Source organism: Pseudoalteromonas byunsanensis, assembly GCF_001854475.1.
GTDB classification, from domain to species: domain Bacteria; phylum Pseudomonadota; class Gammaproteobacteria; order Enterobacterales; family Alteromonadaceae; genus Pseudoalteromonas; species Pseudoalteromonas byunsanensis.
On record NZ_MNAN01000026.1, the window covers coordinates 1 to 57,671 of the forward strand.

The 57,671-nt window shown below is 42.8% G+C and carries 29 protein-coding genes and 1 pseudogene (1 of these 30 running past the window's edge); 21 read left to right on the plus strand and 9 right to left on the minus strand.

The window, feature by feature from the left end:
* Positions 1-810 (plus strand): transposase (locus BIW53_RS03805; protein WP_070990491.1); only part of this gene is annotated, 810 nt, incomplete at its 5' end.
* Positions 811-1,178: 368 nt separating this feature from the next.
* Here BIW53_RS03805 and BIW53_RS03810 read toward each other — a convergent pair.
* On the minus strand, positions 1,179-2,093 hold the full coding sequence (locus BIW53_RS03810) for a hypothetical protein (protein WP_070990492.1): 915 nt from the start codon (positions 2,091-2,093) through the stop codon (positions 1,179-1,181).
* 298 nt (positions 2,094-2,391) lie between these two features.
* Between BIW53_RS03810 and BIW53_RS20655 the strand changes: the two are divergent.
* The 3 genes and pseudogenes from BIW53_RS20655 to BIW53_RS03820 form a co-directional block, all read left to right on the plus strand.
* Positions 2,392-2,496 (plus strand): annotated as a pseudogene (locus tag BIW53_RS20655) (transposase); the annotation flags it as partial.
* Positions 2,497-2,603: 107 nt separating this feature from the next.
* Positions 2,604-3,098: a hypothetical protein gene (locus tag BIW53_RS03815; protein ID WP_070990493.1), complete on the plus strand. Its 495-nt coding sequence runs from the start codon at positions 2,604-2,606 to the stop codon at positions 3,096-3,098.
* 56 nt (positions 3,099-3,154) lie between these two features.
* Positions 3,155-3,838, plus strand: a complete 684-nt coding sequence (locus BIW53_RS03820; RefSeq protein ID WP_070990494.1) for a hypothetical protein — start codon at positions 3,155-3,157, stop codon at positions 3,836-3,838.
* Between the two features lie 130 nt (positions 3,839-3,968).
* Here the strand turns inward: BIW53_RS03820 and BIW53_RS03825 are convergent, their stop codons facing one another.
* A complete protein-coding gene (locus BIW53_RS03825) occupies positions 3,969-5,201 on the minus strand; it encodes a hypothetical protein (protein WP_070990495.1) in 1,233 nt (410 codons plus the stop codon).
* A 518-nt stretch (positions 5,202-5,719) separates the two neighbouring features.
* A complete protein-coding gene (locus BIW53_RS03830) occupies positions 5,720-7,852 on the minus strand; it encodes a prolyl oligopeptidase family serine peptidase (protein WP_070990496.1) in 2,133 nt (710 codons plus the stop codon).
* Between the two features lie 241 nt (positions 7,853-8,093).
* Here BIW53_RS03830 and BIW53_RS03835 point away from each other — a divergent pair, with 241 nt between their 5' ends.
* The gene (locus tag BIW53_RS03835; RefSeq protein ID WP_070990497.1) at positions 8,094-8,630 is read left to right on the plus strand and encodes a hypothetical protein; all 537 of its coding nucleotides are present in this window, start codon (positions 8,094-8,096) and stop codon (positions 8,628-8,630) included.
* A 41-nt stretch (positions 8,631-8,671) separates the two neighbouring features.
* Here BIW53_RS03835 and BIW53_RS03840 read toward each other — a convergent pair whose 3' ends face one another.
* The 4 genes from BIW53_RS03840 to bioA form a co-directional block, all read right to left on the minus strand.
* Positions 8,672-9,502, minus strand: a complete 831-nt coding sequence (locus tag BIW53_RS03840; protein ID WP_070990498.1) for an acyl-CoA thioester hydrolase/BAAT C-terminal domain-containing protein — start codon at positions 9,500-9,502, stop codon at positions 8,672-8,674.
* 60 nt (positions 9,503-9,562) lie between these two features.
* Positions 9,563-9,934 carry a hypothetical protein gene (locus tag BIW53_RS03845; protein WP_139158773.1) on the minus strand — a complete coding sequence of 124 codons (372 nt, stop codon included), beginning with the start codon at positions 9,932-9,934 and terminating at the stop codon, positions 9,563-9,565.
* Between the two features lie 74 nt (positions 9,935-10,008).
* Complete coding sequence (locus BIW53_RS03850; protein WP_070990942.1) at positions 10,009-11,346, minus strand: KamA family radical SAM protein; 1,338 nt, start codon at positions 11,344-11,346, stop codon at positions 10,009-10,011.
* Positions 11,347-11,490: 144 nt separating this feature from the next.
* Positions 11,491-12,780, minus strand: a complete 1,290-nt coding sequence (gene bioA, locus BIW53_RS03855; RefSeq protein ID WP_070990500.1) for an adenosylmethionine--8-amino-7-oxononanoate transaminase — start codon at positions 12,778-12,780, stop codon at positions 11,491-11,493.
* A 119-nt stretch (positions 12,781-12,899) separates the two neighbouring features.
* Between bioA and bioB the strand changes: the two genes are divergently transcribed.
* Genes bioB through bioD form a run of 4 tightly spaced genes read left to right on the plus strand, consistent with a single transcriptional unit; the run spans position 12,900 to position 16,547 of the window.
* Complete coding sequence (bioB, locus tag BIW53_RS03860) at positions 12,900-13,943, plus strand: biotin synthase BioB (protein ID WP_070990943.1); 1,044 nt, start codon at positions 12,900-12,902, stop codon at positions 13,941-13,943.
* Entirely contained in the window at positions 13,943-15,082 is a 1,140-nt protein-coding gene (locus tag BIW53_RS03865; protein WP_070990501.1) for an aminotransferase class I/II-fold pyridoxal phosphate-dependent enzyme, read from the plus strand. The genes bioB and BIW53_RS03865 overlap by 1 nt, the downstream gene beginning before the upstream one ends.
* Positions 15,079-15,867 carry a methyltransferase domain-containing protein gene (locus BIW53_RS03870; RefSeq protein ID WP_070990502.1) on the plus strand — a complete coding sequence of 263 codons (789 nt, stop codon included), beginning with the start codon at positions 15,079-15,081 and terminating at the stop codon, positions 15,865-15,867. Before BIW53_RS03865 ends, BIW53_RS03870 begins: the two co-directional genes overlap by 4 nt.
* Positions 15,864-16,547: a dethiobiotin synthase gene (bioD, locus tag BIW53_RS03875; protein WP_070990503.1), complete on the plus strand. Its 684-nt coding sequence runs from the start codon at positions 15,864-15,866 to the stop codon at positions 16,545-16,547. The genes BIW53_RS03870 and bioD overlap by 4 nt, the downstream gene beginning before the upstream one ends.
* Positions 16,548-16,572: 25 nt before the next feature.
* On the opposite strand, the gene BIW53_RS03880 is transcribed toward bioD, so the two are convergent.
* Complete coding sequence (locus BIW53_RS03880) at positions 16,573-16,779, minus strand: hypothetical protein (protein WP_070990504.1); 207 nt, start codon at positions 16,777-16,779, stop codon at positions 16,573-16,575.
* 78 nt (positions 16,780-16,857) lie between these two features.
* On the opposite strand from BIW53_RS03880, the gene BIW53_RS03885 reads away from it, so the two are divergent.
* Positions 16,858-17,346 carry a GNAT family N-acetyltransferase gene (locus BIW53_RS03885; protein WP_070990505.1) on the plus strand — a complete coding sequence of 163 codons (489 nt, stop codon included), beginning with the start codon at positions 16,858-16,860 and terminating at the stop codon, positions 17,344-17,346.
* Positions 17,347-17,383: 37 nt separating this feature from the next.
* Here the strand turns inward: BIW53_RS03885 and BIW53_RS03890 are convergent, their stop codons facing one another.
* Positions 17,384-17,905, minus strand: coding sequence for a TetR/AcrR family transcriptional regulator (locus BIW53_RS03890; protein WP_070990506.1), 522 nt, complete (start codon positions 17,903-17,905; stop codon positions 17,384-17,386).
* A gap of 137 nt (positions 17,906-18,042) precedes the next feature.
* Between BIW53_RS03890 and BIW53_RS03895 the strand changes: the two genes are divergently transcribed.
* From BIW53_RS03895 to BIW53_RS03945, 11 genes are all read left to right on the plus strand, one after another.
* Entirely contained in the window at positions 18,043-18,240 is a 198-nt protein-coding gene (locus BIW53_RS03895) for a hypothetical protein (protein ID WP_070990507.1), read from the plus strand.
* 64 nt (positions 18,241-18,304) lie between these two features.
* Positions 18,305-19,897, plus strand: coding sequence for an ABC-F family ATPase (locus BIW53_RS03900; RefSeq protein ID WP_084228062.1), 1,593 nt, complete (start codon positions 18,305-18,307; stop codon positions 19,895-19,897).
* A gap of 249 nt (positions 19,898-20,146) precedes the next feature.
* On the plus strand, positions 20,147-20,629 hold the full coding sequence (gene purE / locus BIW53_RS03905; protein ID WP_070990509.1) for a 5-(carboxyamino)imidazole ribonucleotide mutase: 483 nt from the start codon (positions 20,147-20,149) through the stop codon (positions 20,627-20,629).
* A 1-nt stretch (position 20,630) separates the two neighbouring features.
* Positions 20,631-21,779, plus strand: a complete 1,149-nt coding sequence (locus tag BIW53_RS03910) for a 5-(carboxyamino)imidazole ribonucleotide synthase (RefSeq protein ID WP_070990510.1) — start codon at positions 20,631-20,633, stop codon at positions 21,777-21,779.
* Between the two features lie 56 nt (positions 21,780-21,835).
* Positions 21,836-22,765: a YeiH family protein gene (locus BIW53_RS03915; RefSeq protein WP_139158786.1), complete on the plus strand. Its 930-nt coding sequence runs from the start codon at positions 21,836-21,838 to the stop codon at positions 22,763-22,765.
* A gap of 235 nt (positions 22,766-23,000) precedes the next feature.
* A complete protein-coding gene (locus BIW53_RS03920) occupies positions 23,001-25,487 on the plus strand; it encodes a S9 family peptidase (RefSeq protein WP_070990512.1) in 2,487 nt (828 codons plus the stop codon).
* 115 nt (positions 25,488-25,602) lie between these two features.
* Positions 25,603-27,072: a metallophosphoesterase gene (locus tag BIW53_RS03925; protein ID WP_070990513.1), complete on the plus strand. Its 1,470-nt coding sequence runs from the start codon at positions 25,603-25,605 to the stop codon at positions 27,070-27,072.
* Positions 27,073-27,248: 176 nt separating this feature from the next.
* Positions 27,249-28,034, plus strand: a complete 786-nt coding sequence (locus BIW53_RS03930) for a sporulation protein (RefSeq protein WP_070990514.1) — start codon at positions 27,249-27,251, stop codon at positions 28,032-28,034.
* A gap of 887 nt (positions 28,035-28,921) precedes the next feature.
* Positions 28,922-38,950, plus strand: a complete 10,029-nt coding sequence (locus BIW53_RS03935) for a hybrid non-ribosomal peptide synthetase/type I polyketide synthase (protein WP_070990515.1) — start codon at positions 28,922-28,924, stop codon at positions 38,948-38,950.
* A 2-nt stretch (positions 38,951-38,952) separates the two neighbouring features.
* Positions 38,953-48,861: a non-ribosomal peptide synthetase gene (locus BIW53_RS03940; RefSeq protein WP_084228063.1), complete on the plus strand. Its 9,909-nt coding sequence runs from the start codon at positions 38,953-38,955 to the stop codon at positions 48,859-48,861.
* A protein-coding gene (locus tag BIW53_RS03945) for a non-ribosomal peptide synthetase (RefSeq protein WP_070990517.1) crosses the window boundary here: on the plus strand, positions 48,861-57,671 show its 5' portion. The gene runs 3,270 nt beyond the window's last position; the window shows 8,811 of its 12,081 coding nt (coding positions 1-8,811); the start codon lies at positions 48,861-48,863; its stop codon lies off the right edge, out of view. Before BIW53_RS03940 ends, BIW53_RS03945 begins: the two co-directional genes overlap by 1 nt.

Here is a 57,671-nt window from a genome sequence, read left to right on the forward strand (position 1 = left end):
CAGATATTTTGTATTGATGTGTGTGCTTTTGCGGTGATGAGTAATCATACCCATGTGGTGCTTTATATAGATGATAAAAAAGCCCAAAGACTGAGTGATAAAGCAATACTACTTCGTTGGCACAAGTTGTTTAAAGGCTCAAAGATTGCTCTGATGTACTTACAAGGGGTGTGCTTAGATAAAGGTCAGCGCTTCTTTTTAAACCAAGAAATAAAAGAGTATCGGACTAGGTTATCAAGTATCAGCTGGTTTATGCGTGTTCTGAATGAGCATATTGCTCGCAGAGCCAATAAAGAAGATAAATGCACGGGTCATTTTTGGGAAGGGAGGTTTAAAAGCCAAGCGCTGTTAGATGAGGCGGCATTAATGGCCTGCATGGCTTATGTAGATTTAAACCCTATCAGGGCGAAGATGGCAAAAACGCCTGAAGAGTCGGCCCATACCAGTATCAAACTACGTTGTGAACATGTACAAGCGGGCAAACAACCCAAGGTACTTGCACGCTTTGCAGGGTGCCCCAGAAAACACATGCCAAAAGGTTTACCATTTGAGCTTAAATCTTACTTAGAACTTGTTGAGCTCACGGGCAAATGTATTCGCACCGACAAGCGTGGCTACATAGAGCAACACGAAGCCCCCATTCTAAAACGATTAAACATTCAAGCGCAAAACTGGGTAAAACTCACCACACAGTTTGAAAAGGTGTTTTATGGAGCAGTAGGTAAAGCGCATAACCTTGATGTGTACTGCGCACGACAGCAACATAAACGACGACGAAGTATAAAAAGTAGTGAAGCGCTATTTGCCTAACACCCGATTCGCACTACTAGGTTAAAACGCCATGCTCATAAATGGGTAGAACTCGACGTGTTTAAAGTTGAGATAAAATACCTACAATCACACAGTTGAATTAATCATTTAGCAATTATCGGAACATATTTGGTACCATAGATAAATAAAACAGGTGTCAGTGGGTTAGGGATAGTTCAGCAAGCGTTGTTTTAGCTTTGTTTTAAAGTGTTTTAAAGTGTTTTAAAATGGCTGTCCTGCTTAAATGTGCTGCTTAAATGTGGTCCTGCTTAAATGTGCTGCTTAAATGTGGTCCTGCTTAAATGTGGCGTACATTAACAAAGATTGTACGCCACACATCAACTTTTAACGGTTAATCGTTGTTGAACTTAAATACTGCATGGTATAGGTCTGCTGTAGTCACAACGCTCACCAATAATAGGATCGTCTACCACTTTTAGACGGATGTGGTTAGAGATATTTAAATAAACATTACCCAAGTAGATTTGTTCGCGAGAGCCGTATAGTACTTTCTTAGTTCTATCAACTGTTAGCTCAATAAATTCACCACTTGTAAGCGTTGCAAACTTATCTTTTATAGCAATCCCATAGTCTTTTCCGTTGTAAACGTATGTACCATCAGGAACATATTGGTCCATACCGAACAGTACTTTTTCATAACTGCTTGTTTTACTGTTGATGATTCCGACAATTGTTCCTTCAATTAATTGCTCAATATCATCTTCAACAGAGTTGGTGAAAACAGAATTAAATAATGGGATTAGATCAAGTAGGCTATCTACGTCAACATCTGATTGAACTTTAAAGTTTGGAGAAACCTCTACTCGATTTACGATACCAGTATAAGGGTTGTAGTATCCCGTCGCCCATAGTGTGTTACTCCAAATTTTGATTCTTGCTTTAGCATAAAAGCTTTTTTCAGCTTTAGCGTAAGCGTCAACAGAGAAACCTCCAATGGTTGCTTTGATTTCACCATTTGATAAGCCTTGAAGTTTAATTTTAAAAGGCCCGTTGATTTTGAAATCGTAAGCTTTTAAAGATGCTTTACCACTTAGCTTATTCCTAATCTTTGTTAGCAACTCTGCTCTGATCCTATCTTCGACAGCTCGAATTTGCTTCGCTTTTTTAGTAATTCGCAAAAGGTTTGGATGGTACTTGGTGTAAGAGTAATTGCCTACAGATATTGTGCCTTTGGCTCGCCATTGTTGGACGTAATGCTCATAGTAAGCTGAGGCTGTGAAACTAAATAAGGTTAAGCTTAAAATTAATAGTCTTGTTAACATTTTAAATTCCTTTTGTTTAAACTGTATATTTTCAGTTGCTTTTGTTTCCAAAGTGGGTAAATTATTTCACAATGTTAACGGTTGATCAATGGGGGTTTCCCTATTTTTTGGAAATCGTATTTAATTCAAGTGCAAGTAGTAATCAGGATGTTAATAAAAGAGTGGTAACTTACCTTATTATCCATAAGTGTCGTTAATTAATTAAAAGGACAGTCACTCAAATTTGAATCTTTGAGTGGCTAGCCTACACTTTTAACTTCTCAAAATTGAATCAAATTCTAAGTTCAAGGAGTGAACGATGGGATTGGCAAGGAAGCGGCAAATTAGTTTGTCAGATACCCCGTATTATCACTGTGTGTCACGCTGTGTTCGCCGTGCGTTTTTGTGCGGAGAAGATAATTATTTGGAATAAAAGTTAGTACCTATATTGAGAACTGTAGGGTGCTTTGTTACTATTTGTTAGTTGCTAATAAAGCAACAGGATAAATTGAATTTTAACAAGGAAAAATAATGGAAAATAGTTATAGCAAGGTTAGTTTTCTTCTAGCAGCATCTTTAAGCTTTTTGTCTGCTAACAGTTTAGCTGCTGATTTGTCACTTCATAAAGCGCATAGCTTTGGTAATTACTTTTATACAACTGATGTAACAGATATGCTTAATGCTAAAGCTGCAGGCTATGAATATAGAGGTGTTGCAGTAAAACTTGTAAGTCAAGGTGACAATGATGCAGATAAACCTTTTTACAGACTATATAACAAAGATTCAGGGGTAACGGGAACACACTTTTACACCACAGATATAAATGAAGCGCTAAATAGTAAATCCTTAGGTTATGAATATCAAAGAACTGAGGGTTATACAGTCAAGTCAGGTGCGAAGAAAATTTATCGCGCGTATTCAGCAACCACAGACAAATATTATTATACGACTGATACTACCGAAATGCTCAATCTAGTAGCGAGTGGTAACTATAGTTACCAAAAAACCGAAGGCTACGGTAAGTAATATCTATAGAGATGGCGCTTATGTAGATAAGACTGCCATCTCATTAGGGCTCTATTATGTCAAAAGTAACCACTTCTAAACTTATTATATTTTTATACCTTTCACTGATAGTATTTTGCATATTTTTACTGGTTAGAGTAAATGTCTTATCGGCGCAACTTGGTGAGCTAAAAAACGCTATGCCAAGTCATTTTACAGAGCTGCCTGCAATTGATGATACGCCTTCTCACGTTGACAGGCATGAATTACAGGAGGTTTTAGTTAGGTTAGAGCAGCTCGAAGAAAGCGCTGATAAATTAGCTGTGCAACCTACAGAACAAGTCTCGACAAGACACAACGCGCAAATAAATGAGCCTTCAGGGAGTACACCAGAGGGACAAATGCCTGAACAAGATTTTCACGAAGGCCGTGTACAGTGGCAGCAAAAATATGCTGCTAGCATGTTTGAAGATGCAGACAAGAAGGCACAGGTTATGGCGGAGTATTTGGCCGAAAACTACAAGCTTGATAAGCGTAAGCAGCGGCAAGTGCTCTCTATCATGCGCGAACATTTTGTAGAATTTGCTTATCTCATTTCTGACACTGATACGTACCCGTCATTTAATTCATTTTCGAAGCAGGTTGAGTACCTAAATAGCCAAAAAATGGGCAAGTTATCACAAGTGCTATCTGAGCAAGAAATAAAGTCATTTAACTCAGTTGATTGGATGACGATATTTAAAAGTAGTGGCCTTAATTAATTATTAAAAATTAATGTGGACACACATTCTTAGTTCGTAGTTCTAAATGGCTATTTGGAGTGTTTCGTACGCTTTAATATTGGGTTTCATTTTACGGCAAGTAGCTAAACGTTACTTGCCGTAAATAGATTTAGAATAAGCGAGTGAATTCAACTTCAATTTCACCGTTATCTTCTAAAATACCCAGTGTGTTGTTATCAAGTACAACTTTCAACTGTGCATTATCGCACGGCGACTCTTCTGTTGTTGAGCACTCAGACTCAGGCCCCCAGAAAGTGTGTGTTATAGTTAAAGATAGAGTATCGTTTTCGAATGTATACTTACCAACCTCATAGCCGGCCTCGAAACCACCTTCTGTATCAAGTTCTACTAACGCGAAGTCACCTTGAGATGTCAATGTCAGGTATTGAGTTTCATATTCACCTTCCATGAGCCAAGCGCCTGCGATGGTATTTTCAGTAAACGATAGTCGTTCAATTTTAAATGGTTCTTCTGAATTTGGCGCAAAGGTTAAACTTGTATCAGCCAATTCATATGTGAGTGTTAATGCTTCTGCACACAGTTCTCCACGTGGCGCACTACAAAATAGAGCCTCGCCATCGCGATTAACTAGTGCTTGAAACATTACTTTCGAATCGCTCAAAGAATAACGACCTTTTTCTACGCCAACCCAGCCATTTTCTTCTTGCCACTGGAGCGCAATATAGTCATTGTTGTTTAAGAATTGGAACATGATTGATTCGCTGGCAAAAGTATAAATACCCGCAAAAGATTTAAATTCAAGCTCACTTTGTTTTAGCGTGTTTGAGAAGTGTTGCACGGCCTCTGATTCTGGGATCAATGACTCAACATACTCGTTTTGGCCACCATTTTGCACTAAGTTAAGTACATTTTGGTTTGCTGCGAACAGTTCAACATCAATATCGAACTCTACAGGCATAGCATTTTCTTTGGCCTGGTCAGTGATGGTAATACCATTTTCTGGATTACTATCTTGGTCCAATGTTTGTAATAAACGAAGTATGTTGACGACACTTGGAGATTTTACATTATCGGTACTTGCAAGGGTTAAAGGTGTGATCTTACTGCCAGCGCTTACAACAGGGAAATTTAATGCCCCTAATGAGAAAGTGATAGTTTCACCAGCCACATACTCAAATTCACCCTGAGCGTTTGTTACTCCCGAACGAGTCTCAGTTTTATAGTCTACATTGCCAACAGCGCTATCTAGAAACACACCTTTGCTTAGAACATCTGGAGTGATTGAGGCGCTATTATCAACCGATTTGTCGCCATCGTTGCCACTAGAGCAAGCGGTTAATGCTAGTAAAATTGCCGAAATTGACAGTGTATTTTTAATCATCTTAAGTACCACGTTGAATTTGTTTGAATGAGGTATTGTTGCGTAATTTGGGATGTGTTTTGGCGGCAGGAGTATAATATATCAACAATGATACTATCAAGTAATATTCATGTAGATACTCCGTTTGTGGCCCGGGTGTAGGGGGGGACATGTGATCAGTGGAGTTACTTATAAACTACATATGACAATTTGATGCATTTTTACGAATAATTCTCATGCACTCTATACGTGATAAAATCTCTAAATCGACATACATTCAATTTACAATATGCTTGTAGAGTCGTGTGCATAATTAAACTACTAACTCTATGTGTAAGGTCAGAATGGTGGGGTGGGTAAAAGGGCGTCATATCAGCTTGTCAAACAGACATGTGTTGCAGCTAAATACTTTAATTGTATTTCAATAGTGCTCAGTGCAAGGTTTCTTAAACTCAGGGCGGCGGTAGGCGCTTAGCAAAGCGCTAAAGTAATGATGCCACGTTTTTATCATGGCATCATCAACCAAAGATTAGATAAACTTAGTTTATCTGAAAGTCAGGGTGTCCTGCGCGATTTAGCGTAAATGCATAAACGTCAGCATAAATCTTTGCTGCTTGTTGGTTGGATGAACCAACCCCATGTCCACCTTTCTTATTCGCTCTAATAATCAGTAGTTCGCCTTTTCCTTGATCAACATAGCGGGCAGCAAATTTACCAGATTGCCAAAGCTCCACTCTTTGATCATTTAAGCCAACACTAATCATGATATCTGGATAGCGGGTAACGTGCTCAAGTTGCTCATAAGCGTCCATTTTCCAGATTGCCTCGAACCCTTCTTGAGTACGTGGATCGCCAAGTTCGCCGAGTTGGTTAGCACCGTTTTGGGCGTACAATACTCTTAAGGGGTTTAAGATAGCAACGTTTAATACAGCATGTTGAAATAGATCGGGCCTCTTTAGTACGGCAGGGCCAATCAGTGTGCCAGCCATACTGCTACCAAAAGCTCCCATCATACCAGGTTCGCTTCTGCCTGTTTTAACCAAGTGTTCAGCACATGCGATATAGTCAGCATGACCATTTGGTTTATTTTTCCCGCGACCACCTTCATGCCACTTTCGGCCTTTTTCACCACCGCCCCTTACATGGCAATTGGCCCAAATTGCGCCTTTTTTAAGAAATGGGAACATCTTACTGCGGTAATAGGGTTCAAGTGATGTACCGTAGCCACCATATCCATATATAATTGCGGGGGCTACCTTATCTTGGCTATGTACAGATTTAAAAATAGTAATAGGGACTTGGGTGCCATCTTCACTTGTAGCATACTCACTGATCACTTCGAAGCCTTCTGGTGCTTCGATTGCTGGTTTACCAAATTGAGTTTGAGATACTTTTCCTTGGCTGTAATGATAATAAGTCATTGGTTGCTTTGGTGTTTCTAGAGCAAAGGATAGCACGTCATTTGTAGGGTCAATAGTTAGGTTTGATAGTACACCTTTTTGTGGTAACGGCACTGAAGACAGTTTGTTGTTTTTAACCTCGTACAAGCCATCGGCACCGTTCTCTTTGTATTTTACATACAGTTTATCTTTAGCACACAGTACCGCACGAATGTCTGTCTCGCCTTGCGCTATGATCACCTGAGCATCTTCAAGAGATTGAGACATCGCTAAGTCTAGTTTTATTAACTTGCCATTGGGTGCGTCTTTTTGTGTGACCAGATAAAGTACATCATCTTTAAAAGCAACGCTGATAATGCGGTCGTCATAATCTGCTAGCTCAAGCCAGTTTTGGTCAGTTTTCTTTTTAATCAACAGTCGGCCGTCAGGGCGGGCGCCGCCAGTTTCGGCCATTATCCACTCGCCGTTTGGCTGAGTAGACATGAATGGAAATTCGTTTAGCTCTATCTTTGGTGCAGATGGAGATTCGGCATTCGGTCCCATTTCTATGGTTAACTTTTTACTTGGTAAGTGGTAGCTAATGACTTGCATACCTTGGAGCGGATCAGACGGCTCCAGATAGGTCATCACAGTAGCGAAGAGCCTGTTTTCATCCACCCAGTTAACACGAAACTCGCCCCAAATATCTGGTAATTTATGATCTAGCAATTTACCGGATTCTACATCCATAAAATACATCTTGCCTATTTCTGAACCATTGGGGGAAATGTGGAAAGCGAGGGTTTTCCCCTTTGGAGATAGACGATAGTTGTGTATGGCTGTGTTGTCATCAGGGTTGGACTTAAAATCAGCAGGGTCTACCAAGACACGCTCATGTTTGCCTTCTTTGATATACAATTTGGCAATATCATCTTGCTCTTTTTTAGTCAGATGTATGGTTTTACCACTGTGTAAAGACAAAGAGCTGGTAACATCTCCAACAGCACTTTGCGTAAGTAACTCCTGATAAAGATCGGAGTATCCGGGCATGCTAGTTAAGACAGCATCAGTTTGATCAGCCGCTTTAGACATCCAATCACGCAAAGTTTTATCATCTTGTTCCATCCAGCGATACGGATCTGAAACTGGTCTACCGAACACCGTTTCATTAACTTCAATCTTTTTTAATCGTTGTACTGAAGTAAATGGTGTGTCCTCTTTTGGTGCACTTGTGTAGCTTGCGCAAGCACCCAACACAATAATTGCTGCGGTACTTAGCATGAGGTGTTTCATAAATTGCTCCGGTGTTTTGTTATTGTTCCCTTTGTAGGCTAGATGATACCTAAATTAGCGACATCAGGACAGGTGCTAGAGGATTTCAAATCTGCTTTTGTTCACATTTTTGTACTTTCAGGCGCTGACAATTCATCGTATTAAAGGTATTAGTGAAAGTTTCTGTGAATCGCAGTCAGTTTTGTTAATTAATGTATAATGGGAAAATTACGAAATACATATTTGAAATATTGGAATCGAAATGCGAAAAATCACTAAGTTTCTTGTCTCAGTGGGTTTAATTTTATCAATCAGTGGATGCGCTAATACAGCAAATGACTCAAGCAGAATTATTCGCATTGATCCCATTAAACTCGACAAAGCCGAAATGAACGGTATGAAATACTATCGCAAAGGTGACTACGAAAATGCATTCAAGCAATTGAAAGAACCAGCAATGTGGGGCTACAAAGGTTCTCAATACGTGTTGGCCTTTATGTTTTTAAAAGGTCAATATGTAGAGCAATCTACAGTGATAGGTATGGGTTGGCTGGGAGTTGCCAACGAAGTAAATGTGAACGAGTGGCGCGCACAGTTTGATACATTTTATGGGGCTTCGCCAGCGCCTTTGAAAGCTAAAATTGACGAAAAAGTAGCGCTTTATATTCAACGCTATGGTATGAAAGAACAAAACATCACCTGTAATAAATCGTTGAGTACATCTACCAAACGTGTAGAGGTTAAATGCCAGCATTATGAGGGTCTTGGTACACTTTACGATATTGAAATGGTGGAGTAATTAAAATGGGCCAATACGGATAAATTGGCCCTGTTATACACCTAAAGGGTCGTTACAATGTGCTGTACAATTGATTGTTTGATTTTTGGAGCGGTTTGTTGACTAAAGCCGTGGCCTGTTGCATAGGTGTCGTGTATCACAGGGTAGGTAAACTCTCTTTCATTTAAGTACTGTTCTATATCCTTTGCCATTTGATATGATGGCCAGACTTGGTCGTTCTGTGCTGAGATCATCAGTAGAGGGCCATTGATTTGTTCAAATTTAAACTGAGACTGCACCACTTTTTTCTTATTCTGTAACGACACCGTAAAGCGCTCTAGTAAATCGGCTTTGCTATCAAGTGCTAACCCCAGCGCGGGAATATCTTTGCCTTGGTAGGTCCATGCTGACTTTGCTTGAGTTAGTCCGTTCCATGCTACCTTACTGGGTGTGGTAACCACCACAGATTTGATTCGTTTATCAAGCGTTGCCATTAAAAACGCCGCTTCAGAGCCCCTTGAGCCACTCACAACCCCGATTCTGTTTTTGTCTATTTTTGGGTGTGATGCTAGATAATCAACGGCGTGAAGAAAGTACTCTATGGGGATTTGATCGAGAGTTTTGGCTATGCCTGGCGCATCGAAAAAGGCAAGGCCAAGCACCGCAACACCGTGAGGAGCAATCATTTCTCCATTGGCTTTACCTGCACTAAGTCCTCCTTCTGAGCCACCAAAGGCGATAACGGCAGCGAGTTTATCCTGTGCTTTAGGTAGGTAGAGCTCAGCCACAAGGTTTTGGTATTGAACCTTCTCAATATGATAGTCAAAGTCTTTACTGAAGGCTTTTGTGGTTAAAAGTTGGGTTACTAGCAAAATGAAAAGTATCTTGCGCATCATAAGTCCTTTTTTGTTGAGGTATCGAATTAGATTATCTGTAGATGATTTTTATTTATTTTACAGAGAATTATAACTGACAAATATACATAACACAGTAAAAACTACACCGAAGGTGTAAGAGAATATTGCGTACCAGCGAGGAATGGTGACCTTGAAATCTTCCTCTTGTTGTCTCGCTGCCAGTATAAATCCATACGCCCAGCCGATGAGATTATGGGTGATGTATAAAGTCGGCACTAAAATCTGCACCGCAGAAAGAGGGAGTTTGAATAGGGCGGTAATGCTAATTATCATCCAAGTAAATTCTACTAGCGAGGTGATGATTGCGATTCTATTGATGGGGACTGAGGCAGTATTTAAAATATAACGTGCTTCATAGATGACCACCAAGCCAATTAATATACTTAAGTCGAGGTATAAATTGAGCATTACTTTGAACCTATTTTTACTTAATGATACTAGCAGGAATGAGAGCTTAGCTCTCATTCCACTAAAGCACTTCTTTACATGCTGTTGTATTCATCTTCCCAGAAAAACTTCTTTTCTCCAAAAGCGGGTTGTAAATCACTTAACCATGTTGCCTTTTCATCATACTTTGCGAAAAATGGCTGCTGCACCCAATCTGGGTTGCGAGCTTGAATGAAGCGAAGGACAAATACTTTTTCACCATGAATAGTCGCAACGCCACTGATTTCTACTTTGCCTGGGCCTGCACTCATGGAAGGGCCACGAACCGTCCTGCTTACACCTGAAACATTTTTATATGCATCGCGGAATATTTCCCACGTTTTATAAAGCGGTATTTCAAAATACCTTTTGGCTCCGGTATCGCGTTCAATAAACATGTAGTAGGGCACCATGCCGAGCTGAGTTTGCTCTTGCCACATTTGAGACCACATATTTGCATCAACATTAATATGATTAAGCAAAGGAGCTTGAGTGCGGATCTGTACACCTGTTTTTCGCAGGAGTCGAATTGCTTCTTTTGTAATTTCACTGCGCAGCTCTTGTTTATGATTAATATGCGCCATGATCGACACATGCTTGCCAGCATCAACGAGCTCTTTGAGTAACGCTAGCAGATCTTTGGCGTCTGGGTCTGTGACATACCTAAAAGGCCAAAAGGTGAGAGATTTGGTGCCGATACGAATCGTTTTAATATGATCAAAGCGCACTTCTTTAAGTGCTTCTAAATACTTACGTAATTTAACGGTACGCATAACCATTGGGTCGCCACCGGTCATCAATAAGTCAGTAACATCCTTATTGGTACTTAGATAACTGTGAAGTAATTCTGCATCATTATTATTAAAACGCGTGGCTTTGCCGACAAACTGCGCCCACCTGAAACAAAAGGTGCAATAGGCATGGCAATACTGCCCCTGAGAGGGGAAAAACAATACTGTTTCTTTGTATTTATGTTGAATACCTTCAACGCGCTTGCCTTGAAACTGTGGTACGTTTTTCTCCATCTGCCCTGCAGGATGCGGGTTCAATTTGTGGCGGATGTGATTGGCAAGTTCGATGACTTCATCTTGTGTGTGCGATCGTTTGAGTAATGCCGCCATTTGCTCATATGACTCGTCATCGAGCATCCCGCGTTGCGGAAAAGTTAGCTGGAAAATGGGGTCATCGGGCACCTTGTGCCAATCAATGAGTTCTTCAATGACGAAGTTGTTAACACGAAATGGGAAAACGTTCGCAACAACCTTCATCTCAAAACGTAAATGCTCAGGGAGCTTATCGAGTTGCTCTATTTTGTCGATTTGACGATGTTGATAAACTTTATACCTTGGCGCTTGGTACGCTTGGGCTGGTTGTAAATGAACGGTTTGCTGCATAAATCCTCGTACTTTTACTAATTGCTGTGTAAAAGCGGTACATTGTAACAGCTTTTGCCATGCAAATTCATTCAACTTTACTAAACAAACAACGACTTAGTCGCAGCTTAGACTCAGTTACACATGCTCAGCCCCATCAAACGTCTAGTACTGTTGCTGCTTTATAGCTTGGTATATGACGTTTGCTAAACGCTCAATATCTTCAGTCTCAGTGATATAGGGGGGCATGATATAAATCAGTTTACCAAATGGCCTGATCCATACTCCCTGACTAACAAAAAACCTCTGTATTTTAGCGACATCGATATGTTTGTCTATTTCAACAACACCGATAGCCCCTAATGTTCTAACATTGACAACCTCATCGAGCGCCTCACAGCGTTTCAATGCATTCATTGCTTGGTTGATCTGAGCTATTTGTTGTTGCCAGTTATTCTCAAATAGTAAATCAATACTGGCATTTGCCACTGCACAGGCCAGAGGGTTACCCATAAAGGTGGGGCCATGCATTAGAACACCAGCTTCGCCTTCGCTAATGCCAATTGCAACTTTCTCTGTGGTGAGTGTTGCAGAAAGAGTCATTGTGCCACCAGTAAGGGCTTTACCAATACACATAATATCGGGACTGATATTAGCGTGCTCGCAGGCAAATAACTTACCAGTGCGACCAAACCCTGTGGCTATTTCATCCAAGATTAACAACACATCATACTTATCACATAGCTCCCTGAGTTTGGCTAAATAGACTGGATTGTAAAAATTCATCCCACCAGCGTTTTGCACAATGGGTTCAATTATGAAGGCTGCGACTTCGTGATGGTGGTTTTTAAATGCTTGTTCTAGCTGTTCTAGTTCGGTGAAGTCAACGGATTCATTAAACTTTGCACGAGGAGCATCGACAAAAATATGCTCAGGCAAAAAGCCTTGATACATGCTGTGCATTGAGTTTATTGGGTCACAAACACTCATCGCGGCAAAGGTGTCACCATGGTAACCTTTTTGTGCAGTCATTAGTTTGTGTTTATCTGTGTTGCCTTTGCTTATCCAATATTGCAATGCCATTTTTATTGCAACCTCAACACTTACGGAGCCGCTATCGGCAAGAAACACGCGGTTTAAAGGTTCAGGTGTTATTGAGATGAGCTTTTTACATAACTCAACAGCAGGTGAGTGAGTTATACCACCAAACATAACATGACTCATTGTATGAGCTTGGCATGTAATAGCGGTAACCAATTTGGGATGGTTATAACCATGAATCGCGCTCCACCAAGACGCCATACCATCTATTAATACTTCCCCAGTATCAAGATGTAGCTTGTTATGGTCGGTGTGAGTCACTCCATATGACGGCAGCGGATTGAGCATGGAAGTGTAGGGGTGCCAGATGTGCTTTTTATCAAATTCTTTATCTATTGTTGTAATTTTGCTCATTGGTAAACCTTTGCTAACTGGTTGGCGTTGACAATACTACGCCAGAAAGTAGACTAAGCCAATTACCGTCAAGTTAACTGCATCATTTTTAAGCAGTGATGTTTACAATAAAAGAGAAAATAACTATGGCCACAGTTCGTCACGATTGGACTCATGAAGAAGTAAAAGCATTATTTGAAATGCCGTTTAACGATTTGCTATTTAAAGCGGCGAGTATTCACCGTGAGAACTTTAACCCCAACGAAGTACAGATCTCTACACTCTTATCTATTAAAACAGGAGCGTGTCCTGAGGATTGCAAGTATTGTCCACAGTCAGGACATTATAAAACTGACCTAGAGCGTGAGCGCTTGATGGAAGTTGAAAAAGTGGTTGAACAAGCACGCTTAGCGAAACAAAAAGGCGCGACCCGCTTTTGTATGGGAGCCGCTTGGTCAGACCCAAAAGACAGAGATATGCCATATATCGAAAAAATGGTGCGTGAAGTCAAAGAGCTAGGCTTAGAAACATGTATGACACTAGGAATGCTAGACAACGAAAAGGCTCATGCGCTCAGAGATGCGGGTCTAGATTACTATAACCACAACTTAGATACGTCACCTGAATATTATCAGCAGATCATCACAACTCGCACCTATCAAGACCGTTTAGACACCATTGACAACGTGCGTGATGCAGGTATGAAAGTATGTTCGGGCGGTATTGTCGGTATGGGCGAGCAAGCAGCGGATCGCTTTGGTTTGTTAATGCAACTTGCGAACTTACCGCAGCAGCCTGAAAGTGTACCGATTAATATGTTGGTAAAGGTCAAAGGTACGCCTTTAGAAGATGTGGAGGACTTAGATCATTTTGAGTTCGTTCGCACCATTGCTGTGGCGCGTATTATGATGCCAAAGAGTTATGTCCGCTTATCAGCGGGACGTACCGCAATGAATGAGCAGATGCAGTCGATGTGCTTTTTCGCGGGCGCAAACTCTATCTTCTACGGCGATAAACTGCTAACTACTGAAAACCCGCAAGCCGATACGGATATGAACTTACTTAAAAAGTTGGGCATGAAACCGGAAGAGCGTCATGATTATTCGGACGAAGCTTACGAAGCGTCATTGTCGTCGGCCATTGCGGACAAAGCAACTTCTGAGCTGTTTTACGAAGCAAATTAATGGCGTTTGAGTATATACAGCAAAGCCTCGTTACGCGCGCAGAGCAAGCATTACTCAGAAGTAGAGTGTTGGTTCAGCACAGTGATGCGCGCAGTATCACTATTGCTGGCTCGTCGTATTTGAATTTTGCTAGTAACGATTATCTGGGGCTTGCCGATCAAGGCATCAGTGACCAACAGGGCATTACGGGGAGTAGAAGCTCAGCGCTAGTAACTGGTTATCAGCAAGTACACAAACAATTAGAAGATAGGCTGTGTGAATTACTAGGCTATGAATCAGCGTTGTTGTTCAGCACAGGTTTTAGTGCCAATTCAAGCGTTTTAAAATCGTTGTTCAATGACAACTCCCCAGTACAAAACTGTGCTATTTTTCAAGATAAGTTGAATCACGCTAGCTTAATTGACGGTGCATTGCAAAGCGCGGCCAAGCATATTCGCTTTAACCATAACGATATGGGGCATTTGCGTTCTCGATTGGAAAAATCAGCGGCAAGCAACAAACTCATTATCAGCGAAGGCGTGTTTTCAATGGATGGTGACAAAGCACCATTGGAAGCTTTGTTTAAACTTAAACGGCAACACAATGCTTGGCTGATGTTGGATGATGCACATGCTTTTGGTGTGGTTGGCGAGCAGGGCTTAGGTTCTTGTCAAGGGTATCAGGAGAAGCCTGAAATACTGGTGATCACTTTTGGTAAAGCCATGGCGAGTCAAGGCGCGGCTGTGCTGACCTCTAAAGCGGTTGCAGATTATATGTTGCAGTACAATCGCGATTACATTTATTCAACCGCGATGTCTCCTTTGATGGTCAATGCAGCACGTTTTCAGTTGGAGCGCCTAGTCAAGGCAGATATAGAGCGAGCGCGACTTACTGCTAATATTAATTTATTTAGGCAGTTATCGGAGCAGTCAAGTATTGCGGTGATGCCATCGGATACTGCTATTCAGCCCGTTGTGTTGGGCAGTGCTGAAAATGTTGTTAATGCACAACGCGCATTACAACAAAAGGGGATTTGGCTCAGTGCGATTCGCCCGCCTACAGTACCTGCTAATACAGCCCGTCTGAGAATAACTTTGACGGCAGCTCACACCCACGAAGACATACAGTTTTTAGTCAAACAGCTTGAGGAGTTGCTATGAATGCTATGATACATGACGTGCAATTGGCTCATTGCTATCTCAAGCAAAACACTGCGCAAAGATTTTCGAAAGCTGCCAAGTGTTACCAGCATCACGCTCGCGTGCAACAGCAAGCAGCTTTGCAACTTTTTGCCATGTTGCAAAGCAAACATGACTGTTTATTGGATTTAGGAGCAGGGCCGCTGTTACACCATGAGCAACTAAAACAACACGCATCACAAGTTCTTAATATGGACTTAAGTCATGGCATGTTACAGCAGGGCAATGGCAGTGCGTGGCGCGTCTGTGCAGATATGGATAGTTTACCTCTGCAGACGAACAGTATCAGTGCGGTATTTTCAAACTTCGCGATACAGTGGAGTAGCTTACCCGCACAATTATTTAAAGAGCTCGGTAGAGTCTGCAAACCGGGTGCTCAGTTGGTTATGTCGAGTGTATTAGATGGTTCATTAAAAGAGATTGCCTTGGCATGGAAAAACCTTGATAACCGCTGTCATGTCAATCAGTTTTTAACGTTGGAACAGTTGCAACAATTTGCCAGTGATGCGGGTTTTGAGATCAAAACCGCCCGGCAGGTTTGCCTGAAAGACTGTTATGAAACACCTAAAGACGCGTTCAAATCAGTAAAGCATATAGGTGCCAATCAAATACACTCTAATGATGGCAAACGAAATGGACTAATGGGTAAAACACGATATGGCCAGTTGTTGTCTGGTTATCCGCTCGAAGATGGGCAGGCCGTGGTAAGTTACGAAGTCGCAATTATGGAGCTAATCAAGCTATGAGCGCATTTTTTATTACTGGAACAGATACCGAAGTTGGCAAAACGCACATCACAGCGCTTCTGTTAAAGTTTTTAGCACAACACAAGCGCCAAGCTATAGGTTTTAAACCAATCGCAGCCGGGGCTGAAGAAGCTTTTGGACAGCTAGTTAATGATGACGCCCTAACACTGATGGAATCGGCCACTGTGCACGGTAAGTATGAGCAAATTAACCCAATATGTTTAGCGCCTCCAATAGCCCCGCATATTGCTGCTGAGCAGGCAGGTATCGAAATAACCTTAGATAAGCTGAGTTATCACTATCATGAGCTTGCAAAACTCGGGGCTGAGTTTACCTTGGTCGAAGGTGCTGGTGGTTGGGCTTTGCCTATAAACGATACCCAATATCTATGTGATTGGGTGCAAAAAGAACAACTACCAGTTATCTTGGTGGTAGGCATGAAATTAGGGTGTTTAAACCACGCTATCTTAACTAGCCATGCTCTTAAGGCTCAAGGTGTAAAATGTGTTGGTTGGGTCGCAAACCAAATCGACCCCAATATGACTAATTTTGACGAAAACCTAGCAAGCTTACGTAAACGTATCGACGCACCTTTATTAGCGGTTGCTCCTTACAGTGAAGAAAAAGCAAAGTTACAAATCTATGCGTCGTTGACCGATTTATTTGGCATTAATTTATAGCAACCGAACGATGCCACAAAACCTATTACTCACTTGGCGTATTATGATTATTTATATAGTTGGGCAGTAAATGCTCGACTATTTCTTTGGCGGGTATGGTGTAACGCACACCATTAAACATCACTGAGGTATGTTCATAAATACCAGTTATCCCAGTTAGGGTCCAGCCCTCACCGCGTTCAGGGCACAATACTTTGGTTGTGGGGGGGATAACTTTAAATTCGTCTGACATACAGTACTCCACGTTAGACTTATTTTTGCTTGCTAGTTTATACTAATTTGGCAAATTGCCAATCAGGGCCTATCACAAATGCGTTTGACAACATCAAGACTGATACTCAAGTCAATTACCCATAGAGACGCGTTGGCCTTATATGGCGTATTAAATGACCCACTGGTTGCTCAGTATAATGATTATGGTGACTCTCTATCTCATCAGGACATAAAAGATCTCATTCAATGGGACTTGGAGCAGGGCTACTCAGGGCTAGGTTGTCGCATGACTATAACCAATACGCAAGGGCAATTGTTAGGAACCGTTGGCCTATACGACTTTGATGCGGACACACACAGCGTTAAGATAGGTTTTGAACTGGCAAGTATTTATTGGCAACGTGGTTATATGATAGAAGCCATAGAGTGTGTATTGGAAAACATCACCAAATTGTTGCATCTAACAGCGGATACGAGTGTGCTTGCTCATTTAGATGAACAAAACGTTCGCTCAGTTAACCTTTTATTGAAACTAGGGTTCACCAAGCAGTCATGCAATTTGTATGGGAAATTGCTAACAGTTTAACGGGAAGAATAAATGACATAAGAACACATCTTACTATCTATTGAATGGATTGCAGCTTATTACTGAGCAAACGTACCAGTGAATCTACATCGGAATTTTCATCATTCAAACCTACGATCAATGTCATAAAATAACAGTCCATCATGATGTCAGCTTTGTATGAGTCATATGGTTGGCCTTCAAACAGGGTGTGTTTAAATGCTTCAAGTTGTGCACTGAAGTAGTCGTGCTGCCATAGAATTCCGCCGATGAGCTCTTTACTAAATTCTCTATTACCTAAGTAAAATTGATATAAAAATTTGGCATAGTGCCTAAGTCTAAGGCGTGGCGTGTGTAATTTCTCAGATTGTGCTGCTTGAGCGAGAGTATGCTCGATCTTTTCATGCATGGCAGTTTTTAGAATATCTAACTTGGTAGGAAAGTGAGAAAAAACAGTCCCCGTGGCGACACCTGCTAATTGAGATATTTGCCGAGTAGTGGTTTGGGCAAAACCTTGATCGTTGAATAGCTGCCAACTAGCTTGCAGTATTTTTTGCTTAGTTGATGTTTTTTTATTCATATTATTACCAGTTAGTTAGAGGTAAAGAGCATAACATATGGATAAAAAAATACCCAAAGCACTTGAAATTGAGCGCGCTCATAAACGATAATGAGCGCGCTCAATCTTATCTATATTAGCATTAAGGAAGGTGTAATATGAATTTTTTAGGTTATGTGTTGTTTTTACCGTTTATTGTTTTTTATAGCTACATTTTAGGACCCGCTTTAAAGGCGGTATTGATCCCTGGTGGTTTGGGAATTTTACTGTTGATTATGGGACCTAAGCCGTTTTTCTATCACATGAAACTGGCATTTGCTGATTACAGGGCAAACAAACCCGTAGAACTTTCGTAGTTTTACATGGCAGATTAGTTTAAAATCGGGTTTTTAGGCTTAGACAACTTCCTAGGAGCCCACTATTTTAAGCGCAGCTAATGTCACCATGCAGTTTGGTGCAAAACCTCTTTTTGAGAATATTTCAGTAAAATTCGGCGACGGTAACCGCTATGGCCTGATCGGAGCTAACGGTTGTGGTAAATCTACCTTCATGAAAATCCTTGGAGGTGAACTTGAACCTAGCACTGGCAATGTCAGCGTGTCTCCTAACACCCGTTTGGCTAAACTAAATCAGGATCAGTTTGCGTATGAACAATACAGTGTAATCGACACGGTAATTATGGGCCATAAAGAATTATGGACCATTAAAGCAGAACGTGACCGCATCTACTCTTTGCCAGAAATGAGTGAAGAGGATGGTATGAAAGTAGCCGACTTAGAAACCGAATTCGCCGAAATGGATGGTTACTCAGCTGAGTCAAAAGCAGGGGAATTACTGCTTGGTGTAGGTATCCCAACTGAGCAACATTATGGCCCTATGTCTGAGATTGCTCCAGGCTTCAAGCTTCGAGTGCTTTTAGCACAAGTACTGTTTGCAGATCCCGACATCATGCTGTTGGACGAACCTACCAACAACTTGGATATTTACACAATTAAATGGCTTGAGGATGTACTGAATCAACGTGATTGCACCATGATAATCATCTCTCACGACCGTCACTTTCTAAATTCAGTATGTACGCATATGGCTGACATTGACTATGGTGAGTTACGTGTTTATCCGGGTAACTACGATGAGTACATGTTTGCTGCAACTCAGGCTCGCGAGAAGCTATTGAGTGAAAATGCTAAGAAGAAGGCGCAAATTGCTGAGCTTCAACAGTTTGTGTCGCGATTCTCTGCTAATGCCTCTAAAGCCAAGCAAGCTACGTCACGCGCTAAGCAGATAGATAAAATCCAGCTTGATGAAGTTAAAGCATCTTCTCGACAGACGCCATTTATTCGTTTTGAGCAGTCAAAGCAGTTATTCCGTAATGCTTTGGAGATCCAAGAGCTGTCTCAAGGCTATGAAAACACTTTATTTTCAGGCTTAGAAGGTCTGGTTGAAGTGGGCGAGCGTATTGCCGTTATCGGTGAAAATGGTGTGGGTAAAACTACGTTACTAAACACATTGGCTGGCCGCATAGCGCCTAAATCAGGTGAATTTAAATGGTCTGAGAATGCTAATATTGGCTATTATGCGCAAGACCATGCGGATGAGTTTGAAAAAGCCCAGAATGTTTTCGAGTGGATGGAACAATGGCAGCAAGAAGGCGATGACGAGCAGGTTGTTCGTAGTTACCTAGGTCGTATGTTATTTTCACAAAATGACATCAAAAAGCCTGTAAAAGTGTTGTCAGGTGGTGAACAAGGTCGTATGTTATTCGGTAAGTTAATGATGCATAAGCATAATATTTTGCTGATGGATGAACCTACCAACCACATGGATATGGAATCTATTGAGGCACTGAACCTTGCGCTTGAGCAATATGAAGGCACTTTGTTCTTCGTTTCTCACGATAGACAATTTGTATCTTCACTGGCTACTAGAGTGTGGGAGATCAAAGACGGTAAAGTTATTGATTTCAGAGGCACTTACGAAGAATATTTAGCAACACAAGAACAAGCTAAGTAATGATTGAAGAAAACCGCGCAAACAGCGCGGTTTTTTTATTCATGGATAGTTTGAAAATGCGCTGAACTGAATTCAGTTGTGGCCACCACGGCAAGGTATTTACGTTGCCGACTAGCCTGAAAATAATGGTATTACGTGGCTGATTAGGTATAATAGCGCGCAAAAATTATGGTCGCTTTGGGTACCCCTATTATTGCTCAAAATGACATATTGTTACTGTATCGTTTAACTTAACACCGAGGATTTATTATGACGGTTGGCATTATTATGGGTTCAAAGTCGGATTGGCCTACTATGCAGCACGCAGCAGATATGTTGGACAAATTTGGCATCGAATACGAAACGAAAGTTGTTTCTGCACACCGTACTCCTCATTTGTTAGCCGATTACGCTTCTAGTGCTGCCGAGCGTGGTATCAAAGTGATTATTGCAGGTGCTGGTGGCGCTGCCCACTTACCTGGAATGGCAGCGGCGTTTACCAGTCTACCTGTGTTAGGTGTACCAGTTAAGTCAAAGACGCTAAATGGCGTAGATTCATTGTTATCAATTTGCCAAATGCCAAAAGGTGTTGCAGTTGGCACATTGGCAATAGGTGATGCGGGCGCTGCGAATGCAGGTTTGCTAGCTGCGCAAATTTTGGGTTGTCAGCAACCTGAGCTCTTTGCCAAAGTAGAAGCATTTCGCAAAGAACAAACAGAGACCGTATTAGCTAATCCAAATCCTGCAGAGTAATATGAATATTCTTGTTTTAGGAGCAGGGCAACTTGCTCGAATGATGAGTCTGTCTGCTACTCATTTAGACCTGCATGTACTGGCGTACGATGTAGGGTCGAAGCAGGTGATTGACCCAGTAACTTTTGCCACAAAAGAGTTTACGTTGGAACAAGCTATTACCCGCAGCCATGCTATTACTGCTGAGTTTGAGCATATCCCACATGATGTTCTGACATTGTGCGCGCAAAGCGGCAAGTTCTATCCCGGTGCGCAGGCTATTGCAACCGGTGGAGATAGAGCCAAAGAAAAAGCACTTCTTGATAAAGCTAAAGTGGCATGTGCTCCTTATCAATTGATCACTGAAAAAGGTCACTTTTTAAATGCCATTGAGCGTTTGGAAATGCCACTTGTTGTAAAAACCTGCCAAGCAGGTTACGACGGGAAAGGTCAATGGCGAGTTAAACGTCAAGAAGACGTAGAGCAAATTTGGTCTGAAATGGCGACGTTTATAGCCTCAGGTACTGAACTTGCGCCGCACTCAATCATTGCAGAAAAAATGATCCCATTTGACCGCGAAGTATCCATCATTGGTGTGCGAGATAAGCAAGGTCAATGTAAAACTTATCCTCTAACGGAAAATCAGCATACCAATGGAGTGTTGACACTTTCAATTGCCGGAAAAGAAAAGTTGGCGATTGAACAACAAGCACAAGATGCGTTTAATGCTATAGCAAATGCTTTGGATTATGTAGGTGTACTGGCTATCGAATTTTTTGATGTACAGGGCACTTTGTTGGTGAATGAAATCGCGCCTCGTGTTCATAACTCAGGACATTGGACCCAGCAAGGGTGCCATGTTAGCCAGTTCGAAAACCACATGCGTGCTGTTTCTGGTTTGCCTTTAGGGTCTACTGAGCTGATAAGACCTACTGCGATGATCAATGTGTTAGGGCAAAGCTCAATTCCACATTCAGTATTAGGTGTATCAGATACAACTAGCCATTGGTACGCTAAAGAAGCAAAGCCTGGTCGTAAGATGGGGCACATCAATGTTTCTGGCAAGGACCTCAAACAGTTGGGGGAACGTTTAGATGATTTGGCTGCAATTTTACCAGAACACGATTATCCCGGCGTTAAAGCCACTGCGGATAGTTTAATCGGCGCCTAAGTGTGATGAAACCGAGCAATTAGCTCGGTTTTTTTATAAATAATGATGTTGCTATGATGCCTATACGAGCCATTCAGTACGCCTTTGTTAGTCTGTTTATATTGAGTTTCACTCCTTTTGCTAACCCAACATTGGCTCTGGCTCTAGGTGTCGGGTTTGCTTGGTTTTTGGGTAATCCATTGGAGCAGCTAAGTAATCAATTGAGTAAATGGTTACTTAAAATTGCGGTAATTGGCCTTGGCTTTCACGTTAATATCTTGGAAGTGATTGAGGTTGGTCGTAGCTCGATTGTTTTAACCATTGTAAGCATTACAGCGATAATAGGCTTGGGTGAAATACTCACACAAGCTTTTCGACTTAACCGAAATACAGGGGTGCTGATTTCATTTGGTACTGCTATTTGTGGGGGCAGCGCTATTGCTGCAATGGCGCCTGTGATCAAAGCCAAACAACACGAAATTGCGGTGGCTCTAGCGGTCGTTTTCTCTCTCAATGCTATTGGATTAGTTTTGTTTCCATGGCTTGGGAAGTCACTCATGCTCAGCGACAAACAATTTGCACTATGGGCTGCACTGGCAATACATGATACGAGTAGTGTAGTGGCTGCTGCCGCTACATATGGCCCAGTTGCTGTTGGTATTGCTACAACCATAAAGCTTACTCGCGCCATGTGGATTATTCCGTATACCGCGGCGGCTGGTGTTTTTTGGCGCAGCGAAGAGCGAGCCAGTATTCCATTATTTATTTTCGGCTTTTTATTGGCAGCGCTTTGTAACAGTTATTTTCCTCAATTCAATGAGCTTTGGCAGACTCTTTATATTGGTGCGAAGCAAATATTGGTGGCAACGTTGTTTTTAATTGGAGCTGGTGTGTCAAAAGCGGTTATAAAACAGACAGGTTGGCGCCCATTTGCCATGGCTATCGTACTTTGGATCATTGTGAGCACCATACTGCTACTTCTCATTCTTGACGGATTGATTCAATAAATACGAACTTTTTTTGAACTGTTTTGTTTTTCTGTAGTCCTATATTTTGAGGCGTGGATAGGCCTCACTTCATAATCGTTGTCCATCAACGACTATGTGAGCGCAGAGAGTATTTGGCCAGTATCATTTACTGGCCTTTTTTTATCTTGAAACTCTGTGATTAATCTTAAATTACATGAATTCCTGCCCTACATTTGCTTTAATAGCATTAATATCACAATCAATAAGAAGCGCTATGATCAAACAATCTATCCTTTCGATTGCCGTGGCATCTAGTTTACTGCTCACGGGTTGTCAAACGACTCACCAAGCTGCTCAAAGCAGCGAAAAAAAACAAACTTTTCAATCTGTAGTTACAACACCTGTGGACTTTGGTGGCGAAAATATTACGCTTGAGCAAGCGATGGCACACCCCGATTGGTTGGGTCGTCAGCCCCAAAGCGCTTTTTGGGCTGCTGATAGCAAGACAATTGTCTTTAATCGCAAGCAACAAGGGAGCGAACTTAGAGATACGTTTTCTGTAGAAGTTGGCGCAACGAACGCAAAATCCAATCCAAATCAAGTTCTGCTCAGCCAACTACATACAATGGGTTCACACGATGCTATTTACTCAAATGATGGTAAGTACCAAGCTTATACGTTTGAGGGGAATATATTCTTAAAGACCATAGCAACTGGCGCAATTACGCAGCTAACTCATAGTTCTGAGCGCGAATCGAGCCTACAGTTTTTACTTTCGGGGGAGCTTGCATATCGTATCGATAACACCCTCTATAAAATTAATCTAGCGACGGGCAGAACTCAGGAAATCGTAAAGCTTCATCTTAGTGATAAGCCAGCTGATGTAAAAGAACCAAGTACGTACATCGCAAAAGAGCAGCATAAGTTAATTGAATTTGTTGCGTTGCAGCATAAAAATAAACTGGATAAACAAACTCGTGCTGAGCAGCTTAAACAGCAAAATTCAACCCTTGCTGATAATCAAATTTATCTTGGTAAAGGAAAACAACTTTTTGAAATTAGTCTATCTCCAAAAGGTGACAAGCTAGTAGCAGTAATTGGTGATAAGCGTTCATGGCGCGACGAGGGCGATATAATGCCCAATTACGTCAGCCAAGATGGACACATAGAATCTGTGCCAGCTCGTCGCAAGGTTGCAGATGCAAAAAGCCATTCATCAGAAGTGATCTTTATCGATCTTTTAGCACAGTCTCAGACCACATTGGCTTATGACACTTTACCGGGCTTTGACGAAGATGTACTTGCCTCAGTCAAAGAAGAAAATGCGGCCAGAGAAGGTAAAACGTACGAGTCTAAAAAGCAGGCTCGAGATATTAACCTTCTTCAGCAAAGAGGCTCGGATGCAGTGCAATGGAATAGCACAGGTGAACAGGTTGCGTTGATGCTCGAAGCGTGGGACAACAAAGACCGTTGGATAGCAACAATTGATTTTGAAGGTCAAAAGCTAGTGTCTCAGCACCGTCTGCATGATGACGCTTGGATAAACTACGCTCATAACGACTTTGGTTGGTTCAACAACAGCGACACGTTGTATTACTTGTCAGAGCAAAGTGGCTACAGCCATATTTATACCAAGCCGTTACAGGGCAAAGCCAAACAGTTGACGAAAGGGCAGTATGTTGTTTCTGATCTAACCCTAAGCAAAGATGATAACCATATCTACTTCAAAGCAAATGTTGAGCACCCAGGTCTGTATGAGATTTATCGTGTTAGTACGCAAACGGGGCAGCGTGAGCAGCTCACTAACCTTGATGGTATGACAGATTATAGCTTGAGCCCTGATGAGACCAAGCTGCTGCTTACTCATTCTAAGATTATGATGCCTCAAGAGTTGTATGTATCAAGCGTGGCACCGAATGCGGCTGCAACACGTTTGACCAACACGGTGTCTGAGGCGTTTTTAAATAAAAAATTGATAGCGCCAAAAATTGTAGCAGTCCCATCAAGCCATGGTGACCAACCGGTATATGCCAAAGTTTATTACCCTGCTGATTATGTTGAAGGTGAGACGGGTAAAAAGCGCAAAGCTGTTATCTTCAACCACGGTGCTGGCTATTTGCAAAACTCTCACATGGGCTGGTCCGTATATTTTAGAGAATTTATGTTTCATTCTTTATTAGCCAGTGAAGGCTATGTGGTAATGGACATGGATTATCGCGCTTCTAAAGGTTATGGTCGTGACTGGCGTACGGCAATATACCGTCATATGGGCAAACCAGAAGTTGAAGATTTGGCTGATGGTGTAAAATGGATGGTAGATAACGCGAATGTTGATCAACAAGCTGTGGGAACATACGGTGGGTCATACGGCGGATTCATGACTTTTATGGCGCTGTTTACTCAGCCGGATTTATTTAAAGCTGGTGCTGCAATAAGACCTGTAACAGATTGGGCTTATTATAACCGAGGTTATACGTCTAACATTTTGAATCATCCAGATGTTGACCCAATTGCTTATGAACGAAGCTCACCAATTTACTTTGCTGAAGGCTTGAAAAATGAGCTTTTGATCAATGCGCCTATGTTGGATGATAATGTATTTTTCCAAGACGTTGTACGCTTGGTACAGCGTTTGATTGAGTTAGAGAAAACTGGCTTTGAAACGGCGATTTATCCAGTTGAACCTCATGGGTTTAGACAACCCTCAAGTTGGTTAGATGAATACCGACGTATTCACAAGCTGTTTAAAGAGAATCTATAAAGCAAAGCGATGAATACAACGCCAGCTCTTAAGCTGGCGTTTTTTATGCAAATATCGTGTGAAAATTGCATTGTATATTAGAATCTATACGAGATTTTATTAAAGGAATGCTGCAATGCGATTACCCATACTACTTATCACCACCTCTTTGTTGCTAAGCTGTGCTAAGCAAGGTAACAACGGCCTAAAAGCACCTCAACCTAGTACAGAACCACTGGCGGCATATTCCATGCTAGCCCCTAGTAAAACTGGCCAGACTCTAATTTATGGGCGGATCATTCTTCCTCAGATAGTAACTGATAATGACTCGTGTCCAATGTTACAAAGTGATGACGGGGAGCTCATTCGTACAACAATGCGAGGCTTTAGGCCCAATGAAACTTTGTTTCCTGTTACCGTATGTGAAGCAATAATAGCTCCAAATAAGCATTACATAGTTAAAGGTAGTACGTTAGGTCTCGCTAAAACCACCCTTGCGCCTAAACATATTCAAGTATTTGGTGATACGGGATGTAAGGAAAAGGTCTGTAACGACGCACCCGCAGAGCCGTTTAAAACCCTTGCCGATTTAGCTTCAAAAAATAGCAAAGATTTAATATTGCATATGGGGGATTTTAACTACCGTGGTACTTCGGGAAGTATTAGTGGTAATACTTATGCTTATGATGCTGGCGATGGAGGTTACGGTGGAGCCACATGTGGATTAGAAACCACCTATTACAGTCAAAATGCAATAAATAGTCCTAGACCAGATAGCTGGGAAAACTGGAAAGTGGACTTTTTCGAGCCTGCGAAAAAATTAATGGCAACGGCACCTTGGGTGTTTGCTAGAGGAAATCATGAGTTATGTTCAAGAGCAGGAGTAGGGTGGTTTTACTTTTTTGGACCTGGGGCTCAATTTGATGACTCAATTACACAGCAAGTCTGTCCAAATCAAGGTGATTATACTAATCCGCCAAAGACCGCAGCGTCACATATTGCAATGATAAAGCCTTATGGTTTGGAGTTGGATGGTTTGAACTTGTGGGTGTTTGACTCTGCAAATGCGTGTGATGAACTCGCAACAAACGACCTAACAGCTCAATATACAGCACAATTTGAGCAACTAAACACTTTTGCTACTAATTCGAATAATGCGACTTGGATGATGACACATAGACCGATATGGGGTCTAAATAGCGTCACGCCGTTAGACACGCTTAATAAGCAGTTGCAAACAGCATTGGCGAGAACCAAGTCTGGCGTATTGCCTTCTCAGGTAGCACTATCGCTATCAGGTCATATGCATATTTATCAGTCGCTTACATTTTTTCCAGACAGCGCAAGACCGCCACAAATTGTGGTGGGCAATAGCGGGGTCAGTTTGAGCAACAACAGTGATAACGAAAGTGTGTCAGTCAATATCGATTCGCAGCAGGCAATAGTCAATACACAAGGGAAATTTGGTTATTTATCATTAGAACAAACAGCAAAAACAAAGTTATGGCATGGTGGTTTTTTTGATACTCAAGGAACAGTATTTATTACCTGTAACCTTGATAATACAAATGAGCAGCGCTCAGTGTGCAATAAAGTAGATGAATAATAAAAGTCTAATAGTGTGCAATGATGGTTGAAATAACTATTTGAATTTTTCAACCTGATAAGCTTAAACATAGAGAGCTGAAAACGTACGTTGTTGAACTTTAAACTTTGTTGTATGACAATAGCTTATGAGTAGCTAACTCACATATGCGATATTTTGAATATAGAAGGAATAGTATGTCGTTTTTCAAAAAAGTCTTAAGTAGCGTAGGTATTGGCGCTGCGAAGATAGATGCAGTATTAGAAAATAACGAAGCTGCACCCGGGGATGAACTAACAGGTGTTATCAAAGTTGTTGGCGGTAGTGTCGCTCAAGAGATTAACAAAATAGACTTAGATGTAGTGTGTAACTATACCGTTGAAGTTGAAATGGAGGATGACAAGGTCGTTACCGAAGTCAGAGAGTACACTTTGTCTCGTTTTGTGCTGGACGAAAAATTTACCATTGAGCCTGGTGAACAGAAGCAATTTCCCTTTGTATTGGAACTAGCAGAGGATGCTCCGATCACTGTTGGTCACTCAAAAACTTGGTTAGAGACTAATCTAGACATTGACATGGCGCTTGATAAGTCAGATAAAGACTATTTGTATGTTGTTCCTAACGCCTTACAGCAGGCGGTTATAGATGCTTTACAAGCGTTGGGTTTCACGCTTTATGAGTCTGATTGTGAAGGTATAGATTCGGTATCTTTCTCGAATCTACCATTCGTACAAGAATTAGAATTTAAGACCACATGTGGTAAATTTCACGGTCATTTCGATGAAGTTGAGCTTGTTTTCTTTAATAGAGGAGAACAACTGGAAGCCATTTTTGAAATAGATCGAAAGGCAAGAGGGTTTGTCGGCTTTTTTAAAGAAGCAATGGATCTGGACGAGTCTAAGGCGAGGTTGGTCATCAATGAAGGTGATCTTGCTCATTTAGAGGGAATGATCAGCGATCTTTTAGAGCAGCACTTGGGCTAAATAAAACGTCAAACAAAGTAACTTGGCTTGCTGAGATAATCGGTGGGCCAAGGCTCCTCCTTTATCAATAACAAGTACTTTTGATATTCAAGCTATTAATACAAAGCGGTAGTATTCACACCAACCACACATCTAAACAATAGTCATCGCACTTCGCCTTACATGGCTAAAGTGAGTTCCTCAAAACTAAAATTGCTCACACAGATATGAATTATGCTCAGAATGTCAGTCTGAAAGCGGTCCATATTAAAAAATTCATAACTGTGAAATAAACGAAGCAAAATAATATAGTTAGACTACACTTTTCTAAAAATAACGTCTAAACACAGAGATATACGCAAATCCCACTATTTTTACAAATGACTTGATGGTTGCTGATGACAACGTTAGTCAGTGTGTAAGTCACTGTAATTTACCTGCTCATAGTGATTTAATACTATATTCAGGTAAAAAAGATGGGCTCAAGTGAATTTGGTGTTAAATTTTTGTATTTTTATCTTTATTAGTTTTTGAGTTGTGATAACATTCTGTTCTAATAAGTAATTTTCAGACGTTAAGTTGTTTTGAAATTGTTTGTAGTGCCGTAGGTGTTTGATACGAGATTTACGATTTCTGCTTAGCAAGTATTGTGATTAGCACTGAGTTTTCCGTGTTAATTGATGTGGTTGTATCAAGGAGCAGTTAATCGGGGATAGGTTTTCTCTGGTTATTCTTAATTAGTATTCAATGGATGTTTTGCATAAATTCATTTGTTGATCTAAATAAATTAATTGATTTTTATCAATTGTAAGGTCGTAAATGTACGGTGTTGCCATTATTTAATGTCACTTGGTAGCTGACAGGGTGATCTATGTGGTAGCTCGGTACTTATCGTAGATGGGCATGGAATGAATACAAACATAGTGGCGTCTTTAGTTTCATTGGCTAAAACGCGTGGCGATGATATCGCATATCAATATTTCTTCGAAGATGAACAACCGAGTAAACCCCTTACCTACGCACAGCTAGATCAAAATGCCAGAGAAATAGCATCACAGTTAAAAGTGCACTTTAAAAAGGGCGACCGTGCACTTTTGTTATACAACTCAGGTTTTGAGTTTGTAGAAGCTTTCTTTGCTTGTTTATATGCCGGTGTAGTGGCAGTTCCAGCTTATCCTCCAAAGAAGAATCAAAATATTGATAGACTGCGCAGCATAATCGTCGATGCGGGTGCTGCTGGCGCTTTGACGACGGCTAGGATCAACGACATTGCAAGGCCACTTTTTGAGTCAGAACCGAGCCTGACAGCGTTACCTATTTACACAACCGATGAAAGGGGCGGTAACCTTCTTGAGCCGCTTTCATGGCAAGATATTGATGTTGAAAGTAGTGATCTGGCCTTTTTACAGTACACCTCTGGCTCAACAGGCAATCCAAAAGGGGTGATGGTTGATCACGCAAACATCATTGATAATGAAGAAATGATGAAGCAGGCATTTGGTCATGACCAAAGCACTGCAATTGTTAGTTGGCTTCCGCACTTTCATGATATGGGCCTCATCTTTGGCATTATGCATCCTATCTACATTGGCGCGCCTGCTGCGCTGATGAACCCAACTTACTTTTTGCAAAAGCCACTGCGCTGGTTGAAATTGCTCAGTGAAACAAAAGCACTGACTTCCAGTGCTCCCAACTTTGCTTATGATTTGTGTGTTGATACCGTCAAAGACGACGAACTAGAAGCTCTGGATTTGTCAAACTGGCGCTGTGCGCTCAATGGTGCAGAGCCTGTCAGAGCGAGTACACTTGAACGCTTCTATCAAAAATTCAAACGCTGTGGCTTAACGCGCCAGAGTATTTCTCCTTGCTATGGTATGGCTGAAACCACTCTATTTGCCACAGGTGGACGGCTGTCACAGTTGACCAAGGTGTTAAAGCTCAATGCTGAGCAAATGCATCAGGGTAAAGCAGTGTTAGCCGCCCAATATCAACAAGAACAGCCGTTTTATGATTTTGATGCGCTGGACAATGAACAGTCATATCATGCCATATCGTGCGGAGTGAGTTGGCAAAACCATACGATAGCAATTGTTAATCCAAACTCAAAGCAACGCTGCGACGAGGGTACCATTGGTGAAATATGGGTTAAGGGGGCCAGTGTCGCAAAAGGGTATTGGCAAAATGAGCAGGCAACAGAAGAAACCTTTAATGCCTACATTGCTAAAGAGCATGATGGTCCATACTTACGTACCGGTGATCTTGGTTTTATCTATCAAGAAGAGCTTTATGTGACAGGGCGCTGCAAGGATGTTTTGATTTTTAGAGGGAAAAATTACTACCCGCAGGATATCGAACTTACCGTAACAGAGGCACATGATGCGCTGGATAATAACGGGGGAGCGGCATTCTCAGTACCGACCGAAAATGGTGATGAAGGACTGGTTGTTGTGCAACAAGTTAAACGCACAGCATTGAGAAAGCTCAATGCAGAACAGGTCTTTTTAAGGGTTACCCAAGCGATTATAGAGCAGCATGGTATAACTCCTTACGAGCTTGTACTGATCAAACCCGGAAGAATATTAAAAACCTCAAGCGGTAAAATCCAGCGCCAAGAGAATAAACGTCATTATTTAAGTAATTGCTTTGAGCCCGTGGCACGCAGCCGCGACAATCAGCATAAACAATCAAACACGTCTTCCGTTAAACCCACGGGGTCTAGCTTTGATAAAACAATGCGTGATGCAGTACAAAAGATATTAAAAGAAGTGATCGCGTTCGAGGTAGATAAAGACGCGAAAGCTCTTGATGTAGATGCAACTTTTCAGTCGCTGGGCATTGACTCTATGAAAGCTGTGCGTATTTCCGGTGAGCTAATGGAAATTCACAACATAGAGCTTGAAGCGACTGTTTTATATGAACATCCTAGCATTGCACAATTGACTGATTACCTTTGTGAGTTTGAGTCGGTACAACAGGCATTCAAAAACACTACTGGCAGAGTGAAAAGCGATAATATCGAGTCAGTTAAGGATACTGGCGATGGTGTTAGTGCGCCTCAACCAAGACAGCAACTTAAGCAAGTGGCAGCCAATCATCAAGACAATGACATTGCGGTAATAGGTATGGCATGTCGTTATCCACAAGCTGAAGACATTGGTGCTTATTGGCAATTATTGGTAAATAAGGTTGATGCTATCAGCACGCCAAGTGTGCAACGCCTGTCTTTGTGCCAGCAACTGAATGAAAACCGTATGGGTGGTTATCTAGATGATATAGATTGCTTTGATCCTGCGATGTTCTCACTCTCAGCAACCGAAGCAAAATTTATTGATCCTCAACACAGAATATTACTTGAAACCACTTATCACACAATTGAAGCCGCTGGCTATAGACCCGAAGAGCTTGCTGGTGAAAGTGTAGGGGTGTACGTTGGTATCTCACAAAATGACTACTTTTTGCTGTCACAGCAGTTGCAGTCAGAGAATCCTTATTTGGGTACAGGTACGGCGCTGAGTATCGCTGCAAACCGTTTGTCATATACCTATAATTTTACAGGCCCAAGCGTGGTTGTTGATACGGCGTGTTCTTCATCGCTCGTTGCTTTACATCAAGCAATGCAAGCAATTCGCACTAAAGAGGTCCCCTTGGCTTTGGTGTCAGGTGTAAATTTGATCTTAAGTAATGAAGTGACGGACGCCTGCGCGAGCGCGCAAATGCTCTCAGCGGATGGTCATTGCAAAACATTTTCACAAAGTGCGAATGGTTATGTCAGAAGTGAAGGTGTGGGAAGTATTCTGTTAAAGCCTCTAGCTCAGGCTCTTGCCGATAATGATCCTATATATGGAGTTCTCAAAGGCAGTGCGGTAAATCAGGATGGTCGCAGCAATGGTCTTACCGCGCCAAATGGTGGTGCACAGCAAAAAGTGATCAATGCTGCTTTGGCTAATGCGGGAGTGCCGGGGCAAGACATCCAGTATGTTGAAACTCATGGTACAGGTACAGAACTTGGTGACCCAATTGAGGTATCCGCATTAAACAAAACGTATGGCGCGCAAAAAACAACTTCTCAGCCACTATTGCTTGGTTCTACAAAAGCCAATATTGGTCACTTAGAGTCGGGGGCCGGTATCGCGGGGCTTATAAAAGCATTGTTGTGTTTACAACATAAGCAGCTCCCAGGACAAAGGTATGTAGAGCAATTAAACCCTCATATTGCATGGGATAAAATGCCTCTGACGGTTAAAAGCGAACTAACAGACTGGCCTGATATTCAAGGCAAAACGGCAATGGCAGGGGTAAGTTCATTCGGGTTTGGTGGTACAAATGCCCATGTGATCTGTAGTGAAGCGCCCCTAGAGCGTTCAGTCAAATTAGAACTTTTTGCAACAAACACACCATATATTTTGCCGCTATCGGCTAAGTCTGAAGCATCACTTCTAAAGTTAATAGACCAATACGCTCAAAGGATAAGTCTGCTCAGTGATGAGCAATTTGATGCTTTGGTGCATACCGTCGCTCATAGACCTTTCATCAAGGGCTTTAGGGGCGCTGTGCACGCAACGTCGCGTTCGCAATTGCTTGAAAATCTAAAAAAGGGAAACCATCAGACGTTTAAAGAGCCAGCCACTAAGCCCGAGCAGGTATTTTTGTTTACCGGGCAAGGCGCTCAGTATTACGCAATGGGTAAAGCCCTTTATGATACACAACCTGTTTTTAAAGAGGCGATTGAGCAATGTGATGCACTTCTGGCTGATAAACTAGAGCCGCGCTTGTTGGATGTATTGTATGCCGATGAAGCGTGTGAATTATTGCATCAAACCAAGTGGACGCAGGTGACTATTTTCGCCATTGAATACGCGCTCTGTAAGCTTTGGGTAAGCTTAGGGATGATACCAGATAAGCTAATAGGTCATAGTGTGGGTGAGTATGCAGCTGCATGTATAGCAGGGGTATTTTCTCTAAAAGATGCGATTAAACTAATCGCTGCGCGCGCGGTGCTCATGGAGCAGCTTGAAGCGACAGGTACTATGGTGTCAGCCCGTTGCGCTGAATCATTGGCCCAAGAACTTATTGAACCTTTCACAGCTGAAGCCGCTATCTCAGCGTATCACGGGGAAAGTGGTGTCGTGTTCTCTGGGGGCGATGAGGCTATAAAACACATTTGTGAGCAATTAACTCAGCGCACCATAAAATATAAGGCATTGAACACAGCTCGTGCATTTCATTCGCCATTGATGCAGCCTATGCTTGCCGAGTTTAAAGCTGTGGCTGAAACGATAGAATATGGATTGCCATGTTACGAATTCATATCAAGCGTATCAGGGCAACCAGAGCAAGAGGCATTATGTCAGCCAGACTACTGGGTTGATCAGATCACCAAACCTGTGCGATTTGCTCAGACGTTAACTCATTTAGCATCGCTTGATTATTTCTGTGTAGTTGAGATGGGACCGAAGCCAGTGCTCAGTACCATCGTTCAGGAAAACCTGCCAAGAGCTAACTGTGAATTTATAGCAGTTTTACATCCCAAAGGTGATGGTTTTGAGCGCTATGCAGCGGCAATCGCCCGCGCTTTTGAGCTTGGTATTGAGGTTAATTGGCCCGCAATATATCCATCTAGCGATATACAAAGGCAACCTCTGCCAAATTACCCTTTCGCGAAATCAAGGTTTTGGGTTGTGGGAGACGCATCCAACCTCGATTCTATTGAAACGGATGTGCAGCCTCAAGGTTCTGATCAGTCACGCCACGAGGCAATTAGCGGGTTTGTACTTAATACGCTTTCATCATTGTTATCTATTGCGGCGTCGGACATTGAGGTTCGCCAGCCATTGTTAGAAATGGGTGTTGACTCATTGATGATCATGCAGGCGGTTAGAACATATGAAAAAGAGTTTGCGCTTGAGTTCAGTGTACGGCAGTTTTATGAGGAGCTGAGTACCGTAGAGCGCTTAGTGGATTATATTGAGCGTCATAGTAACTATCAAACAGCACCAGTAACGTTACCGTCACCGACCGATATCACTGAGCAACCTAAACACAGTGCCATCGTATCAAGCAATAATGCTGTTCATGCTGTGAATGAACAAGTATTAACGGCAATTTGTAAAGAACAATTACAAGCTGCGGCAAGTGTCACCACTGAGCAGGCAAGGTTAAGTGTGGATGCGGTGAGCGCAAGACAACTACAAATGTTACAAGGCTTGGTAGTCAAGCAACAACCTTCAAGCGCAGTTCAAAGCGCAAATTTATCTGTCGTACAATCTAGGGTCTCTCGTATCGCCTCTACTGAATTGGCGCAAAAGGCGAGTGTTCTACCTGGGTTTCAGTCAAAACAGCTAAGCACTCAACAAGGTAATGAACAAAGCAAGCGTTATCAAGCTCAGCTAGCAAAGAGCTATTGTGATAAAACATTAAGTTCTAAAGAGCTTGTCGCCGAGAATCGCGCACACTTGGCAGACTGTCGTGCTTCTGCGGGATTTAGATTATCCAGCAAAGAGATGCTTTATCCCGTATTTGCGAAACGTTGCGAAGGTGCGCGTATTTGGGATATCGATGACAATGAATATATTGATATTACCATGGACTTTGGCGTTAACTTGTTTGGCCACAAACCTGAGTTTATCACGCAGGCTTTGTACGAACAGATTGACTCTGGTCTGCAACTGGGGTTAGCGAGCCCGTTAGCGTGTGATGTAGCCCAGTTGATCACTGAGCTTACGGGGCTAGAACGCGTAACATTTTGTAACTCTGGGACCGAAGCGGTTATGACCGCCGTTCGTCTAGCTCGTACGCATAGTAAACGAGATAAAATAGTACAGTTTAATGGCGCGTATCACGGCCATTATGATGGCACTCTTGCTCATCCAACGCCAACTGGAGATGATGTTGAGCCAATGTGTTCTGGTGTGCGCCATGGTGCGATTGCTGATAATTTGGTACTGGATTATGGCTGTGATCAAGCTTTAGAAACTATTCGAGCTCAAGCGGATTCAATAGCGGCAGTATTAGTCGAACCTGTACAGAGTCGTCACCCTGAGTTACAGCCTTGGGAGTTTTTACATCAGTTGCGAGCGCTGACCAAGGAGCTCGGCATTGCATTAATTTTCGATGAAATGATTACCGGATTTAGGGCACACCCAGGTGGGGTACAGGCCTTATTGGGTATTCAGGCTGATATGGCAACCTATGGCAAGATAGTTGGTGGAGGCATGCCCATCGGCGTGGTTGCTGGTAGTGCTCAATATCTTGATTGTATTGATGGCGGGGTATGGCAATATGGTGATCAATCATATCCACAAGTAGATACCACGTTTTTTGCGGGCACATTCTGTAAACACCCATTAGCGATGGCCAGTGCGAAAGCTGTACTAAAAGAGATTAAAAAACGTGGCGAACAGTGTCAGGAGCAGATCAGTGCAAAAACCACGTATTTAAAGCAAACGCTTAATGCGTTTTTTGAATCTCATAAGATTCCTATCAGCGTTGAGTCGTTTGCATCTTTATTCCGTTTTAGGTTTAACCAGAACTTGGATGTATTCTTCTACGAAATGCTTAATCGCGGTGTATTTATTTGGGAAGGACGTAACTGCTTCTTGAGTGATGCGCACAGTGATGCAGATGTTGAGGCCATCATCCAAGCGGTAATAGACAGCGTACTGGCCTTGCAGCAAGCGGGATATTTTGGACCTGTTGTAGCAGACATTGCGACACAGGTTGAACAATTTGCTCTCACCCAAGCACAACAGCAGTTACTGGCTTTAGCACTTCGCAGTGAAGAGGGGGCAAAAGCATATCATCTACAGGCAACGGTGAAGCTCCAAGGAGCGCTGGACAAAGAGCGCCTTCAAGATGCCGTAGAGAAAGTGTGTCGCAGCATCCCAATGCTAAATTATGGCTTAAATACTGACAAGCTTTGCCACCAAAAACTACTAGATGTAGTGCTGCCACTAGAGGTTATTGAACTTGAAAGTGGCGATACCATTCAAAATCAGCTGCAAATATTACGTTATAGACCGTTTAACTATGAGCTCAATAGCTTATGTCGTTTCGTATTGATAGTTATTGATGAGGATACTCATTACCTGAGTATTGTGGCTCATCATGTTTTATTTGATGGCATAGCTATGGCACAGCTGCTTGAGAGCGTTGCACAGTTTTATTGTCAACGCTCTACAGAAACCGCGCAGCAATTTGTGCACTTTTGTGATTATGTCAACGCACTAGATAGCTATCGCGCATCGCCGCGCTTTACAGTGGACGAACAATATTGGCTCAATCAACTAGCAGGTTGCGCGAGTGTGTCTTTGCCAAAGAGTGCTACCAGCAATAAAGCAGTAAGCTATGAAGTAGATAGCTTGAAGTATGAGATTGACAGTAATGCCATCAGTAACCTTACTACTTTGGCTCAACAACAAGGATGTGGTCAATTTGCAACTTTGCTCGCCATATACATGCTGTGGCTGCATAAGCTCAGTCGAGAGACAGTGATAGCAGTGGCCATTCCCGTCTCAGACAGGCAGCTGCTCGCGCAGAGTTATGATTCAGCGGTGTTAGATCAAGGGCTTGTTGGATACTGCACCAATATTTTACCTATCACAGTAAACGTAGGTGCGTGTCAAGATGTGGCAATGTTGGTCAAAGCAGTACAAACTCAGTTGCTTGATGCCTTTGAGCACCAACATTACCCGTATTCGGCGTTAACACAGCAAGAAGTAAATTTACCAGCGACCTTGTTTAACTTAGATAAGGTTCAGAGTTTGCCTGATTTTGCAGGGCTAACCACAGAGGATACAAATAGTTCAGCGCAGTATGGCCAATTTGAGTTCAGTTGTAACCTTGTCTGTATTGAGCAGCAATGGTCTTTGCAAGTTGAGTTTAATAAAGGCAAATTCGGGCGTGACATGGTTGAGCATCATGTGCAAAGCCTGATGTTATTGCTAGGTGAATTACAAAGTAGTGATGCATTGTCCAGCAGAGCATGCTCATTACTTGGCAAGCAACAATACCATAGTGTGCTACTTGCACCACTGCAAAAAGGTCAGCATGAGCAGCCTATTAACGCAACTGTTGTCAGCGATTTTGACGAAGCTGTAAAGCGTTACCCAGAACATATCGCGTTGCAAAGTGAACAGCTAAGCCTGAGTTATCAAGAGCTTGATGAACGAGTCAGTCAAATGGCCAGATACCTGGCTGACAAAGGGGTTTGTGAAGGGCAGTTAATAGCTATAGCGCTGCCAAGACGTAATGAATTACTCATCACCTTGTTGGCGGTAATGAGACTCGGCGCGGCGTACCTGCCATTAGATTTGGCTTACCCAGAGTCACGCATTAAAGATATTCTCGATGATGCCAATGTGGCGATGTTGATATGTGACAGCCAAAGTGAAGACAGTGGTATTGCTTTGCAAAGTGGTTACACGATAGTAGATATTGACAATGATCAACAAGAGATAGCGGCACAAAGTAGTACAACATGCTCGGTGGAAATAACTTCTGAACATAGCGCATACGTTATCTACACTTCGGGTTCCACGGGTCGCCCTAAAGGCGTTGAAATTAGCCATGGTGGGCTTGGAAATTTTCTCAGAGCAATGCAAGTAGAACCTGGGATCAGTGTTGATGATAAGTTACTTGCTATCACGACTATCGCATTTGATATAGCAATGTTAGAGCTGTTTTTGCCATTAACGGTTGGCGCGACTACGGTTATTGCTAATGAGCAGGTTTGCAGTGATCCACACGCCATAGCTGCGCTTATTAAAAGCGCTGATATTTCCATCATGCAGGCCACGCCAACTCTATGGCGACTATTACTTAACACCCAACCAAGCTGTGTTAATGGGCTTAAAGTTCTATGTGGTGGTGAGCCTTTAGACCAAGTTCTTGCGAGTCAAGTTCTGGTTAATGGAGGTGAGCTTTGGAACATGTATGGTCCAACTGAAACTACGATTTGGTCGGCGCTCAGTCACATTACCGATGAACAGCAAATCAGCATTGGTGATGGTATCGCAAACACCAGTCTTTTGGTAATGGATGAGCAAGCACAGAGCCTCGCTTTACCTTTGCCTGTAGGGGTTTGGGGGGAGCTATGGATTGGTGGTGCAGGAGTTGCCAAAGGCTATCTTAATAGAGAGGCACTAACCGACGAACGTTTTGTCAATCACGAGTTTACTTCACAGTTGCAACAACGAGTCTATAAAACTGGTGATAGAGCAAGGCGTTTGGCAGACGGTCGTATTGAGCTGCAAGGGCGGCTCGACCAACAGGTCAAACTAAACGGCCATCGTATCGAGTTAGGTGAAATTGAATACCATATTTCACAGATAGTGGGGTGTTCTTACGTCAAGGTACTGATCATATCTCAAAGCAATGGTCATAACGCGCTATGTGCATATTGTTTAGACTTTGAGCAGCGCTACTCCCATTGGACATTACCAATGTTACGCCAACAGCTAGCACAGTACTTACCAAGTTACATGTTACCTGATCACCTTTGCTGGCTAGAGCATTGGCCTACAACGGCTAATGGTAAGTTAGATACCAAGGCATTACCAGATTTGAAACCTCAACAGCCGCGGGATTGTGAGATGCGATTGCCACAAACGCCAAGCGAAGAGACGCTATTACAATGCTATTTACTCATTTTGCAGTGTGAAAAGTTCAGTACTACGCAAAGCTTTTTTGATGGTGGCGGTAACTCCGTTCTGGCAATGCAATTAGTATCTAGCATCAATACTGCATTTGGGGTTCGCATAACTGTTGCGGATGTATTCGATTACCCAAGTGTATTTCAACTGGCCCAGCGTATCGACGACTTGTTTACAGCTAAAGCAGCATGTGCGGCGCCTGATGTAAAGCAAGTTAGCAATGTGGTCAGTGGCCGTGATATCAGTGGTGTGTTAGCAGATCAATCCATGACGGAGATGGACTTGTAATTATGGATAATTCAGTAATTCAAAATTTGTTGGCCGAGTTAGACGGCCTAGGCATCTATGTTTATCTGCAAGATGGTAAGCTAAAGCTCAGAACCAAATTAGCTAGTGTTCCTAGTGAACAACTAGCGCGCATTAAGGCACAAAAGGACCAATTGATAGCTTACATGCAGCAGCACAACAAGAAGCAAGGAAGGCTTTCTTGTGCACAGCAGCGGATTTGGTTTATTTCGCAATATGAGGAGCAATCCAACGCCTACAATATGGCAGGGGTAGTGAAACTGTCTGAACCTGTGGCTGTGCATCAGGTGCAACGAGCTATAGATAACTTGCTAAAGCGCCACGAAGTACTTAGGTCTAATTTCATGTTTGATGACCAAGGCGCTATTCAGCGTGTCAACGAGCTTCCTGTGTTTACTTTACAAACGCAGCACATCATCAAAAGCGAAACTAAACCTGACATTATTAAGCGCCTAGACAAAGAGCTCAAGTATTGCTTTGACCTTGAACATGACTTGTTGCTTCGCGCCACATTGTTTGTGGATGAAAGCGCTCAGCAAGGTCAGTGGCTGTATGTTGCGATGCATCATATCGTTGCTGACGGTTGGTCTGTTGGCCTGTTTATTCAAGCTCTACTCAATGAGCTCAAAGAACAAAGCGAGGAGATAAATACTAACCCGTTACAATATTTGGATTATGTACATTGGGAGCAGCAATACCAAGCTAGCGATGAGTATCAAAATCAACTGAACTATTGGTGTGAACAGTTAACAGATATTGATTTTTTTGAACTACCTACCAGTTATCCGCGCACTGCCAGCAAGAGTTATCATGGCAGTACACATCACTTTAACATTGATAAACAGCGCCTAGAGGCCTTTAACAAACAATGTAACGCACTTGAAGTCACTCAATTCGTGGGTTTGCTCAGTGTATTTTATGCTCTGTTGCATCGCTACAGTCAAAAGCTGGATATTACTTTGGGTGTGCCAGTGCTTAATCGCTCGATGGCTGAATTTGAGTCGATGATCGGGTGTTTTATAAATACTCTTCCTTTGCGGGTCAAGTGCGATGAGTCAGCAACATTCCTCACCCTGACGAATCAGGTTAAAGAGACGGTCAAACATGGTTTGGCGAACCAAAATGTGGCCGTTGAAGATATAATTCGCTCGCTTGATTTGGCCAAATCAAGTGCTCACTCGGCGTTATTTCAGGTGCTGTTTAATTACAATGGCGTTGCGCTTGATACACTGTCATGTGGAGATTTGTCTGCACAATTGTTCCCTGTTGACAACCACAGTGCCAAGTTCGATTTAACGTTGAATATTTCGCAAACGGAGTCAGGTTTAGCTGCAAACATTGATTATTGTGACAGCCTATTTGATGCGCAGTTGATTAATGATCTAAGCGATGATTTTGTAGCATTAGTTACAGCTTTTCATGAACAAACTGACGGGCAAATAACCCAGCTCCAACTGCCAAGCTTAAGTAGGGTAACTCAACTATTAGATAACCACAGACAAACCGGCTGTTATTCTGCTTTGGAAGCTATTTTGGCTCATGCTCAAAGCCAGCCAGAAAAGATAGCGTTACTCGAAGAAGGTACCACACCTCAACAGTTAAGCTTCGCAGAGCTTGATAGACAAAGTGCCCAAGTCGCATACTCGATTGGCATACAAAGCCAGTTTGCCGGTAACGGTCCTATTGCGCTTTTGGTGCCTCGTACAATCAACAGTGTTGTGGCTATGCTTGCTGTGTTGCGCTCAGGTCATGCTTATTTGCCGATTGAGCACGGCACACCCGTTAGTCGCATCATTGAAATGCTACAACAGGCACAGTGTAATAACCTGATAGTGATTGATGGTTTGTCGCTTTGTGATGCTGACTTAGCGGCTTTAAATAATGCGCAAATTAACAATCATCGATTTGGCCAACTGTGTGAAGGTGATATAGCTTCAAGCGAAGTTGTGCACGTTGATAAAAGCGATTGTGCTTATGTAATGTTTACCTCAGGTTCAACTGGGACACCCAAAGGGGTAATGATCTCTCACCACGCACTGAATAGTTACGTAGCTGGGGTGAGTGAGGTTTTGGATTTGTCATCACAGACGCGTTCAGCGGTTGTGACTGGCTTGGCGACCGATTTGTGCTTAACGGGGTTGTATCCAGTGTTAGCGCATGGGGGCTGTGTCGCTCTAATTGCACCAAACAGCGAATACCCTGAACCAAAACAAATCGTTTCAGAGCTTTGCCTTAGTAAAGCAAACTTTATTAAAATCACACCGTCTTTTGCCAATGAGCTATTGCCACAGATAGCTGAATTGGAGCATAAACCAACTATTGAACAATGGGTGCTCGGAGGCGAGGCGCTCACCGATAAACTTGTTACTCAAATAAAGAGTAATTTTCCAAAGGCTTGCATCGTCAACCATTACGGCCCTACGGAAACCTGCGTAGGCGTAACATGCAATAAGCTTATGTCTTCAAGCACCCCGAATTGGGGCAGCTTCAGCATAGGTAAGCCGCTTTGCCATGTAGAAGTCAAAATTCTTAATGACAGGCAGCAGTGCGTGCCTGTTGGTATGCCTGGAGAGCTGTATATTGGTGGTCAAAGTGTAGCTTTAGGCTATATAAATGCACCGCAATTGAGCGAGAAGTCCTTCATAACTTTAGAAAATAATAAGAGATTCTATCGTAGTGGCGATCGTGTCAGATTGAATCAAATGGGTGAGATTGAGTACCTTGGCAGGTTAGATAATCAGCCCAAAGTACGTGGCTATCGAGTTGACTTGACGGATATAGAAGCCAAGCTTAACGCATTACCTGAGGTTAAAGCCGCTGCGGTGGTTTGCCAATCAAATAACGACCAAACAAGCTTGATTGCGCATGTGGTTGCTCAGCACAGTGTGCTCAGTGCCAAACAGCAGCAACACAGTATTAAGTCAGCGCTGAAATTGTACCTGCCAGAGCCTATGATCCCCAACGTGATCGTTGTGCATGAGCAGCTACCTATGCTTGCAAATGGCAAGATAGATCGTAATCAGTTGTTACAACATAAAGCTCCATTAGTGCTCGAAGATAGCGAGGCCAATAGCTTTGCTAAAACGCCTTTGCAAAATGAGCTGGTATCATTGTTTAGGCAAATAGTTGGTAATGAAAACATAGGAATCCATGATGACTTTTTTGCCATCGGTGGTCATTCGTTGCTAGCGATGCGCTTGTTAAACCAAATACGTGGCAAATTGGGTTGTATTTTATCGCTCAAAGAGATTTTTGCTAACCCAACCGTGGCTGAACTGGCGCATATAATTGAACTTCAGAGCCATCAAAATAATTTCCTACCAGAGGCGCTAGCCCAACACTCATTGTTTGGCGAACATCCAATGTCATTTTCTCAGCAACGCCTGTGGTTTGTTGCTCAGATGCAAGGGCATAGTAGTCAATACAATTTACAAGGCGTATTTAAGCTAACGGGTCAGTTGGATATAAATGCGCTAACACAGGCCTTTTCACATGTTGTCCAGCAGCAGAGTATTTTGCGCTTTAACTACCGAATGGGCCAACAAGGCCAAGCAGTTCAGTATCTTAACGATGAGCATGAATTCAATATTATCCACCATGATCTGAGTATTTACGATGTAAATAAGCAAGCCAGTGAACAAGAAAAAGCGGTACTGTGTGATTATCAACACAGTTTTGATTTAGAGTCAGATTTGATGCTACGTGTGACTCTACTCAAATTAAGTGAACAGCAGCATACGCTGATAGTGACCATGCATCACATTGTATCGGATGGTTGGTCTATCGACTTGTTGTGCAGGTATTTATCACAAGCGTATCAAAGTATTCGCAGTGGTGAGCCAATTTCGCAGGCTCCACAATACAGCTATATTGATTATGTTTATTGGCAGCGTGATCAACAAGCGACGTCAGGTGCACATCGGGACCTTGATTACTGGCGAGCGCAACTTTCGAATGCACCTAAAGTGCATGAATTACCAACAGATCGTGACCGCAGTAATAAGGTGATTGAGGGCGGAGCCTTGTATTGTCAACGCTTACCAAACGCATTGACACAACAGCTCAGAGAGTTTGTAAAAAGCTCTGGCCATACCTTATTTGTGACATTACAAACTGTCTTTGCTATGTGGCTGAGTCGAGTCTCAAATCAGCACATAGTAGTGATGGGAACACCTGTATCTGGTCGTGCACGCACTGAGTTTGAAAGTATTATTGGTAATTTCATTAACACCCTTGTGCTTAACAGTGAGTTTGATGCTCATACAACGTTTGAGCAGGCGTTAAGCCGCTCTAAGGTAACGTTGAATGAGGCATTGAAGCACCAGCAGCTTCCTTTTGACGCCTTGGTTGATGCACTGGCCGGAGAGCGTAATCTTGCGATTCACCCACTGATGCAAATTGTGTTTAGGGTGAACAATCAAGTAAATGAAGCTCTCGAATTGGATGCTTTGCAAGTTAACATTTACGATACACAAGTGCGCAGTGCCAAGTTAGATTTAGAAGTTAGTGTGATTGATGACGGCAACAGCATGGTCATGGAGTGGTTATATGACACAGCACTTTGGGACAACAATAGTATTGTTAGCTTTTTTGAGCAATATTGTCATGTGCTCGCTCAGTGTATCGCTAATCAAACATGTCAGATTAAGCAGCTTGAATTATGTTCGCCGGCAAATCAACAACAGTTGTTAGCTTATGCACAAACTTTAGAGGTTGATTCACAAGAGCAATATTGGCATCAGCGTTTTAGTGCTCAAGCGAAAGTACAACCTAACGCAATTGCGGTGCGTGAAGGAGAGTTGACGCTCAGTTATGAGCAGCTTGATAAGCTATCCAATCAGCTAGCTCAATGTCTTGTAGAAATGGCGTTTGAGCCACAAAGTCGAATTGGGATTTTATTGCCTTCTTGCGCGCAAATGGTGGTTGCGGTATTGGCAATTTTAAAAGCACAACACATTTATGTTCCTTTACATAAAGATATACCTGCAAAAGGCTTAGCAGAGATTGTTGATGACGCCGATATGGTGATGATATTGGCATTCAGTGAAGAAACTGAAAAATTGATCGACAGTGGCACCGACTTTTTACTGTTGGATGATATTTTTGATGATGAGTCAAACTTCAGTGCCTACAGTGAGGCAGCGCTAGATACCGGACTCGAAGCTTTAGCAGTCACTGCACAGCAAGACACGCTGTGTTACATCATTTATACCTCAGGCTCAACGGGTAAACCAAAGGGCGTGGCGATTACGCATACAAATCTAAATGGCTATTTGCAACATGCCTGTGATCATTATCTCAGCGCAACTTCGTTGCGTGGCTCTGTGATAAGCACGCCACTGGCCTTTGACGCGACCGTTACTTCACTTATTCCTATGTTAATTTGTGGCGGTGGTGTTGAGTTATTAAAAGAAGGCCCTGAGCAGCTTTCTTTGCTAGTTTCATCCATATTTAGCTCGCTAGAAAACAAGCTCTTTAAGTTGACACCAGCCCACTTACGTATAGTTTTAGCGTTATCTGCCCGACTAGAGCCATGTGACAAAGAACACACGTTGGTCATCGGTGGTGAAGCGTTAAGCGCAGATCTACTTTTGGCACTGAGAGCAAAACTTCCTCGTTGCCGCTGGGTGAATGAATACGGACCTACAGAGACCACGGTGGGTTCGAGCGTGTATATCATCGACCCTGACAGTAATGTTGAGCACTTGATGAAAGCACAGGATGTGCCGATAGGCTTGCCAATAGCGCAAGCTGGGATGTTGGTCGTGGATCAATATGATCATATCGCGCCAATTAATGTTGAAGGGGAGCTGCTGATATCTGGTTCAGTATTGAGCCCAGGTTACATCAATCGCGAACAGCTCAATAGTGAGAAGTTTGTGGTACTTACGTTGCCTACCAGCAATGGCAGCGTTGTTAAGCAGCGCTTCTACCGCACAGGAGACAAGGTGCGTTGGCAAGCTGATAGTGGCGCAGCTCCTAGTTATTTAAGATATTGTGGCCGACAAGATAATGTCGTTAAGTTGCGTGGCTATCGAATCGATATCGGCGCGATATGCCATCATTTATTAGCGATACCTGAAATTATTGATTGTGCTGTGACATTAGATGATGTGCAAGGTCAACTGTGTGCACATTACGTCAGCGCCTCTAACTGCTTAGATAGTGAACAGCGCTACAAACAGCACTTAGCTGAGTTCCTACCTTCTTATATGGTGCCAAGTCAATTTCATCGTTTGGATGCGCTGCCTCTCACTAGTAACGCCAAGGTAGATGAAAACGCACTTAAGGAGAGTCTCAAAAGAGCATCTAGCCAAGTTTCTGAACGTATTGAGCTTACTTCGCTCAGTCCACTGCAGGCGTATTTACTACAGTTATTTAGGGAGATATTAAAGCGTGACGATGTTGGCTTGCATGACAACTTTTTTGAGCTTGGCGGCCACTCATTACTAGCGATCCGATTGATAAGCCATATTCGTGATGAGAAACAGCTAGACGTCACTTTGGAGCAGTTATTTAAAACGCCCAGTATCTCAGCACTGGCTCAGGCGCTTGAGCATAGTGCAAAGATAGCACCTTTGGATGGTATTGTGCAGGTAGGGCGAACACAACGTTTACCGCTGTCTTATGCTCAGCAGCGTCTTTGGCTGATCGAACAAGTACAACAAGGCTCAATGCAGTACCATATGCCAGCAAGCTTTGAGTTTAATGGTCAATTAGATGTGTCGGCTTTTGAACAAGCTCTACTTGCGATTATTAAGCGACATGAAGTGTTACGCAGTATCATTTTACCGGGCAGTAGCGGTGAACAGCCAGAGCAATTGGTAAATGATCACTTTAGCGTACCTTTGCAAATTGTTGATCTATCATCGCTAGACAAGCAAGGCCAAGAGGAAAGGTGGCACGAGCTAATGACTCAAGCCACGCTGAAGCCATTTGACTTGTCATCGGACCTACTGATCAGAGTGTTGCTTGTTCGTCTTGGAACACAGCGACATAAAGTGCATTTCAATATGCACCACATTGCCAGCGATGGATGGTCGATGGCGATTTTGCTTAAGGAATTTATTGCTTTTTATCGCCACTTTAGCAAAGAATCTGGTTATCAATTGGCCATGCGATATTTGCAATCGTTACCTGTGCAATATGCAGATTTTGCTCATTGGCAGCGCCAAGATAAGCATCAGCAAAGTATTGCGCAATCACTGAGCTATTGGCAGTCTCATTTACAAGACTATCCGCCTTTACACCAACTGCCATTAGATTATCCACGGCCAGCTTTACAGCAGCTATCGGGTGATACATTTATACAATATTTATCAATCGAACAGCTAGAAGCCATTAAGCACCAGTGTACACGTCAAGGTGTGACTTTGTTCATGTGGCTACACAGTGTCTTTTCATTAACGGTTATGCGCTTTAGTCAAACCTCTGATGTCATGACAGGCTCCCCAGTGGCGGGCAGAGAGCATGCAGAACTTGCCGATTTAATAGGCTTTTTTGTTAATACGTTAGTAATAAGAGCCCGTGCAGATGAACATATGAGTTTTGTTGAATTTTTAACTCAGCAAAAACAAGTGGTACTTGATGCGTTTAAACATCAAGCTGTTCCGTTTGAGCAGTTGGTTGAGACTCTAAACCCAGAGCGGGACTTAGGGCACCAGCCGTTGTTTCAAATTTTGTTTGCGTTACAGAATAACGAAGTCGTCGATTTTAGTTTGCCAGCTCTAGATATAGAGCAACTACCAGATGATGGGCATACTATGAAGTTCGATCTGGAGGTGAATGCTATGGAGTCCGCAGCAGGTATTAGCCTTCAGTGGAACTTCGCAACATCACTGTTTAAAAAATCTAGTATCAAATTGATGGCAAACGCATTTAACGTGATGATCAATGCCTTGCTTGAGAACCCAGAACGTTCACTAGATGCCATCCCTGTGATGAGCGCTGAACAGCAAACAGAGCTGCTACAAGTACATACCCATCAGCGAGCTATCAAAGACAACACAACCCTATTGGCACGTTTTGATGATGTGGCAACACGCAGTGGCCATTCGACAGCTGTGATTGCTGCGGATAACACGCAGCTTAGCTATAGTGCGCTGCAGCATCAGGCTAGACAATTAGCAGCCTATATTAAGGCGCAGGGTGTCAACAAAGGTGACAACATAGCGATTTGTTTGCCTGCTTCAAGTGAGATGGTCGTTGCGATGTTAGCCGTGTGGCAGCTTGGTTGTACTTACGTACCCATTGACCCTAAATTACCTAGCCAACGCATACAGTTTATATTGCAGGATTGCCAAGCGCGCGCACTAATCGTCGATAAAACCTCTATTGGCCTTGTTACTCAGACCGAACATCTACTTATCGTTGCGGTAGATGACGCCAAGTGCTGGCAAGAAACACCAACAGTTGATGTGAAGCCGAATATTAACCCTGACGCGCCAGCTTATGTGATCTACACATCAGGCACAACTGGACAGCCAAAAGGGGTGGCAATCAGTCATAATAATCTGGCGTTGTATTTGGCTCATGTTCAAGACAATTACTTAAATGAAGCACTCGCATACTCAATAGTGAGCACACCTTTGGCGTTTGACGCAACCGTAACCTCAATATGGGGGGCATTGTTACATGGTCTTAGTATTAAGGTTGTCAAAGATGATGACACTTTGATAGAGACATTGAGCTCAGAGCTATTCTCACAGCCCGCCAAGCTTTTTAAGCTCACACCTGCACATCTGCAAGGAATACTCAGTATTTGTGCCGATAAAGAAGCGCTCAGTGAGCATACCGTTGTGGTTGGTGGAGAAGCATTAGCCACCAAGATGCTAGAACAGTTGGGTCGCAGATTACCTAATGTGTTATGGGTAAACGAATATGGACCAACTGAAACAACGGTTGGGACTTGCGTTTATTTCGCGCGCAAGGAGCAGATCCAAACCTTAGTAGCGCGAGCAGAGCATAGTGTGCCAATTGGACGTGCCATCGCAAATACCCAACTGGTGGTGTTGGATGCAAAACAAAGCCTTGTACCTCTAGGTGTTGTAGGAGAGTTGTACATCGCAGGTAAAAATCTTGCAAATGGATATTTAGGGCAGGCAGAACTTAGCGGGCAAAAGTTTGTTTCGTTATCCCTGTCAGCTAACAGTGAAGCGCAGCTTTATTATAAAACTGGCGACAAAGTACGCTGGCTTACGGATGACGCTGGCAAAGCCGACCAATTACAATTTTATGGCAGAACAGACCATCAAGTTAAGTTACGTGGCTATCGTATCGAATTGGGTGAGATCAATCATTTCCTAAACAAGCTTCCAAACATCAAAGAAGCCGCAGTAGCGCTTAATAGTGACTCATCAAACCTTGAGGCTTATATCGTGCTGACTTCAGACGCTGTGCACCTTTCAGATAAACGAACTTTTGTGTTGAGTGCATCCGAGAGCGAACCTTTGTTGACTCAGTTGGCCGAACATCTGCCTACCTACATGTTGCCACAAAAGTTTGTGGTGCTGGAGAAACTGCCGTTGACAAACAATGGCAAAGTTGACCTAAAAGCACTACAAAAAATAGCGAACTCCACAGCCATCTGTACGGAGAATGTTGCACCGAGAAATGAGTTTGAACAAACGCTGCAGCGTATTTTCGCTGAATTATTAAACGTCGAAAATTTGGGAATAACCGATAACTTCTTCGCATTGGGCGGACATTCGTTGTTGGCAACCCAATGTGCGGCGTTGGTCAAAGAGCAACTTGAGATTGATATGCCTGTTCGGGTGTTGTTTGAACGGCCTACTATAGCGGCAATATCGCAATGGTACGCAATTTATCAAGCGGTGAGTAAAGCAACTCCAAGCGATAGCCAAAGTGATACTTCACAAGAGATGTTTTTGTAATGAATGAGCAAACCTTATTAATTGAAAACTTGATCGGCGAAGCACTGGCCGCAGGTATTACTTTATATGAAAAAAATGGTGGCTTGGCATTTAAGCAAAACGGTGATTTTCCGGATGATTTGAAGTCTCGTATTATTGCTAATAAAGCTCAGGTCATCGAGTATTTTGTACAACAAAAGTTTACCCAAGATGACAGTAAAACTAATAGCAAAGAGCTGTTGGCAGTATCTCACACTTCGCCAGTCCCTTTGAGCTTTGCTCAAGAGGGGCTTTGGTTTATAGAGCAATTACAAGGCTCAAAACAGTACTATATGCCGATACAGTTTAAGTTGTATGGCGACATTGATGTTAGTATTTTCGAGCAAACCATCGCGGATATTATTTCACGTCACGAGCTACTACGTACCCAATTTATCGCAGATGAACAAGGCATCCCCAAGCAGCACATACAAGCGTCGATAAGTACGCCGTTTACATGGATAAATGCGAATGAATTCTCACCATCCATTCGAGCACAAGAAATTAAGCGCTCGTTGTTGCACCATCAAGAGCAAGCGTTTGATTTAAACCATGGTCCTTTACTACGGGTATTATTAGTGTCAGACGCGAATGAACATTGGCTGGCGTTTAATATGCATCACATCATTTCTGATGGTGCTTCATTGGCTCGTTTGGTGATGGAAATAGAAACAATCTATAGCGCTCGGATTGCCGGTATCGAACCATCTTTGCCTGAGTTATCGATTCAATATGCGGATTATGCGCTTTGGCAAAGGGACACACTTAATAGTGAATATCTCGCGGATGCCACCAATTATTGGCAAAACCAGTTAGCCGATTTAGAGCCCATTCAATCATTGCCTACGGACAGACCAAGGCCCGCAGTGCAAGCCTTAGCTGGGCAAGTGTTCCGTCAACAGCTGAGTCTAGCATCAAAGCACCGCTTACTCGAACAAAGCGCAAAGCAAAATGTTACGCCATTTATGTGGGTACTAAGTTGCTTTATGTTATTTATTGGCCGACTCAACCAAACTGACAAGGTGTTGGTAGGAACGCCGGTATTGGGGCGTATTCATCCAAAGCTAGAGCCACTGATAGGCTTGTTTGTCAACACCATAGTTATTCCCGCACAGCTAGAGGATGACAGTAAGTTCGATGATTGGTTACAAAAGCAAAAAGAACAAATCTTACAGGCTTTTGAATATCAAAACATGCCGTTTGATAAACTGGTTGATGCGTTGAACTGTAAACGAGACTTAAGCCATCATCCCTTAGTTCAGATCCTGTTTACGCTTGAACACGCAGAGCAGGGCGCGTTTAACTTGCCGGGGTTGAGTATTGAAGAGGCAGGAGCACAAAAAGTCGAATGTGCCATTAAGTGCGACCTAGAATTAAATGTGCAATTAAACGCGCAAGGTGTGTTGCTCAACTGGAAGTTTGACAGTGCGTTGTATGACTTAGCGACCATTCAAAATTGGGCAGATAGCTTTGCATTGTTGTTGGAGCATGTTAGTGAATATGCAAACACCATGTGTGCTCGTATTCCTATGGTGACAGTGCAGCAGCAACGGGCACTACTGGCACAGCCGCAGTGCAGTAATGTGATTTGGCCACAAGATGCAAATTTAGTAACTGTGTTTGAACACCAGGTCGAGAGCTTTGCTCAGCGTATCGCTCTTACGGACGAAAATAGCATATTAAGCTACAAAGCACTCAATCTGCGTGCCAACCAATTAGCTCATATTCTTTTGGCACAAGGGGTAAGTAAAGAGCAGTTGATCCCCGTAAGTGTTGGTCGCAGTGTAGATCTCGTTGTTACGCTATTGGCAATTTTAAAAGCGGGATGTGCCTATGTACCTATTGATCCTGATTACCCGCAAGACAGGATTGATTACATCATTAATGATGTGAACAGCACAAACCAGAGCGGTAGTTTATTTGTCTGCGATGGACAAAACTATCAGCGCTTCGAGAGTTTGGCTGACAACGTTATAAACATCAACGACTCTGAAATTTATAGTGCTTGTGAAGATACATCTAATCCAAATCTTGATATTCGACCAGAGCATTTGGCATACATGATATACACCTCGGGGACAACTGGGCGGCCAAAGGGCGTGCAAATAGAGCACCGCCAAGTGGTGAGATTGTTGTTTACTGAGCCGCGATTATTTGATTTTAATGAACACGATGTTTGGACTTTATTTCATTCTTTTTGCTTTGATTTCTCGGTGTGGGAGATGTATGGCGCTTTGTTATTCGGGGGCCGCTTAGTGGTGCTCAGTTCTGCGCAAAGCAAAGACAGTGACGAGTTTGCCAAGCTAATAATTGAACAGCAGGTAAGTGTACTAAATCAAACTCCTAGCGCGTTTTATGTGCTTCAAAACAGTATGCTAGCACTGGATGAGAGTCAGCTTGCCCAAAATTGTATTCGTTATGTCATTTTTGGCGGTGAAGCTCTTGCACCTGCAAAACTTGCACCATGGGCTAAACGTTTTACCGATTGCGCGTTGATTAATATGTATGGCATTACTGAAACCACGGTACATGTTACTTATAAACGTATTACCGACCATGAAATATCACAAGGTGCTAGCAACATCGGTCACCCGATCCCTACAACATCTTGTTATGTACTTGATAAGCAGCAACAGTTATTGCCACCCGGCGCTGTGGGTGAGTTGTATGTAGGAGGAGATGGGGTTTGCCGTGGTTACTGGCAAAGAGATGACTTAAATACTGAGCGCTTTATTGCCGACCCCTTTGCAACAACGGGTAAACTCTATAAAACAGGTGATTTGGTGCGCTATTTGTCCAGTGGTGAACTGCTGTATATCAGTCGTATTGACGATCAGGTTAAAGTAAGAGGTTACCGTATAGAGCTGGGTGAGATTGAGAATCAACTACGTGCGCACCCTTGGCTTGATGAAGTGGTGGTGCTACTCAATCGTGATGAAACGTTAGGAGCAAGGATCTGCGCCTTTGTGGTGGTTTGTGATCAGGCACAATTTGATGATTTAACATCTCAGGCGCAGCAATATTTACGCCAGACGTTGCCTGAGTTTATGCTGCCTAGCTGCGTTATTGCGGTTTCACAGATGCCGTTGACGGTTAATGGAAAGGTAGATAAAAAAGCATTGTTGGCACTGGATGAAACGGGCTCTCTAAGTGATGAATTTACTGAACCCACTACACCAATTGAAAAACTTATCGCGGATTGTTTTTCAGAGGTTCTACAAGTGCCTAAGGTCGGACGTGATTGCCATTTCTTTAGGCTGGGTGGGCACTCATTGCTGGCTACGCAGGTTGTTACAAAGCTGCGAGAGCACGCTAAGCTCAATATCACCTTAAAAGATTTATTTCAGCAACCTAAAGTTAAATCACTCGCCGTACTTGCCCAGAATAACCAGGCTCAACGCCATCATAGCCAAGACATTTTGCCAGTTCCTCGTACTGATCAGACTGTTTTGCCGCTATCATTTGCACAGCAACGCTTATGGAGTATCGATCAAATCCAACAAGGTAGTCTTGAGTACCATATGAGCGCTGCATTTGCACTTAAAGGCATGCTTAACATTGATGCATTTACCCAAGCTTGGCAGGCAATAGTCGCGCGCCATGAGGTACTGCGAACCTGCATTGTGAAGAATCATGATGCAAAGCCCGTGCAAAAAATCAATGAAGTCCGTTGTGACATAGTTAACTATGTTGATGGTAGCGCACTTAGTGAAGAACAAAAAAGTAGATTGTGGCTTAAAGTTCTGCGTGATGACAGACAAACGCCGTTTAAACTAGACAGTGATTTAATGATACGCGTAGTACTGGTGAAGTGGCATTGTGATGACCATAGGTTGCTAGTCAATATGCACCACATTGCATCCGATGCTAAATCATTAGATATTCTGGTTACTGAGTTTACCCAATTTTATCATCACTATGCCCACACTCAGGCATTACCAGAGAGTCTCAGAAACCCGCTGCCTATTCAATACGCCGATTATACGCTTTGGCAAAGAAAGACTTTAAACGGTGAGTCGCTCGAACAACATAAAGCATTTTGGCTAGAACACTTGTCTGGCGCACCACCTTTGCATCAGTTATCACTGGATAAACCCAGAACTAAGCAGCTCTCTTTACAAGGAGCCCATGTGACGCAAAGATTTAGCAAAGCCACCAGTGAGGCTATTCGCGCGCATTGTCAGCGTCTGGATATTACTACGTTTACTTGGTTACACAGCGCCTATTCATTGTTGATTGCACGCTTTAGTAACAGCCTTGATGTCGTAATAGGCTCTCCTTTTTCGGGGCGAAGTCACTCTGTGCTTGAGTCATTGATAGGCTTTTTTGTAAACACCTTGCCGATCCGTGCCGTTCTGACGGAACAAATGAGCTTTGAAGGGTTATTACTTCAACAAAAGAAAGTACTGCAAGAGATACATCAACACCAACATATGCCCTTTGAGCAAATTGTTGAACAGTTAAAGCTTAGTAGAGACTTAAGTCATCAAAGTGTTTTTCAACTGACATTTTCGTTGAATCCACAAATTGATACCAGGTTAAAGTTGGCAGGTCTTGATACCTGCGCTATTGAAACCTTATCGCAGCAGGTCAAGTTTGACATAGAGCTCAGTTGTACTGAGGAACTAAATGCTCAAGGGCAACCACATATGCGTTTTACTTGGGCATATAACAGCCAATTGTTTAATGAGCAAACTATTTCGGCTATGGCAAACGCGTTTGCGGTGCTTGTAGAGCATATTGTTCAGGCACCCAATCGTAACGTGCTTGAGTTACCGTTGCTGACAAAAGAGCAGATCCCAAGTCATATACTGCATGGCAAATATACTGAAGGAGCGCATGCGCAAACGGTTATTGACCAGATAGCAAGTATTGCTTGTAGTGACGAGTCAAAAGATAGTACCGCACTTGTAGAGCCCAATAATACTCAAACAGCTACTTATCAGTGGCTGGAACAGCACAGTACAGAGTTGGCTAAATATCTTCTGGCAAAAGGGCTATTAGCTGAACAGTGTGTGATGGTTAGCATGGCCTCGGGTATTGATTTAGTGGTGAGTATGCTGGCGGTCTTGAAAGCGGGTGGTTGCTACGTACCCGTTGACCCAGATTACCCTCAAGCTCGAATTGATTTTATCGCCTCTGATTGTAAGGCAAAATGGTTAATCACCCGCAGTGATAGCCTCGATAAATTATCTTCACTTGCGCAAGCTGGCTGCCAAGTGTTGTGTATTGATGATTATCATTTAGAACACGATATTATTATTGCCTCTAAAGAGGTGAAGAGCTTGCCTGTAGTGACGTCTGAGCAACTCGCTTATGTGATTTATACCTCTGGCACAACGGGTAATCCTAAAGGTGTCATGATCCCACATCACGGCTTGATGAACCTATGTCTTTGGCATCGTCGCGCGTTCAACGTATCTGAGCAATGTGTTGCGAGTCAAACAGCAAATATTGCATTTGACGCCGCTGCTTGGGAAATATGGCCATACCTAAGTAGTGGTGCAGCCATAATTACTATCGCCAGAGATACTTTGAACTCACCATCGGCACTATCGCGTGTATTAACAGGCCACAAGGTGACGCATTGCTTTTTAGCAACACCTATCGCTGAAATCATGTTGGCTGATAAACAGTTCGACCCTCAACATTTACACTATTTGTTAGTAGGCGGGGATAAGCTCAGTCAAGTGGATGTGTCAAACCACCCATTTGTCATTGTGAACAACTATGGGCCGACAGAATCGTCCGTTGTCGCAACCTCTGGGGTGGTGACAAACAAAGAACAAACCCCAGATATTGGTTCACCTATAGACAATACCAGTTTGTATATTCTAGATAGCTTGCAACAACCGGTGCCAAAGGGAATGGTGGGTGAGTTGTATGTAGCTGGTGAAGGGCTGGCCAGAGGTTACTTATACCAAGAGCAGTTGACTCAACAACGCTTTGTTACTCTAAAGTGTCAACAAGGGAAGGCTGTTAGAGCATACCAAACTGGCGATCTCGTGCGTTGTATAAACAATGACACAATTGCGTACATTGGCCGTAACGATGAGCAGGTAAAGCTGCGAGGCTACCGAATTGAATTGGCAGAGATTGAACAGGTTCTGTTAAGTCATAGCTCGGTTGACGAGTGCGTTGTACAGGTAAACTCATCGGCTAAAAATGTTAAACAATTGATTGCATTTATTGTAGCTGATAGCAGTACGAAACAGTCAGTGCAAGAGGCGGTCATACAATTGATAGCACATAAATTGCCCGTATATATGCATCCAAATCGTTATGTCTTTTTAGAGCAATTACCGTTAACAGTTCATGGCAAAATAGATCACAGAGCCCTAAATGAACTCGCCCTAGAGGGAGAATCGAATAGCCAAATCCGTAGAGGTGATGACATTGAGGTGCAGGGTACAACACAGGCATTGTTGTTGAGGATCTACCGTGAGGTGCTCAATAACGACGCATTCTTAGCATCGGATGATTTTTTTGCTCATGGTGGCGATTCAATATTGAGCATTCAAATTGCTAGTCGTGCAAGAGCCATTGGTTTTTCAATTTCGGTTGCTGATGTATTTAACTATAGTAGTGTTGAGGTACTAGCCAAACAGGTGCAAGACCTAGGTTCGTATCAAAGTTTATTCATGCCAACGCCACCACACGTTGGTCAGTTTAAGGCGCTACCTATTCAACAGTGGTTCTTTGAGCAGCAGTTCGCTCAACCAACACACTGGAATCAAGCGTTAATGTTATCTCTGAACAAGTCGCTGTCTTTGCATCACATGGCGGAGGCAATACTAAGCATTATTGCACAGCATGAAGGGCTGCGCATCGTGACTAATGGCTCACAGCTTGAAGTGGTTGATAAGCTAGCTATTGACGATGTACTTGAACATATTGATCTCAGTGATGATGCTGATTGGCGAACAGAGCTTACAAAAAAAGCACAACAAATACAGTCGAGCTTTGCATTCTCGCGTACTAGTTTGTTTCGTGTTTGCTATATAAAAACACCAATTGCTGAAAGTACAAACCGACTGTTATTGGTAGCCCACCATCTGTTAATTGATGGCGTATCATGGCGTATCGTTCTTGAAGACATGCAACATGCCTGTGGCAATGTGGTGAGAGGGAAAGCCCCAGAGTTTCCAGAGCACAGCACGAATTTAAACCTTATCAGTGATTTTTTTGTGGCACAGGGCCAAGCAAAAATACACCTAGATAAATGGCAAAAGCTCGCTCAGCGCGCTAAATCGACTAGCGTGTTACCGTTGCAAGCAACTAGAAAAACACTCAATCCAGATCCTGTAAACCACAAAATCACGTGCGCTGCTACTTTAACCAAAGCGCTGCTCAAGGATGCCAATCACGCTTATGGCACTGGCGTTCAAGCATTGCTGCTTAGTGCATTACAGTGGACGATGATGCACCTCTATCAAACCAAATCGCAAGTCATCATGCTTGAAGGACATGGTCGTGAGTTACTACAACAGCAGTTTGCAAATGATCGCAGTGTGGGCTGGTTAACATCGCTGTTTCCATTGCATTTATTCAGCAATGTAGCCAATTTAACTGAGGTTATCAGTAATGTTAAAGAGCAGCTCGCCAGTACCACAAATATTGCCAGTAGTTATGGAGCGTTACGGTATAACCATCCGTCAAAAGCTGTGCGTGATTCATTGCATATCGACACTCAAGATAAGCTGTTTTTTAACTATCTTGGACAGTTAGATGGAGCACTTAATAACGCTGGACTGATAGCTGATGCAACAGAGTCGGTTGGTCAATTACACAGTAAGTACAATCAGCTATATTATGGCCTGCAAATCACAGCGTCTGTGAGTGATGCACAACTCACTTTATTGTTTGATTTTGATAGACACCGTCTTAGTGAAAATCACGTAGTGGCATTCGCACAGTATTTTGCTCAAAGTTTACAGGACGTGGTCAGTCATTGTATGGAGCAAACCCAAAGACACTATATACCTAGCGATTTTAGCTTATTAAAGGGAGTATCACGTTTACAGTTGCAAAACGTAGTTGCGCCATTTGCTAAGCAAAACATCGAAGACATCTACCCATTAAGTATGTTGCAACAAGGCATGTGGCTGCATAGTCAGCGACATAGTCAAAACTCATCGCCATACTTAGAGCAAGCTGTGATGAAATTTGAAGGTGAACTTGATATAGAAGCATTTGCCTATGCATGGCAACAAGTGATAGCGACGCACAGCATACTTAGAAGCGCCTTTGTTAACGGTATTGAGGAGCCACTACAGGTGGTTATAGAGAAGTGTGAATTACCGTTTCAAGTTGATGAACTTCTATTAAAGAAACTAAGTCATGAGCAAATTACAGCTTATATTGACAGTTTAGCTAGCCAGGAGATTGACGCAGGCATTGATTTGACGTGTGCGCCGTGCATGCGCTTGCGTTTAGTGCCACTGACAGAAAATCAATACGGTTTTATCTGGACGTACCATCATTTGATTATGGATGGCTGGTCATTACCTATATTGTTTGCCAATTTAATGTCTCTATACAATGCCCGTATAAGTGGTAAGGCGCTGCAAATATCACCAGATAATTACCGAGATTATATCGCTTATCTTTTGAATACAGGGGATGGCGGTGAGCAAGCGTTCTGGCGTAAGTACCTATGGGATGCGAAAGAGCCAACGCTATTAAGTGCACATATAGCAACACCAGCAAATTCTTCGCAGCAGCATATTAAAGAACTTGAGATAGAACTTGACCCGCGCCAATGTGAGCAGCTAAGAGAATTTGCACAGACT

Coding starts and splice junctions, on each gene's coding strand:
- BIW53_RS03880 (WP_070990504.1), bottom strand. CDS start 16,779: ATGTCAGACGAATTTAAAGTTATCCCCCCCACAACCAAAGTATTGTGC.
- BIW53_RS03820 (WP_070990494.1), top strand. CDS start 3,155: ATGTCAAAAGTAACCACTTCTAAACTTATTATATTTTTATACCTTTCA.
- BIW53_RS03865 (WP_070990501.1), top strand. CDS start 13,943: ATGGCGTTTGAGTATATACAGCAAAGCCTCGTTACGCGCGCAGAGCAA.
- BIW53_RS03895 (WP_070990507.1), top strand. CDS start 18,043: ATGAATTTTTTAGGTTATGTGTTGTTTTTACCGTTTATTGTTTTTTAT.
- BIW53_RS03815 (WP_070990493.1), top strand. CDS start 2,604: ATGGAAAATAGTTATAGCAAGGTTAGTTTTCTTCTAGCAGCATCTTTA.
- BIW53_RS03930 (WP_070990514.1), top strand. CDS start 27,249: ATGTCGTTTTTCAAAAAAGTCTTAAGTAGCGTAGGTATTGGCGCTGCG.
- BIW53_RS03870 (WP_070990502.1), top strand. CDS start 15,079: ATGAATGCTATGATACATGACGTGCAATTGGCTCATTGCTATCTCAAG.
- BIW53_RS03910 (WP_070990510.1), top strand. CDS start 20,631: ATGAATATTCTTGTTTTAGGAGCAGGGCAACTTGCTCGAATGATGAGT.
- BIW53_RS03925 (WP_070990513.1), top strand. CDS start 25,603: ATGCGATTACCCATACTACTTATCACCACCTCTTTGTTGCTAAGCTGT.
- BIW53_RS03890 (WP_070990506.1), bottom strand. CDS start 17,905: ATGAATAAAAAAACATCAACTAAGCAAAAAATACTGCAAGCTAGTTGG.
- BIW53_RS03935 (WP_070990515.1), top strand. CDS start 28,922: ATGAATACAAACATAGTGGCGTCTTTAGTTTCATTGGCTAAAACGCGT.
- BIW53_RS03885 (WP_070990505.1), top strand. CDS start 16,858: ATGCGTTTGACAACATCAAGACTGATACTCAAGTCAATTACCCATAGA.
- BIW53_RS03840 (WP_070990498.1), bottom strand. CDS start 9,502: ATGCGCAAGATACTTTTCATTTTGCTAGTAACCCAACTTTTAACCACA.
- BIW53_RS03920 (WP_070990512.1), top strand. CDS start 23,001: ATGATCAAACAATCTATCCTTTCGATTGCCGTGGCATCTAGTTTACTG.
- BIW53_RS03810 (WP_070990492.1), bottom strand. CDS start 2,093: ATGTTAACAAGACTATTAATTTTAAGCTTAACCTTATTTAGTTTCACA.
- bioA (WP_070990500.1), bottom strand. CDS start 12,780: ATGAGCAAAATTACAACAATAGATAAAGAATTTGATAAAAAGCACATC.
- BIW53_RS03830 (WP_070990496.1), bottom strand. CDS start 7,852: ATGAAACACCTCATGCTAAGTACCGCAGCAATTATTGTGTTGGGTGCT.
- BIW53_RS03825 (WP_070990495.1), bottom strand. CDS start 5,201: ATGATTAAAAATACACTGTCAATTTCGGCAATTTTACTAGCATTAACC.
- purE (WP_070990509.1), top strand. CDS start 20,147: ATGACGGTTGGCATTATTATGGGTTCAAAGTCGGATTGGCCTACTATG.
- bioD (WP_070990503.1), top strand. CDS start 15,864: ATGAGCGCATTTTTTATTACTGGAACAGATACCGAAGTTGGCAAAACG.
- BIW53_RS03940 (WP_084228063.1), top strand. CDS start 38,953: ATGGATAATTCAGTAATTCAAAATTTGTTGGCCGAGTTAGACGGCCTA.
- BIW53_RS03915 (WP_139158786.1), top strand. CDS start 21,836: ATGCCTATACGAGCCATTCAGTACGCCTTTGTTAGTCTGTTTATATTG.
- BIW53_RS03850 (WP_070990942.1), bottom strand. CDS start 11,346: ATGCAGCAAACCGTTCATTTACAACCAGCCCAAGCGTACCAAGCGCCA.
- BIW53_RS03835 (WP_070990497.1), top strand. CDS start 8,094: ATGCGAAAAATCACTAAGTTTCTTGTCTCAGTGGGTTTAATTTTATCA.
- BIW53_RS03845 (WP_139158773.1), bottom strand. CDS start 9,934: ATGCTCAATTTATACCTCGACTTAAGTATATTAATTGGCTTGGTGGTC.